Origin of the sequence: Parashewanella hymeniacidonis (genome assembly GCF_016900895.1) — a bacterium.
Taxonomy (GTDB): domain Bacteria; phylum Pseudomonadota; class Gammaproteobacteria; order Enterobacterales; family Shewanellaceae; genus Parashewanella; species Parashewanella hymeniacidonis.
Genome location: NZ_JAFEUN010000014.1, coordinates 1 through 53,774 on the forward strand (window position 1 = coordinate 1; position 53,774 = coordinate 53,774).

Annotated in this window: 53 protein-coding genes, 4 tRNA genes and 1 pseudogene; 24 read left to right on the plus strand and 34 right to left on the minus strand. The window is 38.1% G+C overall.

What is annotated here, in order from left to right:
• Positions 1-140 precede the first annotated feature (140 nt).
• The 5 genes from JQC92_RS04660 to JQC92_RS04680 form a co-directional block, all read right to left on the minus strand.
• Complete coding sequence (locus tag JQC92_RS04660; RefSeq protein WP_204998602.1) at positions 141-1,070, minus strand: pyridoxal-phosphate dependent enzyme; 930 nt, start codon at positions 1,068-1,070, stop codon at positions 141-143.
• Positions 1,071-1,299: 229 nt separating this feature from the next.
• Positions 1,300-1,752 carry a DUF4442 domain-containing protein gene (locus JQC92_RS04665; protein WP_204998559.1) on the minus strand — a complete coding sequence of 151 codons (453 nt, stop codon included), beginning with the start codon at positions 1,750-1,752 and terminating at the stop codon, positions 1,300-1,302.
• A gap of 25 nt (positions 1,753-1,777) precedes the next feature.
• Positions 1,778-2,194 carry a GFA family protein gene (locus JQC92_RS04670; RefSeq protein WP_204998560.1) on the minus strand — a complete coding sequence of 139 codons (417 nt, stop codon included), beginning with the start codon at positions 2,192-2,194 and terminating at the stop codon, positions 1,778-1,780.
• A 111-nt stretch (positions 2,195-2,305) separates the two neighbouring features.
• Complete coding sequence (locus JQC92_RS04675; protein WP_129947510.1) at positions 2,306-2,656, minus strand: 50S ribosome-binding protein YggL; 351 nt, start codon at positions 2,654-2,656, stop codon at positions 2,306-2,308.
• Positions 2,657-2,773: 117 nt separating this feature from the next.
• A complete protein-coding gene (locus JQC92_RS04680) occupies positions 2,774-5,941 on the minus strand; it encodes a TonB-dependent receptor (protein ID WP_420851293.1) in 3,168 nt (1,055 codons plus the stop codon).
• Between the two features lie 179 nt (positions 5,942-6,120).
• On the opposite strand from JQC92_RS04680, the gene JQC92_RS04685 reads away from it, so the two are divergent.
• The 3 genes from JQC92_RS04685 to JQC92_RS04695 all read left to right on the plus strand — a co-directional run bounded on the left by JQC92_RS04685 (position 6,121) and on the right by JQC92_RS04695 (position 9,067).
• Positions 6,121-6,930 carry a S1/P1 nuclease gene (locus JQC92_RS04685; RefSeq protein ID WP_204998562.1) on the plus strand — a complete coding sequence of 270 codons (810 nt, stop codon included), beginning with the start codon at positions 6,121-6,123 and terminating at the stop codon, positions 6,928-6,930.
• Between the two features lie 329 nt (positions 6,931-7,259).
• A complete protein-coding gene (locus JQC92_RS04690; RefSeq protein ID WP_204998563.1) occupies positions 7,260-7,673 on the plus strand; it encodes a CBS domain-containing protein in 414 nt (137 codons plus the stop codon).
• 62 nt (positions 7,674-7,735) lie between these two features.
• Entirely contained in the window at positions 7,736-9,067 is a 1,332-nt protein-coding gene (locus JQC92_RS04695; protein ID WP_204998564.1) for an anti-phage deoxyguanosine triphosphatase, read from the plus strand.
• Between the two features lie 46 nt (positions 9,068-9,113).
• Here the strand turns inward: JQC92_RS04695 and JQC92_RS04700 are convergent, their stop codons facing one another.
• Positions 9,114-9,800: a DUF3334 family protein gene (locus JQC92_RS04700; RefSeq protein ID WP_204998565.1), complete on the minus strand. Its 687-nt coding sequence runs from the start codon at positions 9,798-9,800 to the stop codon at positions 9,114-9,116.
• 214 nt (positions 9,801-10,014) lie between these two features.
• Here JQC92_RS04700 and JQC92_RS04705 point away from each other — a divergent pair, with 214 nt between their 5' ends.
• The 12 genes from JQC92_RS04705 to JQC92_RS04760 all read left to right on the plus strand — a co-directional run bounded on the left by JQC92_RS04705 (position 10,015) and on the right by JQC92_RS04760 (position 18,445).
• Entirely contained in the window at positions 10,015-10,272 is a 258-nt protein-coding gene (locus tag JQC92_RS04705; protein WP_204998566.1) for an HPr family phosphocarrier protein, read from the plus strand.
• A 12-nt stretch (positions 10,273-10,284) separates the two neighbouring features.
• Positions 10,285-11,970: a phosphoenolpyruvate--protein phosphotransferase gene (ptsP, locus tag JQC92_RS04710; RefSeq protein WP_204998567.1), complete on the plus strand. Its 1,686-nt coding sequence runs from the start codon at positions 10,285-10,287 to the stop codon at positions 11,968-11,970.
• A gap of 36 nt (positions 11,971-12,006) precedes the next feature.
• Positions 12,007-12,516, plus strand: coding sequence for a PTS glucose transporter subunit IIA (gene crr, locus JQC92_RS04715; protein ID WP_204998568.1), 510 nt, complete (start codon positions 12,007-12,009; stop codon positions 12,514-12,516).
• A 416-nt stretch (positions 12,517-12,932) separates the two neighbouring features.
• Positions 12,933-13,418, plus strand: a complete 486-nt coding sequence (locus JQC92_RS04720; protein ID WP_204998569.1) for a hypothetical protein — start codon at positions 12,933-12,935, stop codon at positions 13,416-13,418.
• On the plus strand, positions 13,405-13,548 hold the full coding sequence (locus JQC92_RS04725) for a hypothetical protein (protein ID WP_204998570.1): 144 nt from the start codon (positions 13,405-13,407) through the stop codon (positions 13,546-13,548). The genes JQC92_RS04720 and JQC92_RS04725 overlap by 14 nt, the downstream gene beginning before the upstream one ends.
• Positions 13,549-14,035: 487 nt before the next feature.
• Entirely contained in the window at positions 14,036-14,464 is a 429-nt protein-coding gene (locus JQC92_RS04730; RefSeq protein WP_204998571.1) for a hypothetical protein, read from the plus strand.
• A gap of 99 nt (positions 14,465-14,563) precedes the next feature.
• Positions 14,564-14,908: an arsenate reductase gene (locus tag JQC92_RS04735; RefSeq protein ID WP_204998603.1), complete on the plus strand. Its 345-nt coding sequence runs from the start codon at positions 14,564-14,566 to the stop codon at positions 14,906-14,908.
• Positions 14,905-16,047 carry a succinyl-diaminopimelate desuccinylase gene (gene dapE / locus JQC92_RS04740; protein WP_204998572.1) on the plus strand — a complete coding sequence of 381 codons (1,143 nt, stop codon included), beginning with the start codon at positions 14,905-14,907 and terminating at the stop codon, positions 16,045-16,047. The genes JQC92_RS04735 and dapE overlap by 4 nt, the downstream gene beginning before the upstream one ends.
• On the plus strand, positions 16,029-16,730 hold the full coding sequence (locus JQC92_RS04745) for a M15 family metallopeptidase (RefSeq protein ID WP_204998573.1): 702 nt from the start codon (positions 16,029-16,031) through the stop codon (positions 16,728-16,730). The genes dapE and JQC92_RS04745 overlap by 19 nt, the downstream gene beginning before the upstream one ends.
• Before the next feature lie 36 nt (positions 16,731-16,766).
• Positions 16,767-17,378 carry a carbonate dehydratase gene (gene can / locus JQC92_RS04750; protein ID WP_204998574.1) on the plus strand — a complete coding sequence of 204 codons (612 nt, stop codon included), beginning with the start codon at positions 16,767-16,769 and terminating at the stop codon, positions 17,376-17,378.
• Between the two features lie 113 nt (positions 17,379-17,491).
• The gene (gene kdsB / locus JQC92_RS04755) at positions 17,492-18,229 is read left to right on the plus strand and encodes a 3-deoxy-manno-octulosonate cytidylyltransferase (protein WP_204998575.1); all 738 of its coding nucleotides are present in this window, start codon (positions 17,492-17,494) and stop codon (positions 18,227-18,229) included.
• A gap of 54 nt (positions 18,230-18,283) precedes the next feature.
• On the plus strand, positions 18,284-18,445 hold the full coding sequence (locus JQC92_RS04760) for a DUF2897 family protein (protein WP_204998576.1): 162 nt from the start codon (positions 18,284-18,286) through the stop codon (positions 18,443-18,445).
• Here the strand turns inward: JQC92_RS04760 and JQC92_RS04765 are convergent.
• The 16 genes from JQC92_RS04765 to JQC92_RS04840 form a co-directional block, all read right to left on the minus strand.
• On the minus strand, positions 18,436-19,662 hold the full coding sequence (locus JQC92_RS04765) for a nucleoside recognition domain-containing protein (protein ID WP_204998577.1): 1,227 nt from the start codon (positions 19,660-19,662) through the stop codon (positions 18,436-18,438). The genes JQC92_RS04760 and JQC92_RS04765 overlap by 10 nt on opposite strands.
• A gap of 43 nt (positions 19,663-19,705) precedes the next feature.
• The gene (locus tag JQC92_RS04770; RefSeq protein WP_204998578.1) at positions 19,706-20,299 is read right to left on the minus strand and encodes a protein kinase domain-containing protein; all 594 of its coding nucleotides are present in this window, start codon (positions 20,297-20,299) and stop codon (positions 19,706-19,708) included.
• Between the two features lie 5 nt (positions 20,300-20,304).
• On the minus strand, positions 20,305-23,781 hold the full coding sequence (gene tssM / locus JQC92_RS04775) for a type VI secretion system membrane subunit TssM (protein ID WP_204998579.1): 3,477 nt from the start codon (positions 23,779-23,781) through the stop codon (positions 20,305-20,307).
• 3 nt (positions 23,782-23,784) lie between these two features.
• Positions 23,785-24,918, minus strand: coding sequence for a type IVB secretion system protein IcmH/DotU (gene icmH / locus JQC92_RS04780; RefSeq protein WP_204998580.1), 1,134 nt, complete (start codon positions 24,916-24,918; stop codon positions 23,785-23,787).
• Positions 24,919-24,923: 5 nt separating this feature from the next.
• A complete protein-coding gene (tssK, locus tag JQC92_RS04785; RefSeq protein ID WP_204998581.1) occupies positions 24,924-26,240 on the minus strand; it encodes a type VI secretion system baseplate subunit TssK in 1,317 nt (438 codons plus the stop codon).
• Between the two features lies 1 nt (position 26,241).
• Complete coding sequence (tssJ, locus tag JQC92_RS04790; RefSeq protein ID WP_204998582.1) at positions 26,242-26,721, minus strand: type VI secretion system lipoprotein TssJ; 480 nt, start codon at positions 26,719-26,721, stop codon at positions 26,242-26,244.
• Positions 26,722-27,738 carry a type VI secretion system-associated FHA domain protein gene (locus tag JQC92_RS04795; protein WP_204998583.1) on the minus strand — a complete coding sequence of 339 codons (1,017 nt, stop codon included), beginning with the start codon at positions 27,736-27,738 and terminating at the stop codon, positions 26,722-26,724.
• Positions 27,739-27,796: 58 nt separating this feature from the next.
• Positions 27,797-30,403, minus strand: coding sequence for a type VI secretion system ATPase TssH (gene tssH / locus JQC92_RS04800; RefSeq protein WP_204998584.1), 2,607 nt, complete (start codon positions 30,401-30,403; stop codon positions 27,797-27,799).
• A gap of 9 nt (positions 30,404-30,412) precedes the next feature.
• Positions 30,413-31,396, minus strand: a complete 984-nt coding sequence (locus tag JQC92_RS04805; RefSeq protein WP_204998585.1) for a type VI secretion system baseplate subunit TssG — start codon at positions 31,394-31,396, stop codon at positions 30,413-30,415.
• A complete protein-coding gene (gene tssF, locus JQC92_RS04810) occupies positions 31,378-33,159 on the minus strand; it encodes a type VI secretion system baseplate subunit TssF (RefSeq protein ID WP_204998586.1) in 1,782 nt (593 codons plus the stop codon). The genes JQC92_RS04805 and tssF overlap by 19 nt, the downstream gene beginning before the upstream one ends.
• A complete protein-coding gene (tssE, locus tag JQC92_RS04815; protein ID WP_129947485.1) occupies positions 33,152-33,574 on the minus strand; it encodes a type VI secretion system baseplate subunit TssE in 423 nt (140 codons plus the stop codon). The genes tssF and tssE overlap by 8 nt, the downstream gene beginning before the upstream one ends.
• Entirely contained in the window at positions 33,571-34,938 is a 1,368-nt protein-coding gene (tssC, locus tag JQC92_RS04820) for a type VI secretion system contractile sheath large subunit (protein WP_204998587.1), read from the minus strand. The genes tssE and tssC (JQC92_RS04820) overlap by 4 nt, the downstream gene beginning before the upstream one ends.
• A 60-nt stretch (positions 34,939-34,998) precedes the next feature.
• Entirely contained in the window at positions 34,999-36,480 is a 1,482-nt protein-coding gene (gene tssC, locus JQC92_RS04825) for a type VI secretion system contractile sheath large subunit (RefSeq protein WP_204998588.1), read from the minus strand.
• Positions 36,480-36,989 carry a type VI secretion system contractile sheath small subunit gene (gene tssB, locus JQC92_RS04830; RefSeq protein WP_129947482.1) on the minus strand — a complete coding sequence of 170 codons (510 nt, stop codon included), beginning with the start codon at positions 36,987-36,989 and terminating at the stop codon, positions 36,480-36,482. Before tssB ends, tssC (JQC92_RS04825) begins: the two co-directional genes overlap by 1 nt.
• A 69-nt stretch (positions 36,990-37,058) precedes the next feature.
• Positions 37,059-37,577 carry an Hcp family type VI secretion system effector gene (locus JQC92_RS04835; RefSeq protein WP_204998589.1) on the minus strand — a complete coding sequence of 173 codons (519 nt, stop codon included), beginning with the start codon at positions 37,575-37,577 and terminating at the stop codon, positions 37,059-37,061.
• 33 nt (positions 37,578-37,610) lie between these two features.
• Entirely contained in the window at positions 37,611-38,996 is a 1,386-nt protein-coding gene (locus JQC92_RS04840) for a type VI secretion system protein TssA (protein ID WP_204998590.1), read from the minus strand.
• Positions 38,997-39,638: 642 nt separating this feature from the next.
• Between JQC92_RS04840 and JQC92_RS04845 the strand changes: the two genes are divergently transcribed.
• The 3 genes from JQC92_RS04845 to JQC92_RS04855 are packed head-to-tail and all read left to right on the plus strand — an operon-like array spanning position 39,639 to position 42,550.
• The gene (locus JQC92_RS04845; protein ID WP_204998591.1) at positions 39,639-41,678 is read left to right on the plus strand and encodes a type VI secretion system Vgr family protein; all 2,040 of its coding nucleotides are present in this window, start codon (positions 39,639-39,641) and stop codon (positions 41,676-41,678) included.
• A complete protein-coding gene (locus JQC92_RS04850) occupies positions 41,679-42,251 on the plus strand; it encodes a DUF6931 family protein (protein ID WP_204998592.1) in 573 nt (190 codons plus the stop codon).
• A gap of 2 nt (positions 42,252-42,253) precedes the next feature.
• Positions 42,254-42,550 (plus strand): PAAR domain-containing protein, encoded by a 297-nt coding sequence (locus JQC92_RS04855; RefSeq protein ID WP_129947478.1) that lies wholly within the window; start codon positions 42,254-42,256, stop codon positions 42,548-42,550.
• A gap of 20 nt (positions 42,551-42,570) precedes the next feature.
• Here the strand turns inward: JQC92_RS04855 and hda are convergent, their stop codons facing one another.
• The 3 genes from hda to JQC92_RS04870 all read right to left on the minus strand — a co-directional run bounded on the left by hda (position 42,571) and on the right by JQC92_RS04870 (position 44,853).
• The gene (hda, locus tag JQC92_RS04860) at positions 42,571-43,281 is read right to left on the minus strand and encodes a DnaA inactivator Hda (RefSeq protein WP_129947477.1); all 711 of its coding nucleotides are present in this window, start codon (positions 43,279-43,281) and stop codon (positions 42,571-42,573) included.
• A 71-nt stretch (positions 43,282-43,352) separates the two neighbouring features.
• Positions 43,353-44,408: a DUF2066 domain-containing protein gene (locus tag JQC92_RS04865; protein ID WP_204998593.1), complete on the minus strand. Its 1,056-nt coding sequence runs from the start codon at positions 44,406-44,408 to the stop codon at positions 43,353-43,355.
• A gap of 106 nt (positions 44,409-44,514) precedes the next feature.
• Positions 44,515-44,853, minus strand: coding sequence for a Grx4 family monothiol glutaredoxin (locus tag JQC92_RS04870; protein ID WP_129947475.1), 339 nt, complete (start codon positions 44,851-44,853; stop codon positions 44,515-44,517).
• Between the two features lie 207 nt (positions 44,854-45,060).
• Between JQC92_RS04870 and sodB the strand changes: the two genes are divergently transcribed.
• Entirely contained in the window at positions 45,061-45,645 is a 585-nt protein-coding gene (gene sodB, locus JQC92_RS04875) for a superoxide dismutase [Fe] (protein WP_204998594.1), read from the plus strand.
• A 41-nt stretch (positions 45,646-45,686) separates the two neighbouring features.
• Here the strand turns inward: sodB and JQC92_RS04880 are convergent, their stop codons facing one another.
• From JQC92_RS04880 to JQC92_RS04890, 3 genes are all read right to left on the minus strand, one after another.
• On the minus strand, positions 45,687-46,130 hold the full coding sequence (locus tag JQC92_RS04880; protein ID WP_204998595.1) for a hypothetical protein: 444 nt from the start codon (positions 46,128-46,130) through the stop codon (positions 45,687-45,689).
• A 360-nt stretch (positions 46,131-46,490) separates the two neighbouring features.
• Positions 46,491-46,580 (minus strand) — tRNA-Ser (locus JQC92_RS04885).
• 450 nt (positions 46,581-47,030) lie between these two features.
• A tRNA-Ser gene (locus JQC92_RS04890) sits at positions 47,031-47,120 on the minus strand.
• Positions 47,121-47,301: 181 nt separating this feature from the next.
• Here JQC92_RS04890 and JQC92_RS04895 point away from each other — a divergent pair.
• Positions 47,302-49,029 carry a S16 family serine protease gene (locus tag JQC92_RS04895; RefSeq protein WP_204998596.1) on the plus strand — a complete coding sequence of 576 codons (1,728 nt, stop codon included), beginning with the start codon at positions 47,302-47,304 and terminating at the stop codon, positions 49,027-49,029.
• A 96-nt stretch (positions 49,030-49,125) separates the two neighbouring features.
• A complete protein-coding gene (fabA, locus tag JQC92_RS04900) occupies positions 49,126-49,641 on the plus strand; it encodes a bifunctional 3-hydroxydecanoyl-ACP dehydratase/trans-2-decenoyl-ACP isomerase (RefSeq protein WP_129947471.1) in 516 nt (171 codons plus the stop codon).
• A 121-nt stretch (positions 49,642-49,762) separates the two neighbouring features.
• Here fabA and JQC92_RS23135 read toward each other — a convergent pair.
• A pseudogene (locus JQC92_RS23135) lies at positions 49,763-49,909 on the minus strand (GNAT family N-acetyltransferase); the annotation flags it as partial.
• Positions 49,910-50,085: 176 nt separating this feature from the next.
• Here JQC92_RS23135 and JQC92_RS04910 point away from each other — a divergent pair.
• The gene (locus JQC92_RS04910) at positions 50,086-50,277 is read left to right on the plus strand and encodes a hypothetical protein (protein WP_204998597.1); all 192 of its coding nucleotides are present in this window, start codon (positions 50,086-50,088) and stop codon (positions 50,275-50,277) included.
• A 202-nt stretch (positions 50,278-50,479) separates the two neighbouring features.
• Here JQC92_RS04910 and JQC92_RS04915 read toward each other — a convergent pair.
• From JQC92_RS04915 to JQC92_RS04935, 5 genes are all read right to left on the minus strand, one after another.
• A tRNA-Ser gene (locus JQC92_RS04915) sits at positions 50,480-50,569 on the minus strand.
• Positions 50,570-50,663: 94 nt separating this feature from the next.
• On the minus strand, positions 50,664-51,062 hold the full coding sequence (locus JQC92_RS04920; RefSeq protein WP_204998598.1) for a CBS domain-containing protein: 399 nt from the start codon (positions 51,060-51,062) through the stop codon (positions 50,664-50,666).
• Positions 51,059-51,412 (minus strand): P-II family nitrogen regulator, encoded by a 354-nt coding sequence (locus tag JQC92_RS04925; RefSeq protein ID WP_204998599.1) that lies wholly within the window; start codon positions 51,410-51,412, stop codon positions 51,059-51,061. Before JQC92_RS04925 ends, JQC92_RS04920 begins: the two co-directional genes overlap by 4 nt.
• Positions 51,402-52,187 carry a DUF1538 domain-containing protein gene (locus JQC92_RS04930; RefSeq protein WP_239480379.1) on the minus strand — a complete coding sequence of 262 codons (786 nt, stop codon included), beginning with the start codon at positions 52,185-52,187 and terminating at the stop codon, positions 51,402-51,404. The genes JQC92_RS04925 and JQC92_RS04930 overlap by 11 nt, the downstream gene beginning before the upstream one ends.
• Entirely contained in the window at positions 52,184-52,921 is a 738-nt protein-coding gene (locus JQC92_RS04935; protein ID WP_204998600.1) for a DUF1538 family protein, read from the minus strand. The genes JQC92_RS04930 and JQC92_RS04935 overlap by 4 nt, the downstream gene beginning before the upstream one ends.
• 274 nt (positions 52,922-53,195) lie before the next feature.
• Between JQC92_RS04935 and JQC92_RS04940 the strand changes: the two genes are divergently transcribed.
• Positions 53,196-53,272, plus strand: a tRNA-Val gene (locus JQC92_RS04940).
• A 318-nt stretch (positions 53,273-53,590) separates the two neighbouring features.
• Positions 53,591-53,774 (plus strand): hypothetical protein (locus JQC92_RS04945; RefSeq protein ID WP_204998601.1); only part of this gene is annotated, 184 nt, incomplete at its 3' end.

The following is a 53,774-nucleotide window of genomic DNA, read 5'->3' on the forward strand; positions in this document are numbered from 1 at the left end:
GGTGTTTTGTTCAGAATCGCCATTTTATTTTGATAGTTGTCGTGGTTGACTTATTATCTCAAAAATAAAGCTTTTCTCCTCAGATTTTTCTTCTTAATTTGTTACCCATGTTTGATGGGTTCCAAAAATTAATTAGCTTATTACTCGAAACAGCCTGTTTCGAATGTACTGTAATGAAGGCTCTTTTTTAATTCATGACTACAAGCATTTGCGCCACTGATTTGAATCATAACTTTCTTATGTTGCAGTTGTTCTTTTACTTTGTAAGCAGCCATTAAACATGATGCTCCTGCACCTTCAACAAGATTAGATGTGTAATGATGAACCAATCCTATACTGCGCCATAAGTCATCTTCCGTTAATAAGACAAAATCAGTTAAAGCATCTTTATAGATATCAAACGTAGTTGTATATGCTGTGCCAGTAGCAAATCCACCAGCAAAAGTCTGATTTTTGTCTGAAGTGATTCGCCCACACTTCCAAGATTGGTAGGCCGCAGAGGAGGCTTCAGCTTGTACGGCGATAATCTCAATTTTGGGGTTTATTGATTTGAGAACAGTAACTGCAGCGGCAAGTTCACTTCCTCCACCAATCGGTAAAATCACTGTATCAATATCTGGTTGTTGCTCAATAGCTTCTAGAAACTCAGTTGCGACACCATTTATCAATTCTGGTTCATTGGCTGGGTGAACAAAATAAAGATGTTCCGTTTCTGCAATATCATTGACAAGAGAAGCGGCTTCATCAAAATTAGAGCCAAATTCAATCAATTCTGCTCCAGTTGCTTTTATTTTTGAAATTTTGGATTGGTTACTACCGAAAGGAACTACTATCTTAGCTTTAAGACCAAAAAGACGAGCTGCTGTGGCAACAGAAAGACCGTGATTGCCAGTTGAAAACGTTACAACACCTTCATATCCACCTTGTTTTACATGGTGCAATACATTAATCCCGCCACGGATTTTAAAACTGTTGGTTAAATTGTGATTTTCATATTTACAATGGTTAGGACACTTTTTATAACTGATTGAATTTACTGAGCTTAAAAATTTGAATCTAAAAACATGGATTCCTTAAAATTCAATGAGTTATTTTATTGTAAACGGCGAAAGTTTAAAAACTGTCCGAAGTGTTGATATTTAAACAATAACTCAAAACCAAGCTTATTGCTCAGTTCGTGATGATATTCAAGTTTAGTCGGCATTAAAAATTTCGATGTAACAAGCCTGGCTTGTATTGCAGCTTGGATTGAAGTCGTTCTTTGTTTTAGCTCTTCCATAAGCGCCCTATTTTAATGATTCAGTTACTTTTCTTTTTGATATAGATGACTTTCTCAACCTCAGCAATTTGCTCATTATTATCATCGAGAATATCCAGCCTAAATTCTGCTAAGTACTTCTCTCCATTAGCCGTGTGATGTTGTATTTCAAGCAGTCGTTCTGGAGAAACATGAATATGTGCCTTAACTCGTTTTCTAGTAGCCTTAACAAAGCGTATCGATGCTGATTGGTCCCAAATATGGTAATCATTACCGAGTAGCTTCATTAATAACAGCATATAGTGTGGGTCAATCATCGAGTAGAGGTTGCCACCAAAGTGAGTTCCAACCGCATTTTTATTGAACCAACGCAGTTTCATGGAAACTTCCATTTCAGTCCAATCTGCACAGATATAGTCAATACGTACACCTGCGCCCACATACGGTGGATAAAGATTCAGAAACAATTTTGCCGTCTTTGAAGAATAATTCATATCACGCTCCCCTGCTTTGAATGAGTTAAGCTGGCATTTCACTGTATGATGGCACGTCATCAGGCAAAACAAACCAAGCTTGCTTTTCCTTAGTCCAAACATGAGCTTGTGGCTTAAATATTGAAGTATCTTGAATACCAACAGGTTTGAGTTTCAGTTTAATCAATTCAGGTTGGCTAGGGTTAAAGTGATAGACTCTATTGCCACAACTTGGACAAAATTTTGCCGTATTATCGCTACCGCTATCTGCGACTCTATTCCAAGTTGAAAGTTGACCTTCAATTTTTAAATCAGGTTTACCAAAGAGAGCCGTTACGCTATATGGGCTTGAAGATAATTTTTGACATTCTTTGCAGTGGCAAGCAACGACTTTTTGAGGTGGCTTTAGTAATGTGATTTTGACCTGTCCACATTGGCAGGTACCGGATACAGGGAAGTCCATCTTATAAACCAACTATTGCGAATGATTATCTATTAATAAAACAATTTCTAGAGCAAAGCAATGCAGATAAAGATAAATGAAGAAAGATATACGTCCTTGTACATCAAAGAATTACAGTTCAGGATAATTTACATTGATACTCTTATAGTTACCAATAGCTTTAACAGTACTGTGCTTTTCTAAAAAGGCATTCAATGCTTGCTGTTGCTCATCTGACGGTGATTGATAACGTTCATTATGGAACACCCAAAATTCCGCTTTTTCACCAATGCCATATGTACCTGTACCATACATATCGTTGTTATCAACAAAATCCGTTAACTCTTCAACGAATTGCTCTTGAACTTCAACATCCGCATTTACCGTTAACTGGAAGTAAATACCATTAACGGTGAATTCATCAAGATAAAGCTTTTTACGCTGGCGACGATTTCGCTTCGCATTTTCTTTAATCGCTTTCATACTATTTCCTAGCAGTATTATTTAGTTCGATACTATACAAAAGTTTGATTTGATATGGAATGAAAAAAGGCCTTGAACTTAGTCAAGGCCTCTACTTTTATATGAAACTACAACTAATTAGAACTTATAGTTAACACCTAAACGAATTTCCCATAGTGATTGAGCTAAATGAGTTGATTGCGCAACATTAGCTGGAACGAACTCATTAAAAACGTATTTACCATCATCAATTGATGCCGAAATCACATTTTGAGCGGTAAAGTTACCAATTTTCTTCACGCCCCAATCATCATTAATTAAATTACCTAGGTTTTTAATCACAAGGTAAGCATTTGTTTGATGATCTTTATGGAATCCAGGTAGCTCCTGATCAACTCTAAAATCAAAGCGTGTGTACCAAGATGAATTATCAGAGTTACGATCTACGATTTTTCCGCGACTAAGACCATTATCTTCGATAAACTCATTAAATGCGGCTTGATCAAAATCGGCTCCGTAAATGACATTCGGGTCATCCACCGTTGGGATATAGAGTAGATGTCTACGACTTCTGTATTCAGTTGCTCCAACACTTAATCCGTCGAATGTATAAGATAATGGACGTCCTTTAGTACGAGAACCAAACAGCGTGAAACCTGTTTCATAACCATCAACAAACTCTGCTGAATAGCGTAAGTTCAAGGTGAATCGGTGTGGTGTTTCGTAGTTGGATGTCGCTAAACCTGGATCCTGTGCATCAATAGTTGCGAAGTTATTGAAGTTAGAATATGACACAGCACTGGTCATCGGTGATACATCTTCAGATCTATTGAAGGCGTAACCGAACGATGCGTCTAAACCAAAGTCATATTCTTTCTTAACAGCAAAAGAAATGGTTGTTGATTTACCATCTTCTTTAGCATTGGTGAGAACAAAATCACTCTTACGGAAGTTACGCTTCACAGCCCCATCTTCGTCTTGACCAACGGTTACATAATCATAAACAGCACGCCCATCAAACAGCTCAGTTCGGCTGTTATCATCCCAAGAAGCTGCGTCAATAATTGCACTGTCTTGCTTTTGAGAATACAAGAAATCACCTTGGAAAATATACTCACTTTCAGTGGTATAGGTAAAGCCTAAGTTATACTTCCACTCTGATGGTATTTCAAAATCAGCAGCAATAGCGTTTACTGACGGCTCATTACCAAAACTAGGGTTATTTCTTGCTACTTCGTCTACTTGGTCTTGTAAAGGATCATAAATTGGACGACCTTCTCCACTAAGCAAACCAGAAATAGGTGTGCCATCAGGATTTAACAGCTGAAGATCTCTACGGTACGTATCAATATTGGTAATACCATCATTTGAGTATGAATTAGAGATCCATACATTTGGATTACCACCAGAATATAGGCCTACACCACCGCGAAGCTCTAAGTTATCTTGTACGCGCCAGTTAAACCCAAAGCGAGGTTGTAATAAATCTTTACCGTCTAAAGTTTCATCATTACGGAAGCCATAACGCTCATGGAATACTTTGTTGTAACGAGGCTTATCAGAGCTGGTATACCAATCATAACGTAAACCAAATAATAAGGTTAAGTCGACATCATCAAAAGTATACTCATCCTGAATGTAAGCAGCATGAGTTGCATATTCAAAGTTTGCTGCAGCATCGTTCGGGTTATTTGTTCCCGCAGAGTTATTGTAATAGATATCGTCTGCAAGCCCAGCTTCAAAATCATCTAGGCCATTGAAGCGATATTCACCAATAGTATGTTGCATGAATAGATTGAAAACGCTCAAGTTTTCATACTCATAACCACCAGTGATTGTATGATTATCTAATGTGTAGGTACCAGTTAATTTAAGTGTTTGACTTTCCCAGTCTAAGTCATTTGATTGACGAGAATCATCAGGGCCGATATAGATGCTTGCACCATTAACACGCTCGATTTGAATTTCACCAAAACCACTAGCGGCATCAAGTGAACGTTGTCGGTTATCTAATTTAATTTGTCCTAGACGAAGCTCAGACGAAAAGTTATCACTCCAATCCGAATACAGAGATCCAACAATCGAATTGAGTTTTGCCCCAACTTCGTAAAAATGGTTCGATAACGTAACAGTATTATTACGGTTATCTGATTGTGAGATTTTAAAACCATCATTGTAATTATAAATTAATGATGCGCGATGATTTTCGTTAATATTCCAATCAAGTTTGACAAGAATTTTTTCATCATCAACTGGCATAGAACCTGGTGTACCACCAGCGTCATAACCATAAACATTCTGCGCAATTTGAATAGCACGATCAAGCTCAGCTTGGGAAACTTGGTTTCCTAAAGCGTCATACTGGAAAATTTGTGCGCCTTCCAGCTTTTCATAGTTAGCAAATAGGAACAATTGATCTTCAATGATGGGTAAACCAATATCAAAGCCATAGCGTTTCTCTGAATAATCACCTGTATCTTCAGCTTCACCATTTAACTTGTCGCCACGAAGTGAATCGCTTGAGTAATCAAAGAAGACACTTCCATGAATTTCGTTCGTTCCTGATTTTGTTACTGCATTGATATTACAACCAGTAAAACCACCAGCTTGGACATTGAAGGGGGCAATTTCTACTTGAATTTGGTCTAAAGAGCTAAATGAAAATGGCATTCTAACGGTAGGATAGCCGTTACTATTCAGGCCAAAACTATCATTCATTCTAACCCCATCTACAGTCAAACTGCTGTAACGAGGGTTACTGCCCGCACAAATAATGGCTTCTTCACCATTAGCTTCTTCAATATTAATACGTGGGTCGACACGAATAACATCTTTAATATCTCGATCAGCAGATGCAGCAGTTTCAATATCAGCAATGTTAAAGTTAGAACCTGGGCTAACATAACCGAATTCTTGAGCCGTTAAACGAGAACCTGTGACTTGCATCGTTTCAATGTTATCACTTGATAAACTGAAATTAAGATCTAGAGGCTCACCAAGCTTCAAGTAAACGTCTTTAATTAAACGGTTTTGAAACTTATTGGAATTGACCTTGATAGTATATGGGCCGCCTACGCGTAGGCCTTTTGCTGAAAATAAACCTGAACTGTTTACTTTAACGTTTTTTGTCGTTCCAGATGGTTCATGTATGAATGTTACGATAGTACCCGCCGCAGGGTTTCCTTTTGGTCCAACTACTTCACCTCGAACAGCAGAAGAAGTGTCATCAGCAAAAGCTGGAGCGCTTAAACCTAATGCAATAACGAGCGCACTGGATAGTAGTGAAAGACGATGGTTAATCATCATTGTTTCCTTTAGTTGAGGTTAAAGACGTAATAAATCTTCCATGCTTAAAATCATTCTTTATAAAACCGCCAGAATTAAACCAACATAAAGTTTCAAATTTGTGACAATTTGTCAAACAAGTAACATTTGTGTAACCATCATCCGTCAAGATAGGGATAACGTGAAAATGGATGATAAAAATGAAAAAAGTCGCTATTGCATTTGTTTGTGCCGCAACCGTTTGCTCAATAACCAATAATGCTGAAGCCTTTGGAAGAAACGGACATCGGATTGTTGCGCACATAGCGCAAATGAATTTAAGCCCACAGGCAAAGGCCCAGTTGTTAGAGCTCACAAAAGGCGTACCACTCGCCCGGTTATCAACATGGTCTGACGAAATAAAATCAGACAAAAATTGGCGGCATGCAAACCCATGGCATTACATAAATGCCGAAAAGTCTGGAGAATGGGAGAGCATTTCAAGAAATCCCAAAGGTGATATTCTTGAGGCGCTAGATCGATTTGAAAAGCAATTATCAGATAAATCCTTGTCCGATGAAAAACGCTGGCAAGCATTGGCATTTATCACTCACCTTGTCGGTGATTTACATCAACCACTCCATGTGAGTCATAAACACGACCGTGGAGGCGGTACTATCAAAGTGAGCTGGTTTGGTGATGAAAAGTACAATTTCCATCAAGTTTGGGACACGTTAATCATCGAGCATCAGCAACTCAGTTATAAAGAATATGTAGACTTCATGCCAATATCGATAAATGAAAAACAGCAATGGATTAAAGGGAACTATTCTGATTGGGCTGACGAATCTATAAAACTGAGAGACACTATTTACGATTACAAAAGCGACGAGAATAATGTTGCTCAATTAGGTTATGGATACATCTATAAACACAGAGATGAAGTTGAACTAAGAATGAAACAGGCAGGGATTAGGCTCGCTGATAAGTTGAATAAAATATTTGAAGCTAACTCAAGTTCGATTGATTGAATAAAAACGCAATCGATATAAAATGCAATTCCAAGAGTAGTCTGAAGCAATATAATTTTAGGTAAACAATTTATCGCAAAAGAATCTTAAAGTTATTGTGAAAAAGTATACTTCTACAAAAACTCTTGGCAGTATGTTTTAAAGAAATTTATGTTTTATGACAATTTGAATGTGTCTTATCTAAATTTTTTGACTCAGTTGAATGTGTAATTTTATATCGGTTTCTCTATATGGTAAAAATCGATTACTAAAATCGATTTTTACCATTGTTCAAGTTTCTCGTTTTCTACCATACTGAAATTGTGGAAAGAAAATAACGGAGAAGAATAATGAAAGAACTTATTGTCCAAGACTACATGCAACCAACCTTCCCTACGATTCATGCGGAAACAGAAATCACAGAAGCTATTTTAAAGCTTAAAGACTATAGTCTTATCAGCGCTCCGGTACTTGATAGAAATAAGAAACCGGTGGGTTATCTGTCTGAGCATGAGTTATTAAAGCCATTATTACATGCCAGCTACCATTGCGATTCAAACCTCAGAGTCTCTGATGTCATGAGGCATGACACATTGACAGTTAATGCAAATACCTCGCTATTGAACCTTGCCGAAATGATGCTTGGTGCAAAACCTAAAAACTATCCGGTAATTAATGAGCAAGGCCAAGTGATCGGTATCATCACACGTAGTCATGTTTTAACAGCCCTAATGACAGCATATAATGACTGTCAGCAAGTATGATTTGATATCCGCTCCTTTATCGCAATAAGACATTAAGGAGCCATTTCTCTTTAAGGACATTTATGACGCAGAACTATTGGGAACATCGCCGATTTACCGAAGAGAATAAACGTAGAAAAGATCATCGAACACCTTATCAAAGGGACCGTGCAAGAGTGTTGCATTCTGCAGCATTTAGAAGACTCCAAGCTAAAACACAAGTACTTGGGATTGGAATGAATGACTTTTACCGCACAAGACTTACACACTCTCTTGAGGTTTCACAGATCGGTACAGGTGTCATTTCACAATTAAAAGATAAATACCCAAATTTAGATCACTTGCTTTGCTCTGATAGTTTGATGGAAACGATATGTCTATCACATGATATCGGTCACCCTCCGTTTGGGCATGGCGGCGAAACTGCACTCAATTATATGATGCGCAATTACGGTGGATTTGAAGGAAATGGTCAAACATTTCGAATCCTCACTTGCTTAGAACCTTACACACCAGATTATGGAATGAACCTAACAAGGCGTACATTACTCGGCGTATTGAAATACCCAGCGGCATATCATACTTTATTCCAACAATATCAACTTGAAGAAGTCATTAACTACCGTCAATTAAAGCCTATTGATTGGCCTGTAGTTAAAGGGATTTATCACCACGACAGAGCGACGCTCGATTGGGTTTTATCTCCTTTATCGCATGAAGATAGAGAACGATTTCTAACACCAGCGGTGGTTGAGGGACAGCATCATAAGAGAACGCAATATAAATCTTTAGATTGTTCTGTTATGGAGTTAGCTGATGATATCGCTTACGCCGTACATGACTTAGAAGATGCCATCGTAATGGGCATTGTAAAACCTGAGCATTGGAATGAAAACGTAAAACAAACGATATCAACGCTGGACAATCAATGGATACGGTCAGAGATTCTTAATTTGTCAGAGAAACTCTTTGCAACTGAACATCACATTAGAAAAAATGCGATAGGCACTTTGGTTAATAGCTTGGTGACAAGTATTAATATCGAGATTGATGATAATTTCGATGAACCACTACTGAAATACAACGCTGTCATGCAGCCTGATTACTATCAGGTGTTAAATGCCTTAAAACAACTTGTATATAAATGGGTCATTAGACGTCCAGAAATTCAAATGCTTGAATTTAAGGGCCAACAAATAGTAATGGAATTATTTGAGGCCATTGCTTCAGATCCTGAAAGACTATTACCTTACAGCACACAAGAAAAGTGGAAAGCTTGTATAGAAAAGCATGGTTGTGGAATGCGAGTAATATCTGATTACATATCAGGAATGACGGATGATTTTGCTGGGCGTTTATATCAACAATTATTCAGTCCAAAATCTGGCGCTATTATTGAGATTGGCCCTCACTAAGCTCATTGAAAAGGCGAGATATAAACTCTCGCCTTTTTTGTAATATTTATAAACCTAATTCATCCAACAAATCATCGTGTGAAGATGTTGTCGTAGCATCAGGCTTTTTTTGATGCTGACGCGGCAAATCAATTCCATGAATTTCAATTAACTTTTCAGGGTCAATGTCCTCATCCATTTCAAACTCATCAAGCTGTATGAAGGTCGTTTTGTCCATAGCAAATTCGAGATAAAACACATGGTTTTCTTCAGTCTTGAACGAAACTCGTCTTGCTTGAGGTGCATCAAGATTCGCATCAATCGATATCGTTAGATCTCGATTAACATTAAGCATTTTTGGTTGGCTTTGTTTTATCGAAGTCTGAAGTTCCTTTGACACTTTATTAATAAAGTCACCAAGCATTTGATTCATTAACTCACCCATCACATTTCCAACTTCATCGGAAGTATGAAGAACAGCTAATTCGGACTCATCAATACCCATACTGAGCATGTACCTACGATATATATCCATCGCAGCCTCAGCAGAAAAATTGATAATGACTAACCCAGAAAATCCACCATCGAAGATAGAAAAGCACCCAAGGTCAGGTTTTAAACGGGTTTTAGTAATGCTTTGAATCATGTCAGAGTGAGTTATATGACTATTGGTAGCCGAAGAAAGCACACAAGAGACAGATTTACAGAGCTTTAGAAGAATATCATCAGACTTAATTATTTTATTACTAACCATAAAATTTACTCTTAAATAATTACGGCCTTTATATTTAAGTTACAAAGGAGTTACTTAATAGTGTGCTTAAAATTAACAAAAAGCAAAGTATAAAATCTATTTTTAGATTGGATTTTAAGCAGTTAGTTACCAAAATGATACAAATTAATAATTTTGGAATATAAACGCCTTTGATGGGATAATAATAACAACAGAATGTACCTTAGTGAGAAAAATGTACGAAAGACAAATCACCATAACGGCTGAACATGGCATTCATACTCGGCCAGCTGCATTATTGGTAAAAACAGCTAAAACCTACGATTGTGATGTTATCGTTGAATGTAATGGCAAGCAAGCCAGTGCAAAAAGTTTATTTAAACTTCAAACGCTAGGCTTATATAAAGGCGTTCAAGTGAAGGTTATTGCCACTGGAGAACGGGCTCAAGAAGCTGTCGAAAGTGTGTCTAAACTCTTGGCAACATTAAGTTAATTAGGTAATTACATGACTGTTTCAGGCGTAGTAGTTTCAACTGGAATCGCTATTGGGCAAGCTGTCCATATTATTGAACAAGACGCTTCGGTTGATTTTAGAACCATAAATCTCGCAGGTATAACAGAGCAGCAACAGAAAGTAAGTGATTCAATTTTAGAATTGACTGAATTACTTATTGGCGGTCAAAGACAGTTACCTGAAGACAGCGAAAACTATGACCTCATCGAAGCTGATATTCTGCTACTTAATGATGATGAGCTCTTCGATATACTCAACAATGAAATAAAAACACAATGTTATACAGCCTCGATGGCTGTCAGTCGTGTTTTTGAACAACATGCTATTGAAGTTGAGTCAATCCCAGACCCAAGCATTGCAAGTAGAGCTAATGATATAAGAGCATTAGCCAAAAGGCTTATCGCCACGATTAATGGCACTTTAGGTTGGGATATGAGCTTTATTTTTGAACCAAGTATTATTCTCGCCCACGATATTACGCCAGCAGAATTTGCCATGTTACCTTTCCAGCATGTCAAAGCAATTGTATTACAAACAGGTGGATTAACGAGTCATACCGCAATTCTTGCTCGCGCAGCTGGAATTCCAGCGCTGTTGAATTGCGACTACACAGGGTTAAGCATAAATAATGGCCAACAAATAGCTGTTGATGCCATTAATGGACTTCTTTATAAATCACCATCAGAGGATGACTTAAAAGGAATTAAGCTTGTTGTAGATGAAGAACGTAAACAGCAAAAGCAACTGACAGCTTATAAAGATCAAAAGGCAGTAACTCTCGATGGCCAAGCTGTCACTATTTATGCCAATGCAGGTTCATTAAGTGAAATAACTCGAATGTCAGATCTAGGTTCTGATGGTGTGGGTTTACTGCGTACAGAATTCATGTTGCTCAATTCCACAGAATACCCTTGTGAAAATACGCAATTCCAACACTATTGTGATGCGTTACACCAACTGTCAGGACTTCCGCTCACGATCAGAACACTTGATATTGGAGCAGACAAAGACGTTGCATTCTTCAGGCAAGCTGATGAAGAGAACCCTGCACTTGGGATTCGTGGCTGTCGATTTTCTTTGAAACATCATCAGTACTTCAAGCCGCAGTTAAAAGCCGCATTAAGATCTGCAAATCATGGTTCTGTTCGCTTAATGTTTCCAATGGTAAACCAAGTCGAAGAGTTAGAAGACATTCTAGTGATTATTGAGTCTTGTAAAGAAGAACTCTCTGTACAAAAAATTGCATATAAACAGCCTAAAATAGGGATTATGCTGGAAACCCCTGCGTCGATACTAAACCTTGACTCACTTTTGCCTTTGGTAGACTTTGTTAGTATTGGAACTAATGATTTAACCCAATATACCATGGCGGCAGATAGAGGCAATTTAGAACTAACCTGCACTTATCCATCATTATCACCCTCTGTTTTAAAATTGATTAAAATTGCGATTGATCAAGCGAATAAGCACAACGTCGAGGTATCATTGTGCGGAGAGTTAGCGAGTGATAAAAATGCGGTCCCTATTCTATTAGGCTTGGGATTAAAAGAGCTGAGTGTTAATATCTCTAATGTGTTGGAAATTAAGTCGCTTATTTGTAACAGCAAACTTGCTGAATTCAAATTAATTGCACAAAAAGCCATAAAAGCGAAGCGTATTTCAGAACTCAACTCTTAATACTAAATAACAATAATTATAAAAGTAGAGGTCATTATGGGATTATTTCAAAAAATCTCAGGGCTATTCAAAAAGCAAAAAACTATCGACCCTGGGATTAATATCTATGCGCCCGTTTCTGGTAAAATTGTCGACATTGAGCAAGTACCCGATGTGGTTTTTGCTGAAAAAATAGTGGGCGATGGAATCGCAATCTATCCAAATGGAGACACACTCTATGCTCCTATTGATGGTGTAATCGGGAAGATTTTTGAAACCAATCATGCATTCAGTATCGAATCTGATGATGGTTTAGAGCTCTTTGTTCATTTTGGTATCGGTACTGTTGAGCTTCAAGGGAATGGGTTTAAACGCATTGCTGAAGAAGGCGAAAAAGTCAAAGCGGGAGATGCAATCGTTTCTTTTGACTTGAATTTTATTCAAATCCAAGTTGACAGTATTTTAACTCCTGTTGTGCTCGCTAACATGGAAGATGTTAAGTCTATCAAAAAATTTGATGGGAATGTAATGGCTCAATCTGACGTTATATTCAACGTAACCTTATAAACTCCTCCCAAGCATGATGAAATAATTAATTTCATCATGCTATTTTCTCTCATCTCTGTTTCCATAAAAGCAAAATAGAAATGTCTGATACAATCTTATTTGGTATTAAAAACTGCGAGCACTTAGTGAAAGATCTGCCGCAAATAAATTGCTTTAAGTTTGAGCAATTTGGATCACTCTATAGATTTGTATTAACATAGGGAAATATTTGATTTCCTTTAAACTTTAAATTTGCGAATACACCACCTTGAATATTTTTTGCCGAGTTACGAACCACTACTCTTCAAGTGAACATAAAGAACCAAGTACCGACGCTAATGATAATGAAGAGCAAAACAAGTCTCTTCAAGATGCTTATTCTGTAGAGTTTCACAGTCAAGCTTATGCATCTTTTTACAACACCAAGATGGAGCATCTTGACTCTTTCAGTTGCAGGGCTGGGTGTCTTACTGACCTTTCTAAACCTCAAAACAGATTTAACATTAATTGAAAACATCAGTTTCTTGTTTGCATCGTCGTCGTATCTAATCTGCATCTATAGCATTATCACAATATTTGGCAAAAATGCTGAATTACTTGTCAAATTGATTAGTGATCAAGATTGCACCCAAGATGAAGCCACTTTGAGAAAATATGACAAAACCGCAAAAAACTCTTTTTATCTAGCAATTTTATTTAGCTTTATATTGAGTATATCTGCATCAAACCTTATGATTTCATTTAAAAATCAAATCAAGGAGATTGTTATGTCAGAAGAGCAGAAAACCAAACCATCTACCAAAGGCCACGCACAAGATAGTTTTAGTGGTATTACTGAAGTCAAAAAGAGTATTGAAGGAATTTCAAAGCTCAAGCCTACTGGAAATTCAAATAGTTCAGGAAAAAGCAATGACAAAAAGTGAATCTTCAACTCAAAAAATGGTTGTCAAAAATGATACTAAGTTGATGAAGAACAGTGTAGAAGGGATCTCTAAAATGAAACCAGCTACATCCAGTCAACAACAGAGTCAATCTCAAAAGAAAGATGACTGATCATTTTGAAGCCTGAAAATTTCAGGCTTTCGGTACTTCTATCAATACTTCATTAGAAATGTATATTTGCAACTAATGCGATAACTATAACTTATTGATTAGAAATTGGAATAACATGAAAAACATTACTATTTATGGGATCTCGTCTTGTGAGCACTTTTTGAAAGATATACCGTAAAGACTTTCCTGATTACCGACAAAGTTCAGCTAACTTTGTTGTCGCTCCTGCGAAGGCAGGAAATGAAATAACGACAGATGTGTATGTCGGTAGTCCAGCGGCTTTAGTTTTTATTAATGAGGCACTGGATACCTGCCTTTGCTGGTATGATGGCAACAAAAACTTAATATTTCAATTAGATACCATGTGTAACTAAGGTTTGATTGAGATTTAAGGGTAATCAGGAAGACTTTCAATGCACAATAACTTGCAATAGAGTCTACTTGTTTGCAAAAATCAAACTTAAAATTTATCCCCTTTTGAAAATATATGAGCCAAGAAGAACTAACTGAAGATCAATTAGACGAACTTATTGCCGAAAATAATGTATTACTCGTTGAATTCGAAAAGTGGCTTATAGAGTCAGGCTTAAAGCAAACCACCATAGATACTCATACATCGAATGTTGAGTTTTTCATTAATGATTACTTAACTTACTACGAAAATATTCGCCCAGAAGATGGCATAGCCGATGTACCATTTTTTATGAGTTGGTTTATCCGTAAAGCATCTTGGTCTTCTAGAGGTACTTTAAAAAGTAATGGCACCTCATTCAAAAAATTCTACACATTTCTATTGGAAAAAGGTCTAGTTGAAATCACTGAACTTATAAAGTTAACACAAACTATAAAACTGGGAATGCCGCAATGGATAGAAGAGCTAGAACAATTTGAAAAATCATACATCGATTACTATTAGTTTTACGGTACTTCTATAAACACTCTATAAAAACCAATAAAACCCTAACAACAGCATAAAATTATCTTACTGATTTATAATAGGAATGACATGAAAAACATTACCCTTTGGGGGATTAAGCCTTGTGATACCGTTCGGAAAGCCAAAAAGTGGCTAGAACAAAACGAAATTAATTTTGAATTCTCTGATTTCCGTGACAAGCCATTAGAAAAAGATCAATTAGAGTTTTGGGTAACTAAACAGCAATGGGAAACCATTTTCAATAAACGCAGTACCAGCTTTAGAAATTTATCAGATGCTGAAAAAACAGATATTAATGAAACAAAAGCAATGAACTTAATGCTGGAACACCCGACTTTAATCAAACGCCCTATCCTTGTATTAAATGACAAAGTGTATGTTGGTTTTAAGATTGAACAATACCAAGAGATATTTAATTCATGACTCATGAAGTGATTAATTTAACCAAAGAACTTATCTCAAGGCCGTCGGTAACGCCGCTTGATGAGGGTTGTCAGCAACTGATGGCAAGTCGACTCGAAAATCTTGGCTTCACCATCGAATCTATGGTGTTTGAAGACACAACCAACATGTGGGCTCGTCGTGGCACAGAAGGACCAGTATTTTGTTTTGCTGGCCATACAGATGTTGTTCCAACAGGTGATGTGTCAAATTGGGATACACCGCCATTTGAACCAACAATGATTGGTGACATGCTTTATGGGAGAGGAGCTGCTGACATGAAAGGCTCTTTAGCAGCAATGATTGTTGCAATAGAAACCTTCATTGAAAAGCATCCAGACCATCAAGGGTCCATTGCGTTCTTAATCACCAGTGACGAGGAAGGCCCGTTCATTAACGGGACGACACGCGTTATCGATACACTGGAAGCTCGTAATGAAAAGATCACATGGGCTCTTGTCGGTGAGCCGTCATCAACGACGAAATTGGGTGACGTAGTTAAAAATGGGCGTCGTGGCAGCTTAACTGGCAATCTTACAGTCAAAGGCATTCAAGGGCATGTTGCTTATCCTCACCTGGCAGTAAACCCTATTCATAAAGCTACGCCAGCACTCACTGAACTTTCACAAGCTCAGTGGGATAATGGCAACGATTTTTTTCCACCAACCAGCTTTCAAATTGCCAATATTAATGGTGGAACTGGTGCATCTAATGTTGTTCCAGGAAGCGTAGACATTATGTTTAACTTCCGTTATTCAACGGAAGTCACTGCAGAACAGTTGATTGAACGAGTTATCGATATTTTAGATTCACACAAACTAGAATATGACATCAATTGGATATTTAATGGCCTACCGTTTTTGACTGATCACGGTGATCTAGTGGAAGCGACAAAAAAAGCGATAGTTAATGTTACTGGTTACGAAACCCAACTGTTAACGTCTGGTGGAACTTCAGATGGTCGATTTATCGCACCCACTGGAGCACAGGTTATTGAGCTTGGTCCGGTAAACGCCACGATTCATAAAGTGAACGAATGTGTAAACGTGGATGATCTCGTAATACTTACTCATTGCTATGAAAAAATATTGGAAAATTTACTATGTGCTCACAAACAATAAGCAATCAGTATCTTTACGGACTCGACTCCAGCCAATTAATTGAAGTAGACGCTTTTAAGTTTGAATATGATACAGCTAATGCATTTAGTGCATTAGTAAGTAGCGCAAAACAAGACGGTATAGCCATTGCCGTCTGTTCTAGTTATCGAAGTTTTGAAGCACAAGCGGCAATTTGGAATAACAAAGCAACCGGTAAACGCAAAGTACTTAATAAGGCCTCAGCCCCCATTGATATATCAACCTTATCTGCTGCAGAACTTGTTCGTTCTATCTTAACTTGGTCTGCTTTACCTGGTACATCTCGTCATCATTGGGGAACCGATATTGACGTATTTGATCCACGCTTTATAGCCAAAAAAGATATTCAACTTATCCCGCAAGAGTACCAAACAGGTGGACCGTGTGAAGCGTTATCACTCTGGTTAGATAAAAACGCGAATCAATATGGTTTTTATCGTCCGTATCAGCAAGGTAAAAGTGGCGTTAGTCCCGAGCCTTGGCATATAAGTTATGCCCCTAAATCCTTACAATATATGGCGTTGTTCGACAAACAAGAATTACGTAGAATCATTACTGAACAACAAATAGAACTTTTTAATGAAGTTGATCTCCAACTTGAAGATATTGTGACGGAGTATTTTTATAGAGTTGCCTCCGCAGACCACATCTCTTCGAGAAGTTGATATAATTTCTATAACGTTAAGTAAGTACCCTAATCTATGAAACTACTAAAACCTCTTTTTGACAATAACCGAGAGTGGGCAAAGCGAATTACAGAAGAAACGCCAGATTTCTTCGAACAGCTCGCGAAACAACAAACACCTGAATATTTATGGATTGGTTGCTCTGATAGCCGTGTTCCGTCAAATCAAATCATTGATGTGATGCCGGGTGAAGTTTTTGTTCATAGAAACATTGCTAACCAGGTCGTTCAAACGGACATCAACTGTCTTTCAGTGATTCAATATGCCGTTGAAGTACTAAAAGTAAAACACATTATGGTTGTAGGTCATTATGGCTGTGGTGGTGTGAAAGCTTCAATGTCAGACAGTGAACGCTTTGGTTTGATTGATCATTGGCTTGATCATATTAGAATTACATATAACAAGTATTCTGCTGAACTTGAGCAATTAAGCGAAGCAGACAAATTTAATCGTTTATGCGAATTGAACGTTATTGAACAAGTAGGCAATGTGGCAACATCTACTATTGTTCAACAAGCATGGAAGCGCGGTCAAGACGTCGCAATTCATGGTTGGATTTACGGTATTGATAATGGTCTATTGAACGACCTTGACGTAACCGTCGATCATACAATGTGGAAAAAGTAATCTATCCACTCAAAATTTCGATTTATTTTAACAGCTCCATTTAATTCCTTCCTTTGGAGCTGTTATCATTCACTTCATAGAACTTCTGGTATTTCTTTTTCTAAGGTTTTTTGATGAGTTACACATTGATTATCCCTGCGCGTTACGGCTCAACTCGCTTTCCTGGCAAACCTCTAGCACAAATAGCGGGTAAGCCAATGATCCAGCACGTATACGAACGAGCATCGCTTGCAAAAGGTGTAAGCAATATATTCGTTGCGACTGATGATCAACGCATAAAATCCGTTGTCGAATCTTTTGGAGGCAACGTTGTAATGACTTCTCCAGATGCTGCAACAGGTACCGATAGAATCAATGAAGCAATTTCAGCATTAGGCTTACCTGACAATGAAGTGATCATCAACCTTCAAGGTGATCAACCATTGGTGGATCCTATTTCAATTGAGCAACTTATTAATCTCTTTGAGAAACACCCTGACGAATTTGAAATGGCTACGCTTGCTTACCAAATCACTAAAGCCTGTGATATTGACGATCCAATGCAAGTAAAGGTGGTATTTGATAATGATCATCATGCACTATATTTTTCACGCGCACGTATCCCTTTTGGTCGTGATACAAAAGATTATCCAGCGTATAAACATATCGGTATGTATGCATATACCAGTGGCTTTATTCAAGAATTTGCCAAACTTCCTCATGGCACACTTGAACAGCTAGAGTGTCTTGAGCAATTGCGTGCGCTTGAACATGGTCATAAGATTAAAATCGCCATCAGTGCATTTAACTCACAAGAAGTTGATACACCTGAAGATGTTAAAAAATGCGAACAGCGTTTATCGGTTGACTAATATTGAGATTAAGATAGGGTTTAATTCACAATTAAACCCTTGCTAGGAAAGCTTATGTCTACTTTAGAAGTATGGTTAATCATCATTTTGGTGATCGGGGTTATTTTAAGCAACTTGGCAGTATTAAAGTACAGTGCCAAATTTAAATTGCCGCAATTTAAGCAACCTGATACAAAATCAAAATCAGATAAACCCGAAGATAACGATCAACCATAAAACCAATAGCAAATGCCAATTGCAGCAATTACTCCACAAAAATCTGCAAAAAGACCGCAACTCAGTGCATGTCGCCCATTCTTAATACCTACACTGCCAAAATATACGGCTAGCACATAAAACGTTGTTTCTGTACTACCATTAATGATCGCCGAAAGACGGCCAGCAAATGAATCGACGCCATCATGCTCCATGGTTTCTAACATTAATGCTCTCGCACCAGAGCCGCTAAAGGGTTTCATGATTGCCGTAGGTAATGCGTCAACAAAACGAGTGTCAAAGCCAAAATATTTAACCGTGGACTCGATAGAGTTAAGCAAAACATCCATTGCACCAGAGCCTCTTAATAAACCAATAGCAATCAACATTGCACTTAGGTAAGGAATAAGCCTGACAGCTTGGTTAAACCCATCTTTTGCACCTTCTACGAACTCATCATAAACCGCAACACCTCTGTACCCAGCAACAAGTACAAAGCTAAATATCAAACTCAGTAATATGCCATTACCTAATAGCGTTGATACCGTTCCGACTTCGCCAGCAGTTAACGTCATCAGATAAGCAATCAGCGCAATCAAGCCACCAATTAATAATGCGCTGTAACCTAGTAAGACCGTATTGAATAATGAAATTCTTTGAACAATCGCAACACAAATTAAACCACCTATGGTTGATGCACTCGTCGCAAGTAACAGTGGTAAAAAGACATCTGCGGGCTCCGCTGCACCTTGTTGAGCTCGGTATAAAAAAACTGTAACAGGAATTAACGTGACTGAAGAAGTATTGAGCACCAAAAATAAAATCTGAGCATTACTCGCAACAGTCTTATTTGGATTAATAGATTGAAGATCCTGCATCGCTTTTAAACCGAGTGGCGTAGCTGCATTATCTAATCCAAGTACATTTGCTGTTAAGTTCATGGTGACACTGCCAAACGCTGGATGTCCTTTAGGGATTTCAGGCATTAAACGAGATAATAATGGTTCAGTGATTTTTGCAATCAATCGAATTAAGCCAGCTTTCTCCCCTACTCGAATTAACCCCATCCAAAGGGTTAATACACCGACTAATCCAATAGAAATCGTTGCAGCTAATTTAGCATTATCAAAAAGGTACCTTACTGATTCAGTTAACACATGAGCATCACCCGAGTACATTCGATATATGATTGATAAGAATGAAACAATAAAAAGATACCACCAAACCCGATTTAGCATTTTTGAAGGCCCCTCTCTACTGGAAATTGAACAGAATGCAATTTTATACCATTTTTCGTTTAATCAAATACTTATACATCTTAGCTTTAAAAGCGAGAATAAACTTGGGTTTACTGTTTAAGAACTGATTGATGAGTCGAATAATGGCATACCAGTCATCACTTGGTTTACACACACCAGTCCCATTAAAGACTTCATCAGAAGCAAAATGCGGCGAACATTGCCATTCATAGAGAGACTTTCGGGCTACACCAATTCGTTGACTTGCGCCAAAATCAATCAGTTTAATTGATTTATTTGTTGGGAGGTAAAGAATATTAGAAGGCTTTAAATCTCCATGTATCCAACCACAGTCATGACAATGTTGCACTACGCTGATTATATGAGGCAACAATTGAACAAATATTGTTTGTTTTCCTGTATCAAATTTATTCAATGGAATCGAATTTTTATAAAAAGAGAGCTGAAGCCACCTTTGTTCAAAATTAAACGCCAAGACTCCCTGAACCCTATCACTCTCACACTCCTTCAGTGCCTCATACTCAGTTTCTATATAAACTTTATCATCAAAATATTTAACGCAAAGATTGGAGACGGCATCAATTATCAATTGATGCCGCTTAATCTCATAGCTCATATTTATCATCGAGTTTGTGTTTGATAGATGTGTTTTGGCATAGAGAAGTTGGTAAACACATCGCTCGATATTGTTGAATTAGAATTTCTCAATGTATAGTCAAGCGTGATGTATTGATCATTGAGTTTATATATTACTTTGCGAACAGTTCTCGCTGATGTCGGCAATGACTTATCTTTAAATAATGCACGGAAAAACGCCCACTGACCTTGATAAGATTTAGTTGCAACTTGATTTTTGCCACGATAAAAATCCGTACTTAAGTAACCGTTCAAGTTTACCTGAGGCCAATCAATTTCAGTGAATACCCTTGGACCATGCTCATAACTGAATACGTTGTTATCCGCTCTGATTTGGAAGCGAGTCACATCAGTACTCATAGAGTTAGCTTTTAAACTAAACTTCAATGAAGCCTCTTGGCCTGACACACCAAAGAATAAACGACTTAATGCTCGTGTTTTCTGCATTGCAATAAATGCAGAGCGGTTAATTGGAATCGTAACCCCATCAATTTGCTTTAATTTGACCTTATTATTATCCCAGTAAATGAATGGTTTTAAATATTCATCCTCAAACTGATCGACGATGCCTTCCGGTTTGAAGAATTCAGTAAAATCATCCAAAGAAACTTCTGCACGACCTTTTAAGTTGAATGGAAAACGGTTGTTGATTCTTTGACTGTATTGCTGGAAAACTTGATCATTCCATTTTTGATCAATATAAGTCGCACCATTCGCTAAAACCTGTTTCCACGCTTGATGCGCTAAGCTCTTAATCCATATATTGACTTGGTTTGGCGCTTTAGAAGCTGTCTTCTCAAGATCAGATATTGGATCTTGGCTGCCATTGGCATGAGCAAGAGAATATTCGTGCATTTTTTGTGAAGGGCTTGGGCCTGAAAATGCAACATCCAAATAAGTATTCAAAGCATTAATACTAGAGATAACGTCAGCGGCAGCCATGCCTTGTCTTGAATTTACAGATGAATCCATGAAGTCGGCATACTCTTTAAACGCTTTATTAACCACAAATGATGGCTGAATATCTAATAACTTACTCCCAACAGCACGATTGATTCGATCTGCTTTTCTAAGTACTTTTGCTGCCTTTGTCAGACCTAGCTGGCTCGCAATACGTTTATTTTCTTTGGTGTTTGGTTGCTCTTCTACTGCTAATGTAGTGTTCACAACCACCGCACTTAACACATCTAATATTGGGCTCGTTACAGGCTCACGAGCAGTGTGCAATGCTAAAGTAAGCTTTTCTGTACTATTCAATTGCTTTATATAAATATTTTGAAGCAAGTTTTGCCAGTAACCAATGTAATCAGCAAAATACAGCTTTTGAACGTTTTTGCTTAAATCACTTAATTCAGCCAGTGATACACCACTATGATCATTTAAGATCAATTCGAATTGCGACAATTGCCGTCTCAGCATTTTGGATTTTGCCGAAATATCCAATTGGCCATATCCTTGCTTAGTAAACATCTCTGGAATCAAATAACCATGGAAATCGTCAGAAAATTTGAAGAAAGAATAAAAGTTTTCGCCCAACTGTCGTCTGATATCAACGTTACTAGTATTGCCTGGTTCATTTTTAATTTGATCGTATATCAGTCTTTCAGGAGAAAGCCCTTCTAGACTGCTACTTGCATCAGCAATTAGCTGATGATCAGCATCGAGTGTACTTTCATAATCACTAGCAAACAAATCTTCAATAAGTACTGATAACACATCTATGTCATGGGAAGATAATTCTTTACCTTGACGAATTTCGTCCAATAAAAATGGCTGTAACTCATCGATATTCAATTTCGTCTTATCAAATAACATTTGATAGTAACGAAGAATTTCAAATGTCTTAGTTGGCTTTTCTAAGTTCACTTGTGCAGCAAGATCTTTTCTCACCAATCTTTCTAAAATTGGCATCAAGTATTTTTTCAACTGCTCTTGATACGACAAATATATCTTCTCTGCCGTATAGTCTTGCATCGAGCTTACTTTCTTATACCAAGGTTCAGGAGAAACCCCCTGCTCTGCAATCATTCTGATTTCATTAATGATTTCTATTAACGAAGATAAATCCTCTGGAGATTCCTTGTATGATCGAATATCGTGATCGTACAATCTAAGCTCAGAAATTGCGGCTGAACGCCATGATTCATCCTTGGACCAATTATTCTTCAAACCAACAGCTGAGGATATAAAAGCAAGACCGAGCGTAGTAAATAGCGCCACCCTTCCAAATATATAAAGACTATTTCTTAATTCATTTACGCCAAGGATGTCTTTCTCTGGCAGTATCACACTACTGAACATTTTTGAGCAGAAGAAATTTCTACGGCCGGGTAATTTTTCAAGTGTATGGTTGGTTGTAAATTCCATTCGCTCTGAAACTGCTTGAGATAACAGGTCAAACTCTTGGCCCTTTTGACCACATGACAACAGGTAAAAACCTCTTATCCAAACAGCTTCTCTTACTCTGTTCTCCCGTCCTATATCACTTAATAGCTCGCTTGCAAATTTAAAGAAAATCCTTAATTGATAAGGTAAAGCTACAACTGACTCGGCTTGTTCTTTACTTATATTTCGGAGTAACTGATGTTGTTGCTCTGCAAGTGCCCTTAGAATCACATCGACCTGTATATCAAATTGATACAAGTCAAACCTCTTTGATTGTTCACAATCAAAAGTGACACCGAAAGGGTTATCAACATCTGTGACAGAGTAATAATTAAAAAACTCAACAAAATCAGCAATAGTATCAGCTTTAGAAAATACGCTGTAAACAGGAATAGATAGACGTAATGTGTGCCCTAAATTGAGTACAGCTTCTTGAATCGTGCTGCTCATTTTTTGTCTAAGCTTTCTATCGCTGGTCAATAGGCGATCACATCCGATGATCGAAAGAATACCATTAATGCCTTGTCGTGGACGGTACTTTAGAACCTGCTGTGCAATAGCATCCCAAAGAATATTATCTAACTGCTCGTTATCGAACACTCGACTTGAAATTTCAATAGCAACAAGATGATCGTTAGACCAAAAACGCAAGAATTGATTACCATACTCATCTTGATAAGATTTATCAGAAAGTGGCTCTAAACCGTTTTGTTGCAATAATGAGCTTTTTGCATCTTTATCACCGCCAAGCACAATGTACCAAGGCATTTCATAAAGGCTTTTTATTTTTGTTGTACCCTTACCCTTGATTCGCTTAATAGCCAGTTGGAAAACATGATTAATCGCTTTCACATCTTGTTTGTGCAGCAAGTCTTCTTCTTGTTTCTTTAACTCTGCCTTCGTTTTATTTAAACGATAAAACCAATAGCAACTAGCAATAAGCCAAATAATTGCAAGCAAAGTTGTTACATAATTTAGCCAATATATGCTGCTTTCTTTTTCGATGAATAGCCATGACACAGCACACACCGAAACAAGAATGATGGCAATAAAGACAACGATTATTTTTTTTAACATGGATTACTTAGCCTTTCTCACAGTAGCATTTAAACCGTATTGAATATTGATTTCGTTTTTTAGTTTTCTTACTTCAGATAAGTCAGGGTTTGACTTACTGACAATCTCAATACCGTTTTCTGTTTCCCGAGTGTGAATTTTATAGCCTGCATTTTTTAATAAATTAACGAGCCTAGAAGCATCTGAGTAATTTGAAAATATGCCTAGTAAAATTTCCCAATGTACATTTCTCATCAGATTTTCAGTGTCTTTTCCCAACGAAAAAGACGAATCGTCAGAGATAACATCATTACTTGAATCTGAATGCGCATTTTTACCATTGGCTATTTTCATTCCTGACATCTCAATGGCATGGACCTCATCGATAACTTGTCTGCTACGATCAAAATACATGTATTCAGATGCCGTGTATCCGAGCAGCACAAACAACAACATAAAAATGGCGAGCTTTGTCAAGCCTATCATTTGCAATGGTGTTTTGCTTTCTGGTAAATCAGGCGTTTTAGGGATAGGTAAATTACTTTCAAAACGGTAATCACTGACGATGTTGTATACATCTGATTTTATTTCATGTAATAGACTTTCATCATGATCTCGATAACGCCCTTGGAAACCAAGCACTAACATAAGATATTGAAGTTCAATGAAATCCACCAATTTATTGGGCTGTTGACAAGCTTTATCGAGGATTTTAAAAAATACTTCACCACCATTACGTTCAGAGAACAATTTACTCAATAAAGAGTGGTTCTCCCAACGTACTTTTTCTCCCCAATGGGTATACAAAATCGCTTCATCAAAGGCTGCACATAATATAAAACAGCTTTTTTCAATGATACTCGGGTGGTACTCTAAATGAATGCCGTTTTGTCTAAAGCGTGCAATACCTTCTAATAGATTTTGTCTAAATCTATCTACATTCTCTGGTTCTGACTGCCTAGGGATGGTCACCAAAATACCTAATAAATCAGACGCGGCATTAAGCAGTGGACTGCCGTAGATGACCAAGTTATTAATCAAGCTATCTGAACCTTCAAGATCGACCGTTAACTCGTTTGGCGTCGACTTCTGTTCAACTTTTACAGCTGCCGCTCTGCGAACGACAACGGTGGATTCTTCGTTAAAGATGCCATTCATAATCGTTACCTGATCACATGGAATTCAACATTGACATTCTCAATGCGCTCATCAATATGTAAAGCGATTGGCTCATCTTTCTTTATCATCGATACCCATAGATCTGATTGTGTATCTACTTCAAAATATGCCGCATCCGTTCTAGATTTAAGTTCAGAAGGGGCATATGGCAAATTACGTAAAGGTACGCCTGAAATTGCGTTTCTCACTAGATCTGCGATGGCACTATTTCCAGCGAGTTTCGCCGCTTTTTGAAATTCTGAACTCAGTTTTGATGAGCCAATATCTGATGTCACTACGAGTACGAATTGCCCTTCATTGAAGAAGCTTCTGTCTTGAACAATGGTTCTCAGTAAACGTCGCGACTTGAATAAGCTCTGATCCCACTTCAATGTATGAACATTTTCAATTTGAATTTCTCTCAGCAGAGTTAATAATTCTGAAAATATTGAAGAAAAAATACCAAATAAGTCATGTTGATTCCAAGCAGGGAATTCTTTCGGCATTTTACCTTCAAGCCCATACATTTGACCGACCACTGATAAACATTCAAGGTATAAATGGCGCGTGAACATTAATTGATCACCACAAATCTGCTTGAACTTTGGCAACCAACCGCCCAACGCTTGTAACCATAAATAGTCTCGCATTAAGGTCTGATAACTTTTACTGCCTTTTTCGGCCTGCAAACGTGTTGAAATGGTCTTTGCTCGATACAGCATCTGCGAATAGATGTCTTGCACGTTATCTTTGAGATAAGAAGATACCCCAAATTGCAGGCACAGAGGAACAAAGGCCTGATTTAACGAAACACCACCCTCTGGTTTGAAATCAGCAATATATGCAATTGGTATTAACGTATAATCTTGGAGTTCATCACCCTCGAGTTTTAACATGACATTAGGTTCAGCAACTTCGATTTGCAAAGCATCGCTTTGTTCACGGCTGGTATCAAAAACCTGATGCTCTAGCATCGAATACCTAACACGCTCGTCTTCACCAACATTAATGACACCAGAACGTGCAATTGGTAGTGCCAAGTACACGCGTTTATTTACAGTACCCTCGGGGATTTCTAATACTAGACTTTGTCTGATCGTAAATGGAGTGCCATCAGGAAAGATGCCTTTAGCAGATCGAATGCCTATTTTGCCAATATTTAACAGTGCCATATCAAGCTCAAGCAAAGATAACCCAAAACAGTTCGGTGCCACTTGAAAAGCAAATTCGCGAATATAATTTTCTAAGTAACGCTCTTGTTGTTGGAAATGCTGAGGACATAAAAACATTCCCTCACTCCAAACGATTTTCTTTGTATCCATTTCAGCTCTCTTCCCCGGTTACCGTTAGGTTTATCCCATCTAAATGAATGTTAATTACTGCACCACTAATTGTCAGCGGCTGAATTATTACTTTATTTTTTGCTTTTCTATAATCGGCGAAATTGGCTAACACGCCGATGAATTTAGTTTCGGGATTCAATACAAAAGTTTGTTTCCGAGTCTCTCCAGGCAACATACTTTGCAAATGACGAGTAGATAACATGCCCGCTTTGAGCACATTTTGTTCATTAGAGAATATTTGGATAAAACTTGCCTGCTTAAACGCTTCGCTATCGGCCAATTGGTATATGGTCAAAGCCACGGGCGATGCCTCACCTTTGAAATTTGGATTAATATTTTTGTTTGCTGTAATATTCACAATTAATCGTGGTGCTACAGGTTCGCCTGACCATAAACTACTTATGGTGCTGCAACCATTGAGAGTAAACAGCGCAATACAACAAATTAGGACTTTCTTCATTTAGCTATGCTCTCCAATATTTCTTTGCAAACGAATGCCTTCTTGAAAGTAAGCATGAAACTTTATTTGCCAGTCTTTATTGTTCATTTGTCTTTCAAAATAGCGTTTATACATTGACCAGAAATCTGGCTTTTTAGACCAAAACGTAGTAGGAACAAGGTCAGTAAACATGCTTTCCATATTTTCTGGTGACATTTCGGCTAAAATTTTTGTAATGGCATAATCAATTGCTTGCTCTGTGTACTGATTAAACCTTTCTTCTTTTGATTTGTATTGTGCAACTGAATACTTAACGTCATCCTGAGGAGGTTGTTTGTCTTCTTGAGTCGGTTCGAATAGTTGTTCCCCAACAGGAGACTCAACATTAGGTTGAGGGTCGTTGAATACTGGATCAATCCTGTCTTGATTGATCGTATTTAGATTGAAATCTAATGTCGTTTCTTTCAAAGGATCTTCATCTACTTCTGCAAAGCTTGTAGAAAACGATTTCTGTTTCGCCGCACTTTTTTCGGTATCGATTAAAAACGGATCATCTTCAAGAACTTCATTTCCCATTCGTTCAAATTCGAATGTAGGCTCTTCGATATCCATTACAGGTGACTCGACATCTATATTATTGGGGGTTGAGAACGGATCATTACCTATCGAAGAACCTGCTTCTGTTTCTGATAAAGGTGCAGCCTTAGCGGTAGCTGGCAAGAAGCATGAAACGAGTAACCGGTATTTCCCTATACTTAAAACATCACCGTCATTCAGCGCAGTCTGACTATTTTTTCCTAAAGGCTTATCAGCTCCATTGATAAACAATCCATTGGTGCTGTTATCCAAAATTTGGTACCCACGAGAAGACTTTCTAATGATGGCGTGCGTACTAGAAATGGTTCTCGATGAGTCACTTAACTGCATTGTGGAACCATAGGCTCGACCTATTTCACCGCCATTGGCAGGAAATAGCTTCGTCCATTCAGAAATACTTTCTCCATCAGGAGAGCATATGATTCTTATTGATAGTGACATTTATACTTAATCTCTTGCTTTGTCATAATTTAAATTTTTTATAGCCGATAAAATCGATCTACTTTATCTCTACGTTTACTTTCCCGTCATCAACACTGATATTGATGTGGTTAACATCCATACCTTTGCTCATTCGATCGATACATTCATTAGCGACATCTGGCATTAAGCTTCTATTGATAGCTTGTTCAATCGCTCTCGCACCGGTTTCAGGGGAGTTAGTTCTTGCAACTAAGTTTGCTGTTAACGAATCGTCATAACTAAAAGTTGCACCATAATGTTGCTTTATACGCTTCTCGATACGCTTTAATGAGAGTTCAGCAATTTTAGCAAGCTCGTCATCGGTCAACGGGAAATAAGGCACAATAGTGGTTCTACCTAAGAAGGCGGGTTTAAAGAATCTTTTCAGCTCAGGGAAAATGGCTTCAGTTACTTTAGTAACTTCAAGGTTTCCATGATTACACGCACTGACAACAGCACTATCAGCTGCATTCGACGTCATGATGATGATGGTGTTTTTAAAATCTACCTTCCGACCTTCACTGTCTGAAATGGATCCTTTGTCGAAAATTTGATAAAAAATATCATGCACACCTGGGTGCGCTTTTTCCATTTCATCCAGCAACAAAACCGAGTAAGGATTTTTACGAACAGCTTCAGTTAAGACGCCACCCTTTCCATAACCAACGTATCCAGCTGGCGCACCTAGAAGCATTGATATTTTATGTTCTTCCTTGAATTCAGTCATATTAATGGTAATGGCATTATGTTCTCCCCCATATAACTCATCCGTTAATGCCAAGGCTGTTTCTGTTTTACCCACACCACTTGGGCCGCACATTAAGAAAATACCAATTGGTTTGCGAGGGTCTCGTAGGCCTGCACGAGATAAACGAATTGCTTGAGAAATTTCAGCAATTGGTGCTTCTTGACCAATGACACGCTTAGCAATATGCGCTTCTAAATGTGCAATGCGTTCGACTTCTTGTTTCAACATATTACCCGCTGGAATGCCCGTCCATAAAGCAATAACATCGGCAATAATTTGCTTGCTTACTTGAGGAACTACGAGAGGAATATCACCTTGGAGTTCACGTAAGTCTGCCATCGTTTTAGCTAGTTTACTGCGAGATTCGTGAGATTTGATGTCTGAACCATCAAGGTATAATTTATCAAGTTCGTCTTGTAACTGAATAACTTCTGCTACTAACGTTTTTTCTTGCTCCCACTTATCAGAAATCTCTAGATGTTCTTGTTTAAGACCGTTCAAACGACTTTCAGCATCTACCAATTTTGATGAATCAATAGAGAATACTGCCGATTCATGATTAAGTGTATTAATCTCATTTTCGACATAACGGATTTGTTCTGCAAGATATTCCATCTGCTGTGGCATCGCGCTTTGGCTTAGTGCGATTCTTGAGCAAGCGGTATCTAATAAACTGATTGCTTTGTCAGGTAATTTACGTTCTGGAAGATAACGAATGGATAATGACACAGCAGCATCGATGGCTTCCTGTAACACTGTTACATTATGGTGCTTTTCGAGGCTACTTTTGACTCCTGAAAGCATATGAATTGCGTTTTGTTCATCAGGTTCGTCAATCGCCACTTTTTGGAATCGACGAGTTAAAGCTGCATCAGTTTCAAAGAACTGCTTATATTCAGCCCATGTTGTTGCTGCAATCGTTCTAAACTCACCTCGTGCTAATGCAGGTTTTAAGATATTAGCTGCGTCATTTTGGCCTGCGGCTCCACCTGCTCCAATAAGGGTATGAGCTTCATCAATAAAGATAATAATTGGAATTGCTGAATGCTTGATTTCATTGATGATGTCTTTAAGGCGGTTTTCAAATTCACCTTTTATGCTTGCTCCAGCTTGTAGCAAAGATAGATCAAGACTGTAAAGTTCAACGTTGCTCAATGCTGGTGGCACACTGCCATCAACGATTTGTTGCGAAAGACCTTCTACAATTGCCGTTTTACCAACACCAGGATCTCCCACTAAAATCGGGCTATTTTGTCTACGACGACAGAGAATATCGATTGATTTCCGAATTTCGATATTTCGGCCTGATATTTGATCCAATTCACCATTTCTCGCCGCTTCTGTGATGTTCTTAGCGTATTTATTTAGTGCAGGTGTTTCACCTGAATCTTCAATAATCGGAGCCGAAGAATCTGCTCCTTTAATCACAGCAGACTGAATTTTTTTGGCTTGCTGCTTTAACCATTCTGTTGAAAGGTTATTAACCCAATCACTTAAAGCTCCAGCGTAACTCCCTAGAGCCGTTCTTTGCTTTAATACCAGTAACAGGTGGAACTCGTTAATACTCGCTTGTTCGTGATTCAATGTCGCTAATAACCAAGCGTCTTTAAGAAGGTCAACAAGTTGTGGCGATAATGATGGCGTTTTATCATTGCCTTTTGAATAACGAGCCATTGCTGAGTTCAGGCGTTCAACTAATACTTCACGATCAACTTCTGAAAACTCAACAGCTTTTATCCATCCAAGTTCCTGATTTTGAAATAGTCGGAAAAACCAGTGCTCTAGTTCTATTGAGAAGTGTTGCCGAGATAGACACTCACCTGCTGATTCTTCCAAACTAAATTTCAATTGAGGCGTTAGCCTTTTAATTAAATTTTGTAGTTCTATATTAACCATCTGAAATTCCTAGCCCGCACTCAATGGTAATTCAACGTATTGCTGTGAACTTGCTCGACTGTCCATCCAAGCTGATTCACCAATTTTGCTGAAGCCTTCTGTGCTCTTTGAAAGTTTAATTCTTGGCAAATAGTGGCTATCTGCTTTCATAAATAACTTGTATTTGATGTTAACGCCCATGAACGAGCGAACGATATAATCAATTGTTTTAACTAATTTTTGATCACTGTGTATTTCGATATATTCAAGATAGTTTGCCGGACAAATTTTAATTCTAAGTCGTTGCCCCACTACTGGCGCTGACGTACCTACTAATGCGTTAGTTCCCAGTTGGGCGTTTTGCCCATTGTTGCCTATTGCCGTCAGAGAACACATTGTTAAAGGTTGATATTCAAGATCCGAATTTTCAATTTCAAAGCAAGTTTCAAAGTAATCTTCCAGTATTTTTTTCAGTACACCTATACAAGTGATTCTCAAACCTATTAAGCTCGAATACTGAATAAGATGATCTTTAGGGATAATGTTTGAATTTTTTTCTGCACCCGATAAATTCACCAACAATGAACTTATCGCATGCTCTACATTGTGAGATTTAAAGCGTTCTTCTTCGAGTAATGACAATAAATCGTGCTTTTGCTCAACTCGACAATAAAACGAATAGAAACGATGATTAAAGCTATCAAAAAAATCGATAGGAGCGTCGTCGCCAAGGTTGAATTGAGCATTAAGCAGCTGTCTATAAAGAGGTCTTACTATCGAACCTTTTGAGCCGGTTAGGGCAGGCAACCCAGTTTTAATGATCCAACCAGCTCTTGGATGCTGATATACTTTTGTAACTTCACTGTGATGATATGCTGGTAAAACTTCACTACTAAAGCGCACTTTAAGGTGTGAGTTCGTATACTCAGCATGATGCCTAAGCAATTGCCAAGTTTTTGCAAGTTCTGAACCATCTGCAGATTCGATTAATTTTGTTAAAGTAAGTTTTTGCATCCAGATCTCCTCGGGAAATGCATAAACAATCCATCTTGCCCTTCAATGCGGATATCAAGTTGGGTAAAACTATTAAATCCGGCAAAGAACGCAAAAAACTTATCCAACAAACAACTGAACAGTGTTGCTCCACTGTTCAGTTGGGACTGCTCAAGAGTAATGATGATTCTAGTTCCATAGGCAAAGCAGCCTCGACCTGCTACTCGTATAGGTGCCACCACTTGCTCTTGCTCAATATTAATGATTGATTCAATGTACGATGCATTGAGTTGATTCTGATTTAGGTTATAGAGATGTAGCACACTTTTCAGTGCTGTCTTAGGATCTTCCGCCCCTAATATGCTGTGATAATTAAAATGTAGATGACTCAACAAGGTCCATACACTTTGTTGGATATCTCTATTCCTGATAGGTAAGGAAGGTCTTCGCATTAACTTCAAGTAAGCAGGAATTGTAATAGAATCACGACACTTTAATCTACTCGTAAGCGGCAAGTGACTGACGCGAGCAGAATTCGTAACTGTCGCTTTAACAATCCAAGTACGTTTATCACTTCTTGCACTAATATGATCGAGATCAGCTACTTTTAATGCGCTTGTTAAATGCCCATCCTCATGATAATTTTGAATTAATTGCCAACGTAAATGAGTGCCTGCTTTTTTATATTTTTCGTGATACATCTGTGGCACTTTCAATAATTGATCGTCAGAAATATCTGTAATTTCATCAACAGAAAATAACTCTAAGTGATTTCCTTGCATTGATTCCAACATTATTGGGTATTCATTTTTGTGGAAATCAACCTCTAAAGGTTCTGCGGTGACCTTGTGCAAATTTACGATTGGCGCACAAAATAAACTGAAGTTTTGTTCAGAAACATTTCGAGCTAGATCAACACTCATCTCATCCAGATAAATCTGAAGTTTGAAACGGCTAGATTTAATATTCTTGATGACATTATCAAGCTTGAAATGATAGGCATGGAAACGCTCTGAAAACATAAAGAATTCAGTGAGAAGTTTGAATCCACCAAAACTTGAAGCTTGGTAAGGTAGAACCGTATCTTGAACTTCAAACCCTACAGGCGTCATATCGTCTTTTCCTAAACTCCACGAGTTTTCACCATCGGATATGCACACTTTTACTTTAGACAGTGCAAAAAGGTCATATAGACGCAAAGCAAAGTTGGTTTCACCTTTGATATGCAACTTAAGGGTACTGATATCAAACTCGCTAACAATCAGTCCGTCATCAATACTGCATATTTCTATTTCTATAAGTGCCTTAGATTGCTCCGCACCTTCTGGTTTTTCATCTGTAAAAGGAGCGAATTCAGTAGAAACATTGCTGATCTTAATTGGGAATAAATTTACAGGTTCTGTTGTACGAAATATGAAATTCTTATTGCTGGATCCACTCACATCAAACTCTGTTCCAGCAGGTACGTGATGCTTAGCATTCGCTGCATCATTGATATCAAAATTCAATAAACTGTAGGATGGAATCGGTCTTAAAAAGTGCGGGAACAATAGTCTTACTAGGCTTTCTGTAAACTCAGGGAACGTTTCGTCCAATCTCTTATGTAATTTACCATTGAGTAAAGCAACACTTTCAATCAATCTTGATATTTGTGGATCGTCGATTCCGTCTTTACTGATGCCAAGTGCACTTGCAGAGTTGGGGTGCTGCAATGCAAATAGTGCCCCCTCTTTACGAATAAAGCGAAGCTCTTGTTCGAAGTATGATAATAATGAATCAGACAAAATTCGACTTCCTTACGTCAAGTTTGTTAGAGCTCAAATCCAACACAGAATCAAACACCATGCTTTCTGCGCCATAAGGTGAATGCATTACAGCCGAAATATTGAATTGAAGCGTGTTAAGTCTTTTACCCTCATCACTGAGTTCAATTGAAACTTGTGAAAGCCTCGGCTCAAAGCTTTGTATAAGTGCTCGAATATCAGATAGAATCACATGTATATTAGTTTTGCTTTGCGAGCGAGCTACGTAACGAACACCGTAATTAGCAATCGTGTTATTTAAATTCATATCTTGAAAATCTTCATCCCAAAGGGGGGCACGACTTGAAACCAAAGCACAAACGTTATCGATAATCGAATCTCTTAATGCATCAATGTCTTCTTCCCATGTCTGTGTGAGCTTGGCAATGATACTCATGCGCTTTCTCCCACTTCAGAATTAGACAATGAAGTACTAAGTACGACTTGTACGTCAATTAGCTCATATTGATACTGTGGTTGAAGACTGATTTGACAGTGGTATCTTGTGCTGTCATTTGGATCCGGTGTAATAATCACTTCACTTGATTTTAAAGGGTACCGAGCCATTACAGAGTCTTCACCATAATCAAGTTCGCTAATGTATTTCTGTAACCAACTTTCTAAGCTGCGCTTACAGTCTTCTACGCTGTCATAACCACCAATTTGATCACGGGTTTGAGCCTTGATGTAATGTCCAAAGCGACATGCCATTAAGTTTGTTTGCAACATTCCTAGTACTTGCTCTTCATCAGTCGGTGGATGCCAAACAGATTGATTACTAAAGAAACCTTTCTGGTCCGAAAGATATAAGCTAGTAAGAGGTACGAAGCCATTTTCACCCCAAAAACCATCTTCCTCACCAAAAATATCGACTTTCGTTTGAATCGATTTGTTATTCACTTTACTGATGATCGCACCATGATCTCCGTCTGAGTCATATGAGCGCAAAAAACCAAACCAGCTAATACGGTCAAATTCACGTATCACGTTCGTAGCAAGTAAATAAGCACTATTACCCCAAAGGGCATTATCTTGGTGTTGAACTTCGCTAAAAATAAACCCGGCTTGATGGTGCTTATACGGTTCTCTTAACAAATAGTCAGGTAGTGTTAAGTGGAGAAAGCGTGATGCGACATTCTCTCTTAACAAACTCCATGAATGGAAATCACTGCTTTCAAGTATTCGGTTTATTCGGTTTGAGTCATGCAGTTGCCTACTTGGTTCGTCACCAAAGAAGTCGTCATTAACCGATAAAACAAATGGGCACAAAGAACGCTCAGCGACTTCAGACAAGAGTTGCAACGTGTATAAATCGTCGTAGTTACTGTCATCCACATAATCAGGGCTAATCTTGTGATCTATAACAACTAAACCAAACGGTGTACCACCGGCGGTATCAAGTTCACTTGAGTAGATCTTCTTATAAAGCGATGTTTGTCGCATATCAAACGCAAGATTTAAGTCAGTTGATAGTTGCTCCCAGCTTATATCGAGGAGCTTCAATTTCACTCTGCGTTGCGAAACAGGCAAATCAATCAGTCGTTGTAAATTAGCCCAGCTGGACTCCAACTGCTTAAACTTTGAATACTGGATAATCTCTGAAAGTTGTTCACTGATAACTTCATCTAAATGAGCCACCAATTTGGCTAACATAATGGTAATTTGGTCATTATTTCGTTGAACTAGAGCTGAACTTAGCTCCTGCCACAACTGACTTATGCCATTATCAAATTGTTCGGTCGGCTGATTTGATTGAATCATGAATTAACTAATATTTAGAGAAATGAGAGTAAGAAACGGGGCCGAGGCCCCGAATATTGATTAACCAGGAATTCTTGCAACCATTCTTAATGAGGTTGTAAGTTCTTCCATTTGTAACCAAGGACGTAAATAAGCCACAGCAGAATATGCACCAGGTCTACCTGCTTGCTCCTCTACTGTTACTTTCGCCTCTACTAACGGGTGACGTGCTTTGGCTTCATTACCAATTGCATTAGGGTTTACGTATTGATGAATCCAAGTGTCTAATTCTTTTTCAACATCATTGGCTTCAAGGTTAGAACCAATACGGTCACGGCCCATTACTTTCAAGTACTGCGCAATACGGCTGCTTGCCATGGTATACGGTAAGCGAGCTGAAATTGCAGCGTTGGCTGTAGCGTCTGGGTCAGTATAAGTTTTTGGCTTATGCGTTGTTTGCGCGCCCATAAACACTGCGTAATTAGTGTTTTTATAATGAACTAACGGTAAGAAGCCTAAGTCACTTAGCTCTTTCTCACGTTCATCTGTAAAGTTCACTTCAGTTGGGCACTGCTGCAATAAATCACCAGCATCAGAGTAATAAGTGAAATTAGGTAAGCTTTCTACTTTACCGCCGTTATCCGTTCCACGAATCGCTGTACACCAGCCGTACTGAGTGAATGCTTGAGTGAGCAACAAGCCATAATCATATGCAGCGTTACTCCATACAAAATCGTCATCAGATTCAACAATTTGGCTGCCATCAGCACGTGTCTTCATCTCTTCGTACTCAAAAGACTTAACAGGTACAGTTGCTGAACCATATGGTAAACGAGCAATTGTTTTCGGTAATGTTAAAGCAACATAACGAGAATCGTCACTTGCTCTGAATGCATTCCAACTCGCATAAGCTGGAGAGTCGAAACCCGCCGCTACTGGCTTGCCATCATTGAATGTACTGAATGAATTGAAGTCAAACATATTTGCATTCGCCGCAGCAACAAATGGGGCATGTGATGCAGCAGCAACTTCGCCCATATAACGCAATAAGGCTACATCTTCATCGCCGTAACCAAACTCATAGTCACCAATAAGTGCACCATATGGTTGACCACCGGCTGTACCAAATTCTTCTTGATAAACCATTGTGAAGAAACGGCTACGATCAATCGCAGGGGCATCTTCAAACTGCTCTAATAATTCGTCTTTAGTGTAATCTGCTAACTTAATTTTCAGCTGGGGACCAAGCTCACTATTCTTGATAAGCTTTTGTAACCCCAACCAAGTGCCTTCCAACTTTTGAAAATCTGAGTTTTTCATTACATCGGATAACTGCTCAGAAATCTTACTGTCAATTGCAGAAATAGCCTTTTGAATAGTAAGCGTTAAGTTTTTATCCCATGTAACTGTGCCTTCTAGGGCTTCAGCTGTCATAATAGACAGAAGTTCTTTAGTTGTATCAGCAGGAGTTTGAACTGTCGCAGAGATGGCTCGGTCGAGGATGCTACCAGTTTCTTCAACTGCACCAGCTGTTTCTTGGGTCGCTTGTTGTTCTTGAGACATTACTCATCCCCTCCTTTTTCAACGCCTAATTCTTCTGCTAAGCCTTGAATTGCTTCAGTACTTTGTAGAACTTCTTTAAGTAACTTTTCAAGGTCACGTGAACGATCAGCTTTGCTGAGTAATACTTTAAGTTGATTTCTTGTTTCAACTAACTTTTTCAAAGGATCAATTTGTTCAACGAGCTTTTCAGGGTGGAAATCTTTCATAGAACTAAACTCGAGGCTTACTTCAAATTCTGAATCATCCTTCGCCAGCTTGTTGGATACTTTATATGAAAGAGATGGGTTAATTTGTCCCATTACTGAGTCAAAGTTATCTTTATCAATGCCTGTAAACTCACGCTCTTCAAGCTCAACTTTCTCGGTTTCTGGTTTGTGACCAGAGAAATCACCAATGACTCCGACAACAAACGGTAGTTCCTTTGTTTCTACTGCGCCGTTTGTTTCTACATCATAAGTAATGCTGACGCGGTTTTTACTTACTCGTTTATGTTGTGAATTAAGTGCCATGACTTTGCCCTAACGTTCGAAGTTACAAAATGGGGCCCACATATGGGCCCTCTAACTAATGTCTAGTGACTATTTAGCACCAGAAAGTAGTTTGCCTTGTGGTAAGTTATAAGTAACGATACCGCCTTCTTTAACTTCACCACCTTCAAGCTCGTAGTTATGTTTCTGAGAAATTTCTACATAAGAAAGAGAAACGCTTTCATAAGGTTGAGAACCATCAGAACCACTCACGTTGTATGAAACTAGACGAGCGTTTGTTAATTTCACTTGAAAATACAGTTTTGCTCCAGAGCCATCAGCTTCAGGTTTAGTGAATGCAATCTCTACTACTTTGCCTTCTTTTCCAGGGTTAAATAGATAAGACAACAGATCTTCAGACGCACCATCAACTTGCTTAGTTAAGTTAACTTCTGTCATTGCAACCATGCCAGAATCAGCGTTGTTGCCATTACCGATGTCCATAGCTACATTACGAACGCCACCCCAATTGTATGAGCGAATAGCGAACCAACCTGTACCCTCAAGACCTTCAACCGTAGCGCCACCTTTAACGTCTACACCATCAATTCGCATATAGATACTAGCCATAAAAATTCCTTACTTCATAAATGAATGCTTTCTCTACCAACTAAGTGCCGTACTACCAGTAGAGGCTTCTATCTTTTGTTTTAGATTTAAATCCGCATCAGTTGAATTAACTTCTGACACTGGCATTTCAGCAGTAACCTTCGATGTCGATGACATCGGTTTAGAAACTCCTGAAACAGGTTTAACACTACTCACAGGCCTAATGATTTTAGGAAGTGAGACTTGCTCTCCATTATCTAAGCCAGTAGTGTTAAAAATTCTATTCAGTAAATCGCCATCTGGTTCTGTGACCATTTCAGTCAATAACTCAGGAAGAGACATGTTGCCCCAGCGTATGGCTTTCTCTAATAAGAAAGACACAGGGCTATGAGGTTCGCTTTCTCTAAAGTAATTGGCAATTTCACGCAACTGATGAAAAGCAATATTCCGATTCATGCTATTCATTGCTGCTGTTTGTGATAACCCTTGCATCGAAGAAGACAACGTAGTCGCTTGCATGGCTATACCATCTTCTGTTCTTTCAGAACTCATTTGCGAAGCTTCATTACTCACTGGCATATCTGAGTTCGTTATTTCCGTTTGTACGCTTTCGATAACTTGCTGTGCTGACGTTACACTCACACCGGTTAAAAAAGTTGTTGCTTTACACACACCGCTAATTAAGTGGTTTATGAAGCTGAAACTGGGTGACGTTAAATTGAATTTTTGACCTAATTCATTTAATACACTTTGGACACCGTTAATGTGAGTTAACGCTCGTTCAAAATTTTCAAGCCTCGCTTCAATAACATCACGTTCTTGGGCAATTAAACCAACTGCGACACTTTTTAATTCAGCAAGCTCCCCTTTGCGTTCTGCACTTTGATAATCAAAATACGTAATATCACCAATCAACGGATGCATAAGAAAAGGAGCATAAAGTAGGCTGCTTTCATCGCTATCACCGATCAATTGTGCAAATGCTTTAAACTTTGCTTCAGCTTGTTCTACTTGCTGTTCATCTGGAGAATTTGTTTTTAATTTATTTTCAGGAAGAACAGGGTTTAGCTCATCCCAATGCTCAGTAACTAAGTTCGATAACCATTCAAACGCATTTGCAAAACCTTCACCTGAATAATTGGTGAAGAGCTGAGTACTGGTGAACCAACCTATTAACTCGATATCCCTGCTTGTTTCGTTAAATACTGAAATCAACTCACTGGACAAACTATCCCAATTGCTTTGATTCTCAATTTGCAGCTGCTCAAGCTCGTTTCCATCAGGATTTTGACTCAATTTTCTTAATGACGTTTGGGCTACATTAAAGGCATTTCTTAACGGTCTGAATGCGGCTCTATCTGATTTCAAATAGACCCCACAAAATGCATCTTCAGATATAGGATCAGTTAACTTAAGTTTTTGTTCTTGAGTAAAAAGCATTTAAAATTAATCACCTAATCAATGGTAAAATTTTCACCGTAGTTACATTGTCGTAATAACATTAATTTCAATAAATCATCAAAAATTGAATTAAAATAAAACTAAATTAACAACATGACTCATCAAGCTAATTTAGAATTCGCTAATAAACATTTTAAAAAAATATAGCCGCAGGCTTTAAAGTTAAATAGCGACATAAAACCGATATAACTTAAGACCTATGATATTTTACTTTTCTTTCATAAAAACACTTTTATTTACTCAGAAAGCATTTAGAGTAAATATTTTATTTAGATTTTATACTCAGCTTTTAAATTAAAACTTGAGCAACTGTAAACTTTTACAAAAACCAAATAGAATTTAATTCTTTGATATATTTTTAACTTACATACTAAACGCACCTAAAACTGATACTACATCTATTAAAATCAAAGGGTCAAGCAACGAAATTATATATTGGTTTTAATTTCTAATGGACAGACCTCTAACCATATGCGATAAAATATAATTAGCTTGACTATAAAGCTAAATTAATGAGTAATAATAAAAATTAAAGTATTCATCCATAAGTATGCTATAAAAATTGATTACTAATTTACTTATGCATTATGGAATCACATGTAACATATTAAGCTAACAAACATGGCAAATAGTCAGTATTCTTCTACAGCAAGACCTCTAACCATTTCTTTCGATGGTGGGTCACCATTGATAGGCACAAAACTGACCTGTAATGAAAAATTATTCTCGGGTTGTAAATTATTATTATCAGTAATATCGAGTGAAATCCTCCCCAAATCCCTTTTAGGTAAAACTGCCATTGCTGAGTTCAAAAAAGGTGACGAGGAGAAATATTTTTCAGCTTTAACTACCAGCATTGAATTAATAGAATACAGTTCTGAAAAAGGGATATTTTTATATCAAATTGAATGTTTAGATCCAATTGCATTATTAAAATACAAGCAGAACCAAAAAATATTTCAAAATCAATCATCACAGAGGATTTTAGAGCAAATATTCGAAGATGCCGGAATAAATAATTACATCTCTTTTTCATTATCAAATAGCGGGAAAGAGCATGAATATTGTATTCAATTAAATGAAACTGATTTAGATTTCGCCAAAAGAATAATGTCTTTTGAAGGATGGTTTTACTTCATAGAGCATTCAAATTCAAAGCCAAAAGTAATTATTTCTGACACTAATCAGACATTCAAAGATATTGATCAGTCTACTGTTTATTATAAAGATGGCTCAATTGATAGCGATCGAATAATTACGCGCTGGCAAGAAAAAGCTCAATTAGGCACTGCAAAGTTATTAATGGCCGATCACACTCAAGAACTTGCGGAAGTTTTTCAAAGTGACGAACGGAAAAGTGCGAGTGATTCAAATCTACAGTCATTATCCTCTTATTTTTTTGGCACAGGCGCTATAGATAAAAATGAACTTAGACAGAGTGCTAAATTGCAAATGGAAGCACTTGATTGCTCAAGACAAATATCAAGCGGCCATTCGCAAATATGTGTGCTAACTTCTGGAAGTCGGTTTTCACTGGCTAAACACCCCGTTTCTGACCTTAATCAAGAATATATTCTCACACATGTCATTCACAATATTGAGCAGTCTGAATCAGGTAGAAACGTACAATACCAAAATAAGTTTCATGCTATTCCTAAGTCCATACAATTTCGTCCACACTCGATTGAAAAGCCAACAGTAAAAGGCCTCCATTGTGCGACGGTCACCGGCCCGAGCGGAGATGAAGTCTACACTGATAAAAAGGGTCGAATTAAAGTGCAATTTCATTGGGATAGTGAAGGTCAAAACGATGAAAACACTTCATGTTGGCTACCAGTTTCACAGGGATTAGCCAGTCAAAACTTTGGTTTACATGCACTGCCAAGAATCGGTGATGAAGTACTTGTTCAATACATCAATGGTGACCCTGATCAACCTGTTGTTGTTGGATCTATTTATAATGGCGCAAACCCGCCTCCTTATGAAACGGCTACACAAACTGGTTTAAAAACTCGAACAACCCCAAATGGAAGTTCAAGCCAAGGCAATGAACTCAGATTTGAAGATCAAGAAGATAAAGAAGAAGTTTATCTTCATGCAGAGAAAGATTTATTAGTTGATATCAATAACGACTCTAAAACAGAAGTCAGAGGATTGAAGTCAACATTAGTCGAAAAAACGCTTGAAGTGACAAGTAAAGAAAACATGTCATATTCAACTGAAAAAGAATACTCAGTGAAAAGCGCTGAAAATTTTTCAGCGACATCTGACAAAGATCTTTCATTGACCAGTAAAGGGAATTTATCAGGCGCATCTGATAAAGAGGTCACTTTAGACGCAGGTTCATCTGCAAGTTTAACCGCAAAATCGTCTATTAAAATTGATGGTCAATCGATAGAGATATCAGGCAAGACCAAAATCGAACTTAAAGTAGGTGGTAGCAAAATTGAAATTGGACCAAGCGGCATTAAAATCGATGCGCCACAAGTTGAAGTGAGTGGTAAAGCTAAAGTTGATGTTAAGGCTGCTATGGTCGCCATTGAAGGTCAAGGAAAAACGGATGTAAAAGGTGCACTTGTGTCTGTCCAGGGTAGTGCTATGACAGAGATAAAAGCAGGTGCAATGGTTCAAATTCAGGGCGCAATAGCAAAGTTAAATTAGATGAAGTTATTAAAAGTTCCACACGACAACCCGAAAGAGGTTTTTGCTTTTTACGAACCAACACCTGATATCATCGAGTTATCAGATGGAGTTGGCTCGCCCTATGAATTGATCCAAAAAGCAATTGCACATCACTTTTATGCTGATGCAGTGACATTTTTAGCTCATGGATTGCCTATAAGAGAGTCCATTTGGTGGGCAGCAGTATGTGCAGATAAACGTGACGATTGGAATGACAACGAACGAAATGCTGTAACAGCAGCAAAATCATGGGTCCACTCTCCAGATGAAACTACGCGTCGACACGCTGAAGAGATGGCAAAGCTATCAACGTTAAATACAGGTGCTGGTTGGGCTTCCCAAGCTGCATTTTGGAGTGGCGGGAGCATGACCGAACCGAGTGCACCCATTGTCCCTCCTCCGCCCTATTTATACGCACAAGCGGTTGCTGGTTGCATAAATCTAACTGCAGTATTACCCGACGGCGCTAAGGCAGAAGAAAGGTATGAACTTTTTTTAAAAATAGGACTTAACCTCGCAAGGGGTGGAAATGGCGAAATAGAGGGAGAATAAGTTTGCTACCAGCCGCAAGAGCAACAGATATGCACGTATGTCCGATGCAAACACCTGCGATCGTCCCGATTCCACATGTTGGAGGACCTTTGCTTCCATTACCGAGTACAGTGTTAATAGGAAACTTGCCCGCTGCTGTCATGGGTCAACCTTGTATTTGCGTAGGGCCACCAGATAGCGTCATAAAAGGAAGTGCAACTGTGTTGATAAGTAATATGCCATCTGTTCGTATGGGAGATATGACAGCACATGGTGGGACAATAATTTTAGGATGGCCTACAGTTTTAGTAGGAGGTTAACAATTTAGTTAACCTAATTATTATAAATGCAGCATTTCTTTGATAAAAGGAATAGTAAGCTTTCTCTGATGAACCATTGAAGCTTTATCTAACTTATCCAGAACATCAAACAGAGTTCGTAGATCTCGTTGTAATCGATTCAATAAAAATCGACCAACGTCTTCGGGGAGCTGTAACCCTCTCATCGACGCACGCCTTTGCAATGCGGCTAGCTTATCTTCATCCGCCATTGGTTGGAGTTGATAGCTAAGCCCCCACTGCATCCGAGAAGTTAAGTCTGGAAGCATAAACTTTACATCTTTAGCATTTAGACTAGAACTTACGATAAGGCTTGAATTTGATGAATCTGCAATTCGATTGAATAAATCGAACACGGCTTCTTCCCAAATTGGGTTACCAGCAATCGCATCAATGTCATCTATACAAATCAAATTAACTGTTTCTAGACTTTCAAGTAGTGCTGGAGAAATGCTGGCGTGGATACCGAGTGGAATATAAAAACTGGTTCGGTCATGCTCATTTGCGTGAGCACAGGCCGCATGTAAAAGGTGTGTCCGACCTGACTTTTCAGGTCCCCATAAATAAATAGAAGATTTTTTTGCACCTGTTGCAAAAGCATGAAGCTCACGGATTAACTCATCATTGCCTGCTGCTGGATAGTAACTATTGAAAGTCTCATCATCAGGCAAATATACGGGTAATGAAAGTTGTAAAGGTGAGTTTTGTGTCACTCAAAAAATCTCAATTCTTTAGAATTAATCGCATTGTAACATGGCAATTTGGAAAATCTATCCAGATTGTCCTACTTCCAGATATATCGATGGTTTATTACACTTTCTTCTGTAGAATCGTGCTCAACCTGGCTGATTTTAGGGTCAAGTCTCAACGTTTTATACATATCTGACTCTTTACCATACAAATTAATTTCAATGGCAAGCATACTATTTTTGATTGATTGAATGTGTGCCGACTTTACTGTAGAAAAAGCATTTAAATATCGTTCAATTTTGATTGCTTTTTGCAAGTTATCGACATTTACAAACTCCAATACGGTAGAAGAATTTTCATTGGTTGCTGTAACTGAATATTCCTTGGAAAAAAAGCTAGCTAACGGTTTTAAGATTTGTTCAGCCGCAACAACATTATTCTTCGCTTTGCCCGAAAAAGCATAAACTGACCTCAAAATCCCCTCTTGTTGCTGTGGATATAATTTTACTTGGTAAGCAAAACCTTGAGGTGTTTTATTTAAGGTAATGAGCGTGTAGTACTCAACGCCATACCTTTCGTTAAAACTATGAAGTTGATTAACAAAAAATCCTTTAATATCAGAAACTGAAATATTCGTGACTTCATCAAAATCCAGAATAGGCAAAACGGTAGGTAACCCGAGTTCGTATGACTCACTTTTTAGGTTCTGAATGAACTCATTATGCGAATAGTCGCTTATAATAGAATTTGAAACACCGTCATCATAGGCGACCCATGCAATGGTCAAAGGACGATTTTTTCCCCAAATAGGGACTTGTGCTTTTCGAAGTAATTCAATAATTTTTTGTTCGGAAAACTGAACTTTTAAATAAAGCTCGTCATCTTTCTCTAAATAAGAAAACTGATTCATTAAGTTTGCAGGTTTTTTGAAAGCAGCATTTACCACATCATTTTGAAAAACGCTGGTATCACCTACGTGCTTGAAAATAACTTGCCTTAATCCGGTTTTAATCGCACTTTGTCTTTGCGCATATGATTGACTTTTTACTGGCACATTGACATCAGAAAGGTGTTCAACTGTTACCGAAAAACCAACTTGTGGAAATAGAACTAAAAACAATGCAATGAGTATCCGAACGGCTGATTTCAAAATAAAATCCTATTCATTTTCAAAATAAAAGCAGAGTTTATCATAAGGGATGAATTAGAAAACAAAAAAGCCGCAAAAGCGGCTTTAAATAGATGTATCAAAAAGATTAGTCTTCAGTTTCAGAGCGATGCTTATCAGCAGTTTCTTTGATAATAGGTTGAAGCTCACCTTTCTGGAACATTTCTACTACGATATCACAACCACCTATCAACTCTCCTTCAACCCAAAGTTGTGGGAACGTTGGCCAATTGGCGAATTTTGGCAGTTCCGCACGAATATCGGGGTGCTGTAAGATATCGACAAAAGCGAATTGCTCACCACAATTAATCATAATTTGAGCAACTTGAGAAGAAAAGCCACAACTCGGTAACTTTGGAGAACCTTTCATATAAACAATGATTGGGTTTTCACTAATTTGCTGTTTAATTTTTTCAACAGTTTCCATTTTATATCCTGTTCACACAACATCATTTACACCTATTGTACGCCACAATGATAAAGAACAAAATCCTATTATTTGTACGGGTTTAGCAAGTTGATCTATTTTTGATGTCAACTAAATTAAATAAACAAACAATGATTCACATCACAGAATTATTCAGTACAATACACAGCTGTGAGCAATATAAACAAGTCTACGGAGACAAAACTAATGGCTTTTGAATTACCTCCTCTACCATACGCAAAAAACGCACTTGAGCCACATATCTCTCAAGAAACGATTGAGTATCATTATGGTAAGCATCATAACACTTACGTTGTTAAGTTAAACGGCTTAGTTGAAGGTACTGAATTTGAAGGTAAATCACTTGATGAAGTGGTTAAAACTTCAACTGGTGGTGTTTTCAATAATGCAGCGCAAATTTGGAACCACACATTCTACTGGAACTGTTTAGCACCAAATGCAGGTGGTGCGCCAACGGGTGCGATCGCAGATGCAATCAATGCTAGCTTTGGCTCGTTTGAAGAATTCAAAACTGAATTTACTAATTCAGCAGTTAACAACTTCGGTAGTAGCTGGACTTGGTTAGTTAAAAAAGCTGACGGCAGCCTAGCAATTGTTAACACTAGCAATGCAGCAACGCCTTTAACAGATGACTCTGTTACTGTTCTACTTACAGTAGATTTATGGGAACATGCTTACTACATCGATTACAGAAATGTTCGTCCTGAATACATGAATGGTTTCTGGCAGCTAGTAAACTGGGATTTCGCTAACCAAAACTTTGCTGGTTAATACGAATCTTGTAATAAAAAAAGGAGCTTCTGCTCCTTTTTTTATTTAATGTATCGCAAATAAACTCGATGATCAGTTTCATAATCAGGATTAAAGCCTGAACCTTTATACACGTCAATTAATGGATTGTTATGCGCAAGAGAGCATTTCACCATACACCCTTTTTCTACTTTGTTTTCTATGATGTCGTTAATGATGATCTTGGCAATTTCATTTTCATCCGTATCAAACCATAAAGAAATATCTTCAATAAAGACTTCATCAATACCTCGTTTGATGCTCACTACTCCAATATCAACCCCATCATAATTAATAACTGTTGTTCTACCTTGCAAAAATTTACTGCGCTTGAGTTTGAAAAATTGCGACTTTTCAGGTTGATAAGGCCAGGTAGCATTCAGATAATTTTTTAAGTCTTTAGAGCAAAGAAGATTCACGAAAGGCCAATCGTTATTAGATGCGGCTCGCATTTGGATTTCTGGCATGTTGCTACCTCTGTATATTCAATCATCATAAATTTGCGACCTGCCTGTCATATCCACTTTGTCCGTCTATTTAAAGGTAGCAAGCGAACGAGCTTTATCCATGAGCAAAAGTCACTCAGGTGATCAACTTAATTAAAAAAACACAAAGATAATAGTGGTAAGTGATTGATACAAATACATATAAACTTGTTTAAACATAAAAGTTAAAGTTAAATTAACATTAATTAACAGTAATTTTTCTTAAAGTGTCTAATTGAGAACGAAAGGTAAATCTGGGTAACTTCTGGAAGAGAACAAAGAATTTGGTTTGTGAATTCTATAAAGCAAAAAGCCACTCTACTGAGCGGCTTTTCTAAATGATGGCGGAGGAGCAGGGATTTGAACCCTGGAACGGGATAAACCGTTGCCGGTTTTCAAGACCGGTGCATTCGACCACTCTGCCACCCCTCCGAACGCCGACAAAGATACTGATTTACCTTTGTGTTGTAAACAAAAAAAATGAAATATTTGATCAATTGAATATTTTACCACCAACAATGCGATTCTTGCTGATTTAACCATCTAAAATGAGAGCCGATACAAACAAACATAAGTAACTCGCATCAATTTAGATTCATCATAGGTCGCTTTCTCTGACTCTTAAATTACGTTTTCAGAAGTGAAGCTCTGACTAACCATCGAAAGACTAAGCCATGTAAAAAGAGTGCTCTTTTAGTTTTTAACTTCTAGGCTGTATTTGTACAAACAGGGAAAATAAGCAGCGTACTATTGAATTGCGTAAAGTAATTAGATGGATTTTGTAATAAGAGAATGAGCTATTGAGCATAAATCACATGGAAATCAATCAACTCAAACGATAAAAAGCAAAAAGCCGCACTAATGAGCGGCTTTTCTAAATGATGGCGGAGGAGCAGGGATTTGAACCCTGGAACGGGATAAACCGTTGCCGGTTTTCAAGACCGGTGCATTCGACCACTCTGCCACCCCTCCGAACGCCGCAAATAATAGTCAAAACCATTCTGGCTGTAAATGATTATTTTACTAAAACACGCTAAATGCTCACCGAACAACCACAACGTTGAAATTATGATCTTTTTTAACGAAAATTTGCCAACTACTGACAATAGAGACTGTGATAGAATTCTGCTATTGAAATATAAAACTATAAACTATGAAGCCAAAACTAATTGCAGCATCTAAATTAGCACCACAATTTAATATTCCATCTTCACTTGAAACAAAAGCAAACCAGTATTCACTTCTGTTAGGTCAAGATAGAGTGACTTCTACATATAAGCTTTTTTCTAAACTTGAACATCAACATTTATATATCGCTGATTATCCGAGTGTCGATCGCTCAAAACTTATTGATGCATTAGTTTCTAGCTACTCTTCGTTTTCAGAACAATATTTATCAGCTGCAAAAACAACAAATGCCATAGTATTGGAATGGTTCGATTCCCCTGCTCCCAATAACACTGGCATTATTACGACTAAACAAAACACTTATGAGTATTTGACAGGTAACCTTTCTAAGGTTGATTTATTTGGTAGAACAAACAATAAGAATGGAATCGCTGAATACATAGCGGGTGCCCTAGCTCGATCAAACATTGTTTTTATCAGTGCAGAAGCTTTATTAAATAAACCTAATTTATGGTCAATGCTGATGGATACGCTTAACTCTGGCTTCTACAGAGTTAACTCAAGTCTTTCACAAGTACCATTGAATTGTAAAATCGTATTAGTTGGCGGCGCAAGTCTGTTTACTGAATTAAAGTATCATGACGAAACGTTCAATAAGTATTTTCCGCTACTCGCAGAAATGGTTTCTGAGCTTGATATATATAAGCACTCAGAATTAGAGTATCTATCGTGGCTTGAGCAATTAAAGCCTGCTAGTTCGATTGTGGAAATGGATGCATATCCAATATTATTGAGCTACTCATCCTCACTTGTGGAACATCAGCACAGACTCGCATTAGATTTTGTAGAGATGGTACACCTGTTAGCTCAAGCAGCAGCACTTTCAAAATCAAAACGCATTTCTGCAGAGAGTGTACTAGAAGCAATAAATCTTAAACAACAAAGGCATAACACTTCTGAGGAATATTCATTACAAAATTTTGAAGACAAATTTATCTCCTTGCAAACAGAAGGTAAAATGGTCGGTCAAATTAATGGATTAACCGTTATAGACACTGGCGATTACAGTTACGGCGAGCCCGCACGAATTACATGTACTGCACACTACGGTGATGGCGAAGTTGCAGATATCGAACGTAAATCTGAATTGGCCGGTAATATTCACGCAAAAGGTATGATGATTTTATCTTCGTGCTTATATCGTATTTTCGGGCGTGATGCTCCATTACACTTAGATGCAAATATTGTTTTCGAACAGTCTTATCAAGAAATTGACGGCGATAGTGCATCTGTTGCTGAATATTGTTGTTTGTTATCTGCAATCAGCGAAACGCCAATAGAACAAAGTATTGCCGTTACAGGTGCATTAGATCAATTTGGTAATGTACAAGCTATTGGTGGTGTAAATGAAAAAATCACTGGCTTTTTCAATCTGTGCCAAAAACGTAAGCTGACGGGCACGCAAGGAGTCATCATTCCTGCATCAAATGCATTGCAGCTCAATTTGCCACAAGAAATAATCACTGCAGTTGAACAGGGAAAGTTTAGTATTTTTCAAGTAGATCATATCGACCAAGTGATCGAATTGTTATTAGGTACACCGGCCGGCAGCCTGAATGAAAACAATACTTTCCCTAAAGATTCACTTTACTGGAAAGTACAACAACGTTTGAACGAATTGGCAGGAGAATATGAGCCTGAACCCACGTTTATTCAAAAGGTGTTAACAAAAATTGGGATAAGAAGTGATTAAAATCAAGTTATCGCAATATTCTTAGCTGATCGGAGTTGTTTAGCGTACACGTGTTCGCTAATCTTGCAGCACATTCGGCAATAATAGAAAGAAAACATGTCAAAAGTTAGTAGTTTTACAAAGGATGAGCTTATCGCCTGTGGTCATGGTGATTTATTTGGTGCAGACTCTCCACGTTTACCTGTAAAAAATATGTTGATGATCGATCGCGTCGTTAAGATTAGCGATGATGGCGGTAAATATGGTAAAGGTGAAATTATTGCCGAACTCGATATCACACCAGATTTGTGGTTTTTTGATTGTCACTTTGTAACTGATCCAGTAATGCCAGGCTGTCTTGGCCTAGATGCTATGTGGCAATTGGTTGGTTTCTTCCTTGGTTGGGAAGGCGCTAAAGGTAAAGGTCGAGCACTTGGTGTAGGTGAAGTTAAATTCACTGGCCAAGTTCTGCCTGAAGCCAAAAAAGTTACTTACAAACTGGACATAAAACGTAAGATTAATCGTAAACTGGTTATGGGTATGGCTGACGCAACATTAGAAGTTGACGGTCGTGAAATCTACTCAGCTACAGATTTGAAAGTTGGTATTTTCCAAGATACTTCTTCGTTCTAATTTTCGAATCAATTCATATAAAGATGCCAGCTTTTTTGCTGGCTTTTTTTGTATTTTAATCAAAGCGAAACTCATTAACTTTTACTGACCCGGATGTTTGTACACATGCCATACATCATCTCTAAAAGGTAACTTGCGCTCTAGCATACCCTAACCTCAATGCTAATTTAATAGACGCTTCATTGTCCGGATGGATAAAGCTTATTAGCTTCATTTCTGGCATATATTTTAACGCAACATCTTGAATGAGCTTAGAAGCTTCTGTGGCAAAACCTTTACCCTAACAGTTTCGCACCAATGCGCAATCATCACACACAGTGCTTTCCATGTTTCAAGCCGTGAATAACTCTTTCTTACCGTGAATTGAGTTGCAACAGTATCAGAGAAGTAGTGATGAATATCCTCTATACCCATGATACCTGAAGATGCTCGATTTCAGCGAGAATGCACAACTTGTTAATCAAGGTGACGGTGTGCGGCAATAGTGAGCTATTGTTAGCACTGGCAACGAAGAGCTGTGCAACTCGCAATGCGTGGACTTCTCAGCGCCAATTCTTCTTTGTTACATTAGCTCGAAAGAATCCCGATATTCCTTCGTTAATGCGCCTAAAAGAATTGGCGCTGAAAAAGTCCTGAAACATGCATCTTCAAGTATCATGGGTATAAGTCGCTTTCGTTGAATCGACGTAGAACCAACCTATCTGTTTCTAGTGTTTCAGGAACCCGAAACTGCATTGAAAACCAAAAAATTATGAAGTGGTACTGTGTTTATAGAATGGTATGAATAAAAAGTCTAGAAAAGCAAAAAGCCGCTCTAATGAGCGGCTTTTCTATATGATGGCGGAGGAGCAGGGATTTGAACCCTGGAACGGGATAAACCGTTGCCGGTTTTCAAGACCGGTGCATTCGACCACTCTGCCACCCCTCCGTGCGGTGCGTAATTTACTAATATTGGCTGCCGCTGTAAACTCTTATTTTACTTTTTAAGTTCAAATGATGAAATAATCAGCAAAAGCCATATATTAGCGTTTCAGCATACCTTTTAAAACAATATCGTTATAACTGACTAGACCTAAAATCTCTTTATCTGCAATAACAGGCGCTCGTGTAATACCTAAGTTATCAAATAGACGAGCGGTATAACGTACATCCATGTAGTCATGTACTGAAACCGCAGGTTTTGTCATAATCTCGTATACATTTACCCGCTCAGGTGCACGATCTTTAGCAAGAACTTTCTTAGCAATATCGCTCATTAAAACAAGACCATATTCATCATTTTCATTTCGCTTATTTACGAAAAGAACTTCAACGTTTTTTTCTAATGCAACTTCAATAGCTTCTGCAACCGTTAATAGTCCATCAACTATCGCAAAATCTTGGGTCATTACATCTTCGTTTTTTACAATTGAATCGCTCATACGAGTTTGTCTCCGAGTTCTTTCGTTAATTCTTCCACTTGATGAGCTACACCAACTGCATCTTCAACATCAATTTGAATTGCAATCCCTTGCCCAGGCTTTTCTTCAAATTCACCAGCAGTACTGATTGTTTCTAGAATTTTACGACTTAAATGTTCTTCCACTAATAATAGAATCACATCTCGCTGAACGTTAAGTGTTAAGCCCATAAAGGTTTTCTTTTGCTCGATACCTTCACCACGAGCGTGATTAATAACAGTAGCACCTGTCGCTCCTGCGGTGCGTGCAGCATCGAGAATATTATTTGTACAAGCATCATCTACGAATGCCACAATTAGCTTAAATCGCATCAGACGACTCCTTATCTGTATTTTTAGAACTCATGAATTCAACTAATTTTGCATAAGCCATGACCGTAATCATTGGAAACAAGCTGGCAAATGCAATTAAACCAAAACCGTCTATTAATGGATTGCGACCTGGTACATTGGTTGCTAGCCCTAAACCCAAAGCGGCAACCAATGGTACAGTAACCGTGGAGGTTGTAACGCCACCTGAATCATAGGCCAATGGGATTATCATTTTAGGTGCAAAGAAGGTTTGAATAACAACTAAGATATAACCCGCCATAATGTAGTAATGAATCGGATCACCTTTCACAATTCGGTAGCAACCTAAACTGATCCCAATTGCCACACCCAACGCAACGGCAAAACGTAAACCTTGAACACCAATAGTCCCACCAGAAACTTGATTTGCTTTAATGGCTACCGCAATCAAAGAAGGCTCTGCAATCGTGGTACTAAAGCCAATGGCAAAAGCAAAAACATAAACCCAAAAGTAATCACTAGGCTTAATTATTGCACCTGGCACTATTCCAAGAAACTCAGGTGAAGTTAACTGCTCGGCCATTGTTTCCCCAAGAGGGAATAATGCTTTTTCTAATCCGACTAAAAACAGACTCAAACCAAGAATGACGTAGAGAAACCCGAGTGCAACACTCTTGGGGTTCGCAACTGGACGCTTTAGCACACCTATTTGAAATCCGAACAAAATGATTGCAATGGGCACAACGTCTCGTACTGTTAACAGAAACGTTTCTAAAAATGACATTAAAACGTTCATGACAGCACCACCATTCCATAACAAAGCACAAATATCATAGGGCTTAAACTCGCAAAAGCGATCAAACCAAAACCATCAATCATAGGGTTTCTTCCTTTAATCACGCTGGATAACCCTACACCTAAAGCCGTAACCAGAGGCACTGTAATGGTAGATGTTGTTACACCGCCGCTATCGTAAGCAACCCCAATAATGTTTTCAGGTGCAAAGCTCGTCAAAATCATCACGATGACATACCCACCAATAATCATATAGTGCATCGGCCAGCCTTTGAGAATTCGTATTACACCAACCAAAATGGCAATCCCCACTGAAATGGCTACCGTAATTCTTAACCCCATTGCATAAGAAGCCTTCGCAGCCTCTGTTTGTGCAATCGCATTAGCTTGTGCGGCAACTTGAGCCGCTTCACCCGCCACTGCGGTAAGAGCTGGTTCAGCAATAGTGGTCCCAAAACCGAGTGCAAACGAAAAAATCACGAGCCAAAACACACTCCCCTTTCTCGCTAGAGCTTGAGCTAAAGACTCTCCAATCGGAAATAACCCCATCTCTAATCCGAAAATAAAAAAAGTTAAACCTAGAATGATAAAAACTAAGCCGACACAAATGCCAATTAAATCATCAGGGGTTTGATGAAGCACAAAAGCTTCAAAGAATATAATAACTAAGATAATAGGCACGAGATCTCGTACACTACCCAACATAGATTTGAAAAGCTTACCTAAAGCTCCCACGGATACTCCTTTACTCCAAATTAAGGTCGAATGGTGAAACAGTCAATAGAACAATTTTAACAGTTAAAACGACAGCTTTCTTTTGATCTAGATCACAAGTAAATCCGCATTCTCTTTTAGATTCAAGTCTATTTAACCGAGCGAACAAAAAACCAACTAAAATAGTGTAATAGGTTATGAAAACAGCAACTAAAATCATTTGCGACATTTTTACTTGCATCATGACAAATGACATCATAATATTCGAATCGTTCAAATGAAAAGTTCAAAATATACAACCGTAGCTCAGTTGGTTAGAGCACTACCTTGACATGGTAGGGGTCGGTGGTTCGAATCCACTCGGTTGTACCATACATAATCAAATTTTTTCAATAACTTAAAAGTTTCATCATTTAATAACTTCCTTTTTAACACACCCAACATGTCCCTTTGTGCCCAATTTGTGCCAAATTTTTCGGCACATGACCAAATGCAGTTTGAAATTAGAGACCACCACCCTATTTGGGCACAGCTAAAAAATAACTTTCGATTTTCTGAAGATTTAATGTGCAATATTTTTTGAAAACTCTGATCATCAATACTTCGGACAGTTTTTTGAATAATTCGAAATCACGAGCAGAGTTTGTGAAAATATAATTTGCAAATACAACCTTCACAAAGCTGCTGCTCATGACTTCACTAATAGAATCTGTTTTAGAGAAAATGTCTAGCATAAAAAAGCCACAACGGGTTTTCATTTCATTACTATTAGAAACACTTGCTGTTGTACAAGGAAAAGCTAACTTTCGTAATTTGAGCCGTTACTGCACTTCAAGCGAAAAACGATTTAGTCGTTGGTATCAACGTATTTTTG

Bases quoted from the DNA above. Each gene is read 5' to 3' on its own strand.
- JQC92_RS04910 (WP_204998597.1), top strand. From the start codon at position 50,086: ATGCACAACTTGTTAATCAAGGTGACGGTGTGCGGCAATAGTGAGCTA.
- JQC92_RS04770 (WP_204998578.1), bottom strand. From the start codon at position 20,299: ATGAGCTATGAGATTAAGCGGCATCAATTGATAATTGATGCCGTCTCC.
- tssH (WP_204998584.1), bottom strand. From the start codon at position 30,403: ATGGTTAATATAGAACTACAAAATTTAATTAAAAGGCTAACGCCTCAA.
- JQC92_RS04700 (WP_204998565.1), bottom strand. From the start codon at position 9,800: ATGGTTAGTAATAAAATAATTAAGTCTGATGATATTCTTCTAAAGCTC.
- JQC92_RS04835 (WP_204998589.1), bottom strand. From the start codon at position 37,577: ATGGCTAGTATCTATATGCGAATTGATGGTGTAGACGTTAAAGGTGGC.
- JQC92_RS04925 (WP_204998599.1), bottom strand. From the start codon at position 51,412: ATGCGATTTAAGCTAATTGTGGCATTCGTAGATGATGCTTGTACAAAT.
- JQC92_RS04760 (WP_204998576.1), top strand. From the start codon at position 18,284: ATGTCTACTTTAGAAGTATGGTTAATCATCATTTTGGTGATCGGGGTT.
- JQC92_RS04795 (WP_204998583.1), bottom strand. From the start codon at position 27,738: ATGTCACTATCAATAAGAATCATATGCTCTCCTGATGGAGAAAGTATT.
- JQC92_RS04745 (WP_204998573.1), top strand. From the start codon at position 16,029: ATGTGCTCACAAACAATAAGCAATCAGTATCTTTACGGACTCGACTCC.
- JQC92_RS04850 (WP_204998592.1), top strand. From the start codon at position 41,679: ATGAAGTTATTAAAAGTTCCACACGACAACCCGAAAGAGGTTTTTGCT.
- JQC92_RS04675 (WP_129947510.1), bottom strand. From the start codon at position 2,656: ATGAAAGCGATTAAAGAAAATGCGAAGCGAAATCGTCGCCAGCGTAAA.
- JQC92_RS04690 (WP_204998563.1), top strand. From the start codon at position 7,260: ATGAAAGAACTTATTGTCCAAGACTACATGCAACCAACCTTCCCTACG.
- sodB (WP_204998594.1), top strand. From the start codon at position 45,061: ATGGCTTTTGAATTACCTCCTCTACCATACGCAAAAAACGCACTTGAG.
- JQC92_RS04880 (WP_204998595.1), bottom strand. From the start codon at position 46,130: ATGCCAGAAATCCAAATGCGAGCCGCATCTAATAACGATTGGCCTTTC.
- JQC92_RS04870 (WP_129947475.1), bottom strand. From the start codon at position 44,853: ATGGAAACTGTTGAAAAAATTAAACAGCAAATTAGTGAAAACCCAATC.
- tssK (WP_204998581.1), bottom strand. From the start codon at position 26,240: ATGGATACAAAGAAAATCGTTTGGAGTGAGGGAATGTTTTTATGTCCT.
- crr (WP_204998568.1), top strand. From the start codon at position 12,007: ATGGGATTATTTCAAAAAATCTCAGGGCTATTCAAAAAGCAAAAAACT.
- JQC92_RS04895 (WP_204998596.1), top strand. From the start codon at position 47,302: ATGAAGCCAAAACTAATTGCAGCATCTAAATTAGCACCACAATTTAAT.
- ptsP (WP_204998567.1), top strand. From the start codon at position 10,285: ATGACTGTTTCAGGCGTAGTAGTTTCAACTGGAATCGCTATTGGGCAA.
- icmH (WP_204998580.1), bottom strand. From the start codon at position 24,918: ATGAATGGCATCTTTAACGAAGAATCCACCGTTGTCGTTCGCAGAGCG.
- JQC92_RS04805 (WP_204998585.1), bottom strand. From the start codon at position 31,396: ATGCAAAAACTTACTTTAACAAAATTAATCGAATCTGCAGATGGTTCA.
- JQC92_RS04730 (WP_204998571.1), top strand. From the start codon at position 14,036: ATGAGCCAAGAAGAACTAACTGAAGATCAATTAGACGAACTTATTGCC.
- JQC92_RS04725 (WP_204998570.1), top strand. From the start codon at position 13,405: ATGACAAAAAGTGAATCTTCAACTCAAAAAATGGTTGTCAAAAATGAT.
- JQC92_RS04840 (WP_204998590.1), bottom strand. From the start codon at position 38,996: ATGCTTTTTACTCAAGAACAAAAACTTAAGTTAACTGATCCTATATCT.
- tssC (WP_204998588.1), bottom strand. From the start codon at position 36,480: ATGTCTCAAGAACAACAAGCGACCCAAGAAACAGCTGGTGCAGTTGAA.
- tssE (WP_129947485.1), bottom strand. From the start codon at position 33,574: ATGAGTATCATTGCCAAGCTCACACAGACATGGGAAGAAGACATTGAT.
- tssM (WP_204998579.1), bottom strand. From the start codon at position 23,781: ATGTTAAAAAAAATAATCGTTGTCTTTATTGCCATCATTCTTGTTTCG.
- can (WP_204998574.1), top strand. From the start codon at position 16,767: ATGAAACTACTAAAACCTCTTTTTGACAATAACCGAGAGTGGGCAAAG.
- tssJ (WP_204998582.1), bottom strand. From the start codon at position 26,721: ATGAAGAAAGTCCTAATTTGTTGTATTGCGCTGTTTACTCTCAATGGT.
- dapE (WP_204998572.1), top strand. From the start codon at position 14,905: ATGACTCATGAAGTGATTAATTTAACCAAAGAACTTATCTCAAGGCCG.
- JQC92_RS04670 (WP_204998560.1), bottom strand. From the start codon at position 2,194: ATGGACTTCCCTGTATCCGGTACCTGCCAATGTGGACAGGTCAAAATC.
- fabA (WP_129947471.1), top strand. From the start codon at position 49,126: ATGTCAAAAGTTAGTAGTTTTACAAAGGATGAGCTTATCGCCTGTGGT.
- JQC92_RS04765 (WP_204998577.1), bottom strand. From the start codon at position 19,662: ATGCTAAATCGGGTTTGGTGGTATCTTTTTATTGTTTCATTCTTATCA.
- tssC (WP_204998587.1), bottom strand. From the start codon at position 34,938: ATGATTCAATCAAATCAGCCGACCGAACAATTTGATAATGGCATAAGT.
- JQC92_RS04680 (WP_420851293.1), bottom strand. From the start codon at position 5,941: ATGATGATTAACCATCGTCTTTCACTACTATCCAGTGCGCTCGTTATT.
- JQC92_RS04665 (WP_204998559.1), bottom strand. From the start codon at position 1,752: ATGAATTATTCTTCAAAGACGGCAAAATTGTTTCTGAATCTTTATCCA.
- JQC92_RS04920 (WP_204998598.1), bottom strand. From the start codon at position 51,062: ATGAGCGATTCAATTGTAAAAAACGAAGATGTAATGACCCAAGATTTT.
- JQC92_RS04695 (WP_204998564.1), top strand. From the start codon at position 7,736: ATGACGCAGAACTATTGGGAACATCGCCGATTTACCGAAGAGAATAAA.
- tssB (WP_129947482.1), bottom strand. From the start codon at position 36,989: ATGGCACTTAATTCACAACATAAACGAGTAAGTAAAAACCGCGTCAGC.
- JQC92_RS04845 (WP_204998591.1), top strand. From the start codon at position 39,639: ATGGCAAATAGTCAGTATTCTTCTACAGCAAGACCTCTAACCATTTCT.
- JQC92_RS04685 (WP_204998562.1), top strand. From the start codon at position 6,121: ATGAAAAAAGTCGCTATTGCATTTGTTTGTGCCGCAACCGTTTGCTCA.
- JQC92_RS04705 (WP_204998566.1), top strand. From the start codon at position 10,015: ATGTACGAAAGACAAATCACCATAACGGCTGAACATGGCATTCATACT.
- kdsB (WP_204998575.1), top strand. From the start codon at position 17,492: ATGAGTTACACATTGATTATCCCTGCGCGTTACGGCTCAACTCGCTTT.
- JQC92_RS04930 (WP_239480379.1), bottom strand. From the start codon at position 52,187: ATGAACGTTTTAATGTCATTTTTAGAAACGTTTCTGTTAACAGTACGA.